This window comes from Vicinamibacterales bacterium, from assembly GCA_035699745.1.
Classification (GTDB): Bacteria; Acidobacteriota; Vicinamibacteria; order Vicinamibacterales; family 2-12-FULL-66-21; genus JAICSD01.
In genome coordinates, this window is sequence record DASSPH010000037.1 from 1 (window position 1) to 46,304 (window position 46,304).

General features: G+C 69.0%; 50 protein-coding genes, 1 tRNA gene and 1 pseudogene. 34 read left to right on the forward strand and 18 right to left on the reverse strand.

From position 1 onward, the window contains the following. Nucleotides 1–599 (reverse strand): type I restriction endonuclease (locus VFK57_07280; GenBank protein ID HET7695493.1); only part of this gene is annotated, 599 nt, incomplete at its 3' end. A 157-nt stretch (nt 600–756) separates the two neighbouring features. Here VFK57_07280 and VFK57_07285 point away from each other — a divergent pair. From VFK57_07285 to VFK57_07315, 7 genes are all read left to right on the forward strand, one after another. Further along, complete coding sequence (locus VFK57_07285; GenBank protein HET7695494.1) at nt 757–1,680, forward strand: ABC transporter ATP-binding protein; 924 nt, start codon at nt 757–759, stop codon at nt 1,678–1,680. Beyond that, nucleotides 1,677–2,945, forward strand: coding sequence for an ABC transporter permease (locus VFK57_07290; protein HET7695495.1), 1,269 nt, complete (start codon nt 1,677–1,679; stop codon nt 2,943–2,945). The genes VFK57_07285 and VFK57_07290 overlap by 4 nt, the downstream gene beginning before the upstream one ends. Nucleotides 2,946–2,963: 18 nt before the next feature. Next, the gene (locus tag VFK57_07295) at nt 2,964–3,785 is read left to right on the forward strand and encodes a nitrilase-related carbon-nitrogen hydrolase (GenBank protein ID HET7695496.1); all 822 of its coding nucleotides are present in this window, start codon (nt 2,964–2,966) and stop codon (nt 3,783–3,785) included. Then, nucleotides 3,782–4,195 carry a lipocalin-like domain-containing protein gene (locus VFK57_07300; protein HET7695497.1) on the forward strand — a complete coding sequence of 138 codons (414 nt, stop codon included), beginning with the start codon at nt 3,782–3,784 and terminating at the stop codon, nt 4,193–4,195. Before VFK57_07295 ends, VFK57_07300 begins: the two co-directional genes overlap by 4 nt. Beyond that, nucleotides 4,180–4,632: a hypothetical protein gene (locus VFK57_07305; GenBank protein HET7695498.1), complete on the forward strand. Its 453-nt coding sequence runs from the start codon at nt 4,180–4,182 to the stop codon at nt 4,630–4,632. The genes VFK57_07300 and VFK57_07305 overlap by 16 nt, the downstream gene beginning before the upstream one ends. A 145-nt stretch (nt 4,633–4,777) precedes the next feature. Next, nucleotides 4,778–4,853, forward strand: a tRNA-Phe gene (locus VFK57_07310). 95 nt (nt 4,854–4,948) lie between these two features. Next, nucleotides 4,949–5,341 carry a septum formation initiator family protein gene (locus VFK57_07315; GenBank protein ID HET7695499.1) on the forward strand — a complete coding sequence of 131 codons (393 nt, stop codon included), beginning with the start codon at nt 4,949–4,951 and terminating at the stop codon, nt 5,339–5,341. A 21-nt stretch (nt 5,342–5,362) separates the two neighbouring features. Here VFK57_07315 and VFK57_07320 read toward each other — a convergent pair whose 3' ends face one another. Continuing rightward, nucleotides 5,363–6,469: a beta-propeller fold lactonase family protein gene (locus tag VFK57_07320; protein HET7695500.1), complete on the reverse strand. Its 1,107-nt coding sequence runs from the start codon at nt 6,467–6,469 to the stop codon at nt 5,363–5,365. Nucleotides 6,470–6,525: 56 nt separating this feature from the next. Here VFK57_07320 and VFK57_07325 point away from each other — a divergent pair, with 56 nt between their 5' ends. Next, complete coding sequence (locus VFK57_07325; protein HET7695501.1) at nt 6,526–8,094, forward strand: carboxylesterase family protein; 1,569 nt, start codon at nt 6,526–6,528, stop codon at nt 8,092–8,094. A gap of 135 nt (nt 8,095–8,229) precedes the next feature. Here VFK57_07325 and recA read toward each other — a convergent pair. After that, nucleotides 8,230–9,273 (reverse strand): annotated as a pseudogene (gene recA / locus VFK57_07330) (recombinase RecA). 217 nt (nt 9,274–9,490) lie between these two features. Between recA and VFK57_07335 the strand changes: the two are divergent. Continuing rightward, a complete protein-coding gene (locus VFK57_07335) occupies nt 9,491–10,006 on the forward strand; it encodes a metal-dependent hydrolase (protein ID HET7695502.1) in 516 nt (171 codons plus the stop codon). A 44-nt stretch (nt 10,007–10,050) separates the two neighbouring features. Here the strand turns inward: VFK57_07335 and VFK57_07340 are convergent, their stop codons facing one another. The 4 genes from VFK57_07340 to VFK57_07355 are packed head-to-tail and all read right to left on the reverse strand — an operon-like array spanning nt 10,051 to nt 12,807. After that, nucleotides 10,051–10,893: a 3-hydroxybutyryl-CoA dehydrogenase gene (locus tag VFK57_07340; protein HET7695503.1), complete on the reverse strand. Its 843-nt coding sequence runs from the start codon at nt 10,891–10,893 to the stop codon at nt 10,051–10,053. Next, nucleotides 10,890–12,077 (reverse strand): acetyl-CoA C-acetyltransferase, encoded by a 1,188-nt coding sequence (locus VFK57_07345; protein HET7695504.1) that lies wholly within the window; start codon nt 12,075–12,077, stop codon nt 10,890–10,892. The genes VFK57_07340 and VFK57_07345 overlap by 4 nt, the downstream gene beginning before the upstream one ends. Then, nucleotides 12,074–12,355: a DciA family protein gene (locus VFK57_07350; protein ID HET7695505.1), complete on the reverse strand. Its 282-nt coding sequence runs from the start codon at nt 12,353–12,355 to the stop codon at nt 12,074–12,076. The genes VFK57_07345 and VFK57_07350 overlap by 4 nt, the downstream gene beginning before the upstream one ends. A 35-nt stretch (nt 12,356–12,390) precedes the next feature. Continuing rightward, on the reverse strand, nt 12,391–12,807 hold the full coding sequence (locus VFK57_07355) for a hypothetical protein (protein HET7695506.1): 417 nt from the start codon (nt 12,805–12,807) through the stop codon (nt 12,391–12,393). A gap of 71 nt (nt 12,808–12,878) precedes the next feature. Between VFK57_07355 and VFK57_07360 the strand changes: the two genes are divergently transcribed. Together VFK57_07360 and VFK57_07365 are read left to right on the forward strand one after the other, a co-directional pair. Then, entirely contained in the window at nt 12,879–13,373 is a 495-nt protein-coding gene (locus tag VFK57_07360) for a ferritin (GenBank protein HET7695507.1), read from the forward strand. Nucleotides 13,374–13,401: 28 nt separating this feature from the next. Beyond that, nucleotides 13,402–14,289: a universal stress protein gene (locus VFK57_07365; GenBank protein HET7695508.1), complete on the forward strand. Its 888-nt coding sequence runs from the start codon at nt 13,402–13,404 to the stop codon at nt 14,287–14,289. A 50-nt stretch (nt 14,290–14,339) separates the two neighbouring features. Here the strand turns inward: VFK57_07365 and VFK57_07370 are convergent, their stop codons facing one another. After that, the gene (locus VFK57_07370; protein ID HET7695509.1) at nt 14,340–15,659 is read right to left on the reverse strand and encodes a Gfo/Idh/MocA family oxidoreductase; all 1,320 of its coding nucleotides are present in this window, start codon (nt 15,657–15,659) and stop codon (nt 14,340–14,342) included. Nucleotides 15,660–15,724: 65 nt separating this feature from the next. Here VFK57_07370 and VFK57_07375 point away from each other — a divergent pair, with 65 nt between their 5' ends. From VFK57_07375 to VFK57_07425, 11 genes are read left to right on the forward strand one after another with little or no spacing between them, the layout of a single operon-like run. Next, nucleotides 15,725–16,099 (forward strand): pectate lyase, encoded by a 375-nt coding sequence (locus VFK57_07375; protein ID HET7695510.1) that lies wholly within the window; start codon nt 15,725–15,727, stop codon nt 16,097–16,099. Then, on the forward strand, nt 16,078–16,662 hold the full coding sequence (locus tag VFK57_07380) for a Maf family protein (GenBank protein HET7695511.1): 585 nt from the start codon (nt 16,078–16,080) through the stop codon (nt 16,660–16,662). Before VFK57_07375 ends, VFK57_07380 begins: the two co-directional genes overlap by 22 nt. Nucleotides 16,663–16,694: 32 nt before the next feature. Further along, nucleotides 16,695–17,099, forward strand: a complete 405-nt coding sequence (locus VFK57_07385; GenBank protein ID HET7695512.1) for a cytochrome c maturation protein CcmE — start codon at nt 16,695–16,697, stop codon at nt 17,097–17,099. Continuing rightward, entirely contained in the window at nt 17,099–19,579 is a 2,481-nt protein-coding gene (locus tag VFK57_07390; protein ID HET7695513.1) for a cytochrome c-type biogenesis CcmF C-terminal domain-containing protein, read from the forward strand. Before VFK57_07385 ends, VFK57_07390 begins: the two co-directional genes overlap by 1 nt. Then, on the forward strand, nt 19,557–20,213 hold the full coding sequence (locus VFK57_07395) for a zinc ribbon domain-containing protein (protein HET7695514.1): 657 nt from the start codon (nt 19,557–19,559) through the stop codon (nt 20,211–20,213). Before VFK57_07390 ends, VFK57_07395 begins: the two co-directional genes overlap by 23 nt. Continuing rightward, complete coding sequence (locus VFK57_07400; protein ID HET7695515.1) at nt 20,210–21,397, forward strand: hypothetical protein; 1,188 nt, start codon at nt 20,210–20,212, stop codon at nt 21,395–21,397. Before VFK57_07395 ends, VFK57_07400 begins: the two co-directional genes overlap by 4 nt. A gap of 18 nt (nt 21,398–21,415) precedes the next feature. After that, nucleotides 21,416–22,099 carry an ABC transporter ATP-binding protein gene (locus VFK57_07405; GenBank protein ID HET7695516.1) on the forward strand — a complete coding sequence of 228 codons (684 nt, stop codon included), beginning with the start codon at nt 21,416–21,418 and terminating at the stop codon, nt 22,097–22,099. Further along, nucleotides 22,099–22,782 carry a heme exporter protein CcmB gene (locus VFK57_07410; protein ID HET7695517.1) on the forward strand — a complete coding sequence of 228 codons (684 nt, stop codon included), beginning with the start codon at nt 22,099–22,101 and terminating at the stop codon, nt 22,780–22,782. The genes VFK57_07405 and VFK57_07410 overlap by 1 nt, the downstream gene beginning before the upstream one ends. A 31-nt stretch (nt 22,783–22,813) precedes the next feature. Continuing rightward, on the forward strand, nt 22,814–23,470 hold the full coding sequence (ccsA, locus tag VFK57_07415; protein ID HET7695518.1) for a cytochrome c biogenesis protein CcsA: 657 nt from the start codon (nt 22,814–22,816) through the stop codon (nt 23,468–23,470). Between the two features lie 4 nt (nt 23,471–23,474). Further along, entirely contained in the window at nt 23,475–23,762 is a 288-nt protein-coding gene (locus VFK57_07420; protein HET7695519.1) for a CcmD family protein, read from the forward strand. Nucleotides 23,763–23,764: 2 nt separating this feature from the next. Then, a complete protein-coding gene (locus VFK57_07425; GenBank protein HET7695520.1) occupies nt 23,765–23,926 on the forward strand; it encodes a hypothetical protein in 162 nt (53 codons plus the stop codon). Between the two features lie 16 nt (nt 23,927–23,942). Here VFK57_07425 and VFK57_07430 read toward each other — a convergent pair whose 3' ends face one another. Genes VFK57_07430 through aroA form a run of 3 tightly spaced genes read right to left on the reverse strand, consistent with a single transcriptional unit; the run spans nt 23,943 to nt 26,479 of the window. Continuing rightward, nucleotides 23,943–24,683 carry a metallophosphoesterase family protein gene (locus tag VFK57_07430; protein ID HET7695521.1) on the reverse strand — a complete coding sequence of 247 codons (741 nt, stop codon included), beginning with the start codon at nt 24,681–24,683 and terminating at the stop codon, nt 23,943–23,945. Next, complete coding sequence (locus VFK57_07435) at nt 24,684–25,187, reverse strand: shikimate kinase (protein HET7695522.1); 504 nt, start codon at nt 25,185–25,187, stop codon at nt 24,684–24,686. Further along, nucleotides 25,184–26,479, reverse strand: coding sequence for a 3-phosphoshikimate 1-carboxyvinyltransferase (aroA, locus tag VFK57_07440; GenBank protein HET7695523.1), 1,296 nt, complete (start codon nt 26,477–26,479; stop codon nt 25,184–25,186). The genes VFK57_07435 and aroA overlap by 4 nt, the downstream gene beginning before the upstream one ends. Nucleotides 26,480–26,510: 31 nt before the next feature. On the opposite strand from aroA, the gene VFK57_07445 reads away from it, so the two are divergent. From VFK57_07445 to VFK57_07455, 3 genes are all read left to right on the forward strand, one after another. Next, nucleotides 26,511–26,954 (forward strand): ATP-binding protein, encoded by a 444-nt coding sequence (locus tag VFK57_07445; protein HET7695524.1) that lies wholly within the window; start codon nt 26,511–26,513, stop codon nt 26,952–26,954. Then, complete coding sequence (locus tag VFK57_07450; GenBank protein ID HET7695525.1) at nt 26,947–27,756, forward strand: inositol monophosphatase family protein; 810 nt, start codon at nt 26,947–26,949, stop codon at nt 27,754–27,756. The genes VFK57_07445 and VFK57_07450 overlap by 8 nt, the downstream gene beginning before the upstream one ends. A gap of 109 nt (nt 27,757–27,865) precedes the next feature. Beyond that, nucleotides 27,866–28,591 (forward strand): hypothetical protein, encoded by a 726-nt coding sequence (locus VFK57_07455; GenBank protein HET7695526.1) that lies wholly within the window; start codon nt 27,866–27,868, stop codon nt 28,589–28,591. A gap of 269 nt (nt 28,592–28,860) precedes the next feature. Here VFK57_07455 and VFK57_07460 read toward each other — a convergent pair whose 3' ends face one another. After that, nucleotides 28,861–30,393: a hypothetical protein gene (locus tag VFK57_07460; protein HET7695527.1), complete on the reverse strand. Its 1,533-nt coding sequence runs from the start codon at nt 30,391–30,393 to the stop codon at nt 28,861–28,863. 28 nt (nt 30,394–30,421) lie between these two features. On the opposite strand from VFK57_07460, the gene VFK57_07465 reads away from it, so the two are divergent. The 4 genes from VFK57_07465 (at nt 30,422) to VFK57_07480 (ending at nt 33,900) form a co-directional block, all read left to right on the forward strand. Further along, nucleotides 30,422–31,021 (forward strand): VTT domain-containing protein, encoded by a 600-nt coding sequence (locus VFK57_07465; protein ID HET7695528.1) that lies wholly within the window; start codon nt 30,422–30,424, stop codon nt 31,019–31,021. A 103-nt stretch (nt 31,022–31,124) separates the two neighbouring features. Beyond that, complete coding sequence (locus VFK57_07470; protein ID HET7695529.1) at nt 31,125–32,111, forward strand: glycosyltransferase family 2 protein; 987 nt, start codon at nt 31,125–31,127, stop codon at nt 32,109–32,111. Further along, nucleotides 32,108–32,980, forward strand: a complete 873-nt coding sequence (locus VFK57_07475; GenBank protein ID HET7695530.1) for a hypothetical protein — start codon at nt 32,108–32,110, stop codon at nt 32,978–32,980. Before VFK57_07470 ends, VFK57_07475 begins: the two co-directional genes overlap by 4 nt. 5 nt (nt 32,981–32,985) lie before the next feature. Beyond that, nucleotides 32,986–33,900 (forward strand): hypothetical protein, encoded by a 915-nt coding sequence (locus tag VFK57_07480; protein ID HET7695531.1) that lies wholly within the window; start codon nt 32,986–32,988, stop codon nt 33,898–33,900. A 32-nt stretch (nt 33,901–33,932) separates the two neighbouring features. On the opposite strand, the gene VFK57_07485 is transcribed toward VFK57_07480, so the two are convergent. Next, on the reverse strand, nt 33,933–34,934 hold the full coding sequence (locus tag VFK57_07485) for a GDSL-type esterase/lipase family protein (GenBank protein ID HET7695532.1): 1,002 nt from the start codon (nt 34,932–34,934) through the stop codon (nt 33,933–33,935). Between the two features lie 13 nt (nt 34,935–34,947). Next, nucleotides 34,948–35,955 (reverse strand): GDSL-type esterase/lipase family protein, encoded by a 1,008-nt coding sequence (locus VFK57_07490; protein ID HET7695533.1) that lies wholly within the window; start codon nt 35,953–35,955, stop codon nt 34,948–34,950. Nucleotides 35,956–35,977: 22 nt separating this feature from the next. Here VFK57_07490 and VFK57_07495 point away from each other — a divergent pair, with 22 nt between their 5' ends. After that, nucleotides 35,978–36,505: a hypothetical protein gene (locus VFK57_07495; GenBank protein HET7695534.1), complete on the forward strand. Its 528-nt coding sequence runs from the start codon at nt 35,978–35,980 to the stop codon at nt 36,503–36,505. Then, nucleotides 36,502–37,656, forward strand: a complete 1,155-nt coding sequence (locus VFK57_07500) for a hypothetical protein (GenBank protein HET7695535.1) — start codon at nt 36,502–36,504, stop codon at nt 37,654–37,656. Before VFK57_07495 ends, VFK57_07500 begins: the two co-directional genes overlap by 4 nt. Before the next feature lie 49 nt (nt 37,657–37,705). Here VFK57_07500 and VFK57_07505 read toward each other — a convergent pair whose 3' ends face one another. After that, a complete protein-coding gene (locus VFK57_07505) occupies nt 37,706–39,124 on the reverse strand; it encodes an FAD-dependent oxidoreductase (protein HET7695536.1) in 1,419 nt (472 codons plus the stop codon). A 37-nt stretch (nt 39,125–39,161) separates the two neighbouring features. On the opposite strand from VFK57_07505, the gene VFK57_07510 reads away from it, so the two are divergent. The 3 genes from VFK57_07510 to VFK57_07520 are packed head-to-tail and all read left to right on the forward strand — an operon-like array spanning nt 39,162 to nt 42,489. Next, on the forward strand, nt 39,162–41,057 hold the full coding sequence (locus VFK57_07510) for a 2-phospho-L-lactate transferase CofD family protein (protein HET7695537.1): 1,896 nt from the start codon (nt 39,162–39,164) through the stop codon (nt 41,055–41,057). Continuing rightward, entirely contained in the window at nt 41,048–41,800 is a 753-nt protein-coding gene (locus tag VFK57_07515) for an NTP transferase domain-containing protein (GenBank protein ID HET7695538.1), read from the forward strand. The genes VFK57_07510 and VFK57_07515 overlap by 10 nt, the downstream gene beginning before the upstream one ends. After that, nucleotides 41,797–42,489, forward strand: coding sequence for a glycosyltransferase family 2 protein (locus VFK57_07520; protein HET7695539.1), 693 nt, complete (start codon nt 41,797–41,799; stop codon nt 42,487–42,489). The genes VFK57_07515 and VFK57_07520 overlap by 4 nt, the downstream gene beginning before the upstream one ends. 9 nt (nt 42,490–42,498) lie before the next feature. Here VFK57_07520 and VFK57_07525 read toward each other — a convergent pair whose 3' ends face one another. From VFK57_07525 to VFK57_07535, 3 genes are all read right to left on the reverse strand, one after another. Then, the gene (locus VFK57_07525) at nt 42,499–44,454 is read right to left on the reverse strand and encodes a hypothetical protein (protein ID HET7695540.1); all 1,956 of its coding nucleotides are present in this window, start codon (nt 44,452–44,454) and stop codon (nt 42,499–42,501) included. Nucleotides 44,455–44,460: 6 nt separating this feature from the next. Beyond that, entirely contained in the window at nt 44,461–45,408 is a 948-nt protein-coding gene (locus tag VFK57_07530; protein HET7695541.1) for a lysylphosphatidylglycerol synthase transmembrane domain-containing protein, read from the reverse strand. Nucleotides 45,409–45,411: 3 nt separating this feature from the next. Next, on the reverse strand, nt 45,412–46,304 hold an 893-nt coding region (locus VFK57_07535; protein ID HET7695542.1), incomplete at its 5' end, for a hypothetical protein.

Here is a 46,304-nt window from a genome sequence, read left to right on the forward strand (position 1 = left end):
TAGGTCTTGCCCGTACCGGTCGCCATGACCAGCAGCAGCCGGTTCTGACCCTTGGCGATTGCCTCGGTGGCGGCATTGACTGCGCTCGCCTGGTAATACCGCGGCGTCCGACCACTCCCGTCGTCGTAGTAGTCCTGGAGGACGACGGGATCGGCCTCGGCCGGGAGGCCTTTCCACGCTCGGTACTTCGCCCAGAGCGTCGCAGGGGAAGGGAACTCGCCGAGGCCCAGATTTCGCTCGATGTCGCCTTCAGTGGCGGTGCGATCGTGGAAGACGAAGCCGTCGCCGTTGGACGAGAAGACGAACGGCAGGTCCAGCGTGTGCGCGTAGCCCAGGGCCTGCTGCAAACCGTCGCCAATGCCGCAGGTGTTGTCCTTGGCTTCGATGACAGCGAGGGGGATGTTCGGTTTGTAGTAGAGGATGTAGTCGGCCCGCTTGGCAGCGCCGCGTGAGACGAGCTTGCCGCGGACGATCACGCGCCCTTTCGTAAAACTGACTTCCTCGCGCAGCTGCGTCTGCTCATCCCATCCAGCCGCGCGAAGCGCCGGAGTGATGAACTTCGTACAGATGTCGCGCTCGCTGAGCTCCTTCTTGTTCATCCGATGGGGGTTACGGCTTCGCCGCGCGGGGTAGTTTACCTTGTCTCGAGCTTCTCGGAAGTTGTCGGTGTTCGTCTGACACCGCTCACCGCCCCCACACCGCCATTCGCCGGAACCCCCGATCCCGCGCCGCCGCGGACCGTATCCTCCTCTCGACATGTCCATGCATGACGTCCTGACGATCCAGGGGGCGCGCAAGAAGTTCGGCCCCGTCGCCGCGCTGGACGGCGCCAGCCTGGCCCTGCGCGAGGGAGAAATGCTGGCGCTGCTCGGACCCAACGGCGCCGGCAAGACGACGCTCATCCGCGCCATTTCCGGGCGCGTGCAGCTCGACGCCGGGGAGATCCGCTTGTTCGGCACGCCGTTGACGGGGCGCACGACTCCGCCGGAGCTGGGCATCGTCCCGCAGGAGCTCGCCATCTATCCGTCGCTCACGGCCCGCGAGAACCTCGAAGCGTTCGCGCGCCTGCAGGGTCTGAGGGGCGGCGACGTCGACGCGCAGGTGAAGTGGGCATTGACGGTGACGGCGCTGGACGACCGGGCGCGCGAGCCGGTGAAAGCGTTCTCCGGGGGCATGAAGCGGCGGCTCAACATCGCCTGCGGCGTCATCCACCGGCCGCGCGTCGTGCTGCTCGACGAGCCGACCGTCGGCGTCGATCCGCAGAGCCGCGAGCGGATTTACGACATGCTGGGCGAGCTCACCCGCGCCGGCGTCTCGCTCCTGCTCACGACCCACCATCTCGAGGAGGCCGAAGCGCGCTGCTCGCGGACGGTGATCATCGATCACGGCAAGGTGATCGCCGCCGGCACGCTGCCCGAGCTGGTCGATCGCACGGTCGGACGCCATCGCATCGTGACGCTCCGGGTGAACGCGCCGCTGCCGGCCACGCTGCCCGGCGTCGACGCCGCCGCGGACGATCCGCGCGTGCTGCGGGCGCGGGTGACGAACGTCGCGCGCGAACTGCCGGCCCTGCTCGCCGCGGTGGCGCAACAGAGCAGGGACGTCGAGGACGTCGACGTGCGCGGCCCGAGCCTGCAGGCGGTGTTCATTCATCTGACCGGAAGGGAGCTGCGGGAATGATTCCGACGCTGCTGCGGGTGAGCTGGACGAATCTCAAGCGCGACCGCGTCGCGCAGGCGCTGACGTTCCTCCTGCCGATCCTCTTCTTCTCGATCTTCGCGACCGTGTTCGGCAATCAGGGGCGCGACGGCACGTCGCGGGTCCGCATCGCCGTCGTCGACGAGGACGGCAGCGAGCTGAGCCGGCGGATCGTCGCCGGGCTGCAGCAGGAGACGGCGCTTCGGGTGCGCGTCAGTGCCGACCAGGCGGGCCAGGGCGCCACTCTGACGCGCGCCGCCGCCGAACAGTTGGTGAAGAACGGCGACGTTCCCGTGGCGGTGGTGCTGCCCAAGGGCATCGGCGCGTCGGCGACCGCGTTCACGCGCGATCCGGCAGCGCCGCGGATTCAGCTCCTCGCGGACGTGTCCGATCCGGTCGCGCCCCAGATGGTCAACGGACTGCTGCAGAAGGTGACGATGACCGCGGCGCCCGATCTGATGATGCAGGGGGGCATCCAGCAGTTCGAGCAGCACGCGGGCGTGCTGACGCCGGGACAGCGCAGCGCCGTCGACGCCTGGCTGCCGCAGCTGAAACCGGCAGCGGGCAGCGCCGCGTCCGCCGGCGCGGCGGGCAGCTTCGGCGTCGGTGTCGAGACGGTGGACGTGATGCGGCAGGGACGATCGGAAAGCCTGGTGTCGTTCTATGCCGCCGGCGTCGGCGTGATGTTCCTGCTGTTCTCCGTTTCCGCCGGGGGCGGCACGCTCCTCGACGAAGTGGATTCCGGCACGCTGGACCGCGTCCTCTCCACCCGGGTCGGCATGAGCGGGCTGCTGGTGGGCAAGTGGCTGTTCCTCGCGCTGGTGGGCGTGCTGCAGCTCACGGTGATGTTCGTGTGGGGGCGTGTCGCGTTCGGTCTGGATCTGTTCAGCCACGTGCCCGGGTTCCTGATCATGACGCTGGTCACTGCCGGCGCGGCCGCGGCATTCGGCCTGATGCTGGCGACGCTGGCGCGCACGCGCGCGCAGCTCTCGGCGATCTCGACGATCATCATCCTGACGATGTCGGCGCTCGGCGGGAGCATGTTCCCCCGCTTTCTCATGAGCGAGACGATGCAGAAGCTCGGGCTGCTCACGTTCAACGGCTGGGCGCTCGACGGATACCTGAAGGTCTTCTGGCGCGACGCGCCGGTGCTGGCGCTGTGGCCGCAGGTGGCGGTGCTGATCGCGCTGACCGCCGTGTTCCTGGCGCTCGCGCGGACGTTCGCGCGCCGCTGGGAAACGGCGTAGCCGCGGTAAGATCGCGGCGTGAAGATCGCGCTCATCCAGCAATCCGCGTCGCACGACAAGGCCGACAACGTCCGGCGAGGCCTCGAGGCAGTCGATGCCGCCGCGACGCAGGGGGCGGCGCTCGTCGTCTTCGCCGAGCTCGCGTTCGAGCGGTTCCACCCGCAGCGTCCGGCCGACGGGGATCCGCTGCGGCTGGCCGAGCCGGTGCCCGGGCCGGTGACCGAGGCGTTTGCCGAGCGGGCGCGCCGGCACGGCGTGGTCATCGTGCTCAACCTCTACGAGCGCGACGGCGCGCGCGCGTACGACTGCTCGCCGGTGATCGACGCCGACGGCCGCCTGCTCGGACGGACCCGCATGGTGCACATCACCGAGTACGCCTGTTTCCACGAACAGGGGTATTACACGCCGGGCGACACGGGCGCGCCGGTGTACGACACGCGCGCCGGCCGCATCGGTGTCGCGATCTGCTATGACCGCCACTATCCCGAATACATGCGCGCGCTGGCCGTCGCCGGGGCGGACCTGGTCGTGGTCCCGCAGGCTGGCGCGGTCGGCGAGTGGCCCGAGGGGCTCTACGAAGCCGAGCTCCAGGTTGCGGCGTTTCAGAACGGCTACTACACGGCGTTGTGCAACCGCGTCGGCGACGAGGACTGCCTGACGTTCTCGGGCGAGTCGTTCGTCTGCGCCCCCGACGGCCGCGTCATCGCGCGCGCGCCGGCGCTGCGCGATGCGGTGCTCTACGCCGGCGTGGATCTCGGCGCAGCCTCGCGCTCGCATGCCAGGCGGTTGTTCATGCGCGATCGCCGGCCCGAGTTGTACGCGGACTGGATCGCGCGATGAGGGAACGGCTGATCGGCAGCTGGCGCCTGGTGTCGTACGAGACGAAGGACGCCGCCGGACGAACCGGGCGCCCTTACGGCAACGCTGTCGGGCGGATCTCGTACGACGCGAACGGCAACATGACCGGTCAAGTGATGCGTCCGGACCGGCCGGCGGTCGAGCCCGGCACGGAGCACGCACACCAGGCGCGAACCGCGTTCCTCGGCTACATCGCGTACTTCGGCACGTATGACGTCGCGCCGGACGGCCGCTCGGTAGTGCATCACGTGCAGGGAGCGTTGAATCCCGCCTGGGTCGGCGGCGATCAGGTGCGGCAGATGCGGTTCGACGGGGACCGGTTGATCCTGAGCACGGTGACGCGGAAAGACGGCGCCGCGCTGATCCACGAGCTCACGTGGGAGCGGTGTTGAAGGCGCGCCGGTGGGCGGTGGTCCTGCTGGTGCTGCTGGCGGCGGCGTGCGGCGATCTGCGGGTGAAGCTCGCGGTCTTCAACACGGCGGCGGAGGCGCGCAGCGGCGGCGCGTTCGCGGCCGGCTGGGTGCCCGAGGGCGTTCCCGCCGAGGCGTCCGACCTGCGCGTCGGCTACATGCCGGACGGGCGGCAGTGGGGCGTGTTTGCATTCCGTCCGTCGGACGCAGCCGCCGTCCGCGCGCTGACCCGCGACGAGATCACGTCCGGCCCGCTCACCTGCGATCCGCCAGGCCGCCTCGAGTTCTGGCCGCGGGTGATTCGGACGCCGGTGGACGTGGCGCGCGTGAACAGCACCGGGTTCCGTCTGTTCCACGGCGCCGACGGCCGCACGTACGCGATCAACTGGGGGCAGGGCAGGGCGTACTACTGGAAGTAGCATCGGCAGTGCGCAGTGCGCGGTGCGCGGTGCTCAGTGCTCGGTGCTCGGTGCTCGGTGGGGGGTGCGGCGGCGTGACGGGCGCGGCTTGTGAACGCTGCAGGGGGTTGGTATTATTGGGGTTCTGCCAACCCGCGTGGGGCGTGCCGAGGTAGCTCAGTTGGTAGAGCACAGCACTGAAAATGCTGGTGTCACTGGTTCGATTCCAGTCCTCGGCACCAATCTCCACTCGCAGCACTAATCGCACGGCGCACTGATCGCACTGATCGCACTGCGCACTGATCGCACCGCGCACCGCGCACCGCGCACTGCGCACTTGTACTTTCTCTCCGTCTCTGGTACCTTCCCGCTCGACGTGCACGCCACCCACATCTACTCGCGCGAATTGCCGTCCTGGCCGGTCGTGCCCCGACGGCGGGCGCATCGCTTCTGGTCGCAGCTCCTGCTGTTCGCGGCGTCGGTGCTGCTGGTCAACGGCCTGATCGGCGAGCGGGGCTGGCTGGCGACGGCCAGGGCGCGGCGCGCGTATGCGGCGGCGGCGCAGGAGCTCGCGCAGCTGCGCCACGACAACCAGGCGCTCCGCGAGCGCGCGCGGCAGTTGCGCAGCGACCCCCGCGCGATCGAGGCCGTTGCCCGCGGCGAGCTCGGCCTCGCCGCCGCGCACGAGATCGTCGTCACGGTTCGTACGGTGACCCCGGGCGCCCGTTAGGCGTCGCCCGCGGCCGCCGGACTACTTGCTCGTCACGGCGATGCCCCAGGGGCTGCCGCCCACGGCGATCTTCGCGTCGACCCTCCCCGACGCCGCGTCGATGATCGCGACATCGCCCGACGGCCCGTTCGCGGTGTAGAGCTGCCGGCCGTCGGCGCTGATGCCGATCCCCCACGGGCGCGTGCCCACATCCTCGATCGACCCGGCCAGCGACTGCGCCGCCACGTCCACGATCGCCACCGACTTCGCGCGGCCGAGCGTCACGAACAGCCGGGCGCCGTCAGGGGAGAGGACCTGGCCCATGGGCCGCGCCGGGATCGGGTTCGCCGGCGCCTTCGGAATCTGCAGCGTCTTCGTGACCGTGTGCGTCGCGGCGTCGAAGATGGTGATCGAGGCGGCGTTTTCCGCGGTCACGAAGCCGGTCCGCCCCTCGCGATCGAAGGCGATCGACCGCGGCCGCGGCCCGGTGGGAACGTGCGCCACCACCTTCAGCGTCGCCACGTCGACGCCGACGACCTCGTTGGTGCCTTCGCACGTCACATAGACGATCCGGCCGTCCGGCCTGATCGTGACCCCCTCCGGCTCCTCGCCGATCTTCACGCGCGCCTTGATCGCGCCGCTCTCGAGATCGAGCGCGGACAGTTCCGCCGTCTCTTCGTTCGAGATGAACATCATCCGCCCGTCGTTCGACAGCGCGAATGTTTCCGGATCCTGGCCGCTCTGATACTTCCGCACCAGCGTGCCGCTGGCCAGATCGATCACGCCGATGCCGTCCGCGGCCCGATCGGCCGGCGGCAGCTTGGATTCGTCCACGCCCGGGCCGGCGATCGGCGATCCCGACAAGGCGACGTAGATCAGGCGCCCGTCGCGCGAGACGGCGATCCCGCGCGGCCGCTTGCCGACGTCGATGCTGCGAACGACCTGCCGGCTGGCCGGATCGATGACGACGACGCGGCTGCCGGTTTCGTCGGTGACGTACACGCGCGGTCCGGCGGCTGGTGCCGCGGCCGGCGCGGGAGCTGGCGTGGCTGCTGACTGCTGAGGCGCGGGAGAGCGGTTGCACGCCGCCAGCAGGGCGGCGACGCCCAGCAGCGGCCACAGCGATCCCCGCAGGGATGACATGCGCATGCCCGACACGATATCCGCGAGCCGTGCGGCCTGACAACTGCGGTATCCTGCGTCCCATGTTGAGAGCGCTCGCGACCGCCGCGCTGGTGTGGCTCGCCGCCGCCGCCCCGCAGCCCGCCGCCGATCGGGTGACCACCGCCGCCGGGCCGATCGAAGGCGCCGGGGCCGTCGACGGGGTACGCAGTTTCAAGGGCATCCCATTCGCGGCGCCGCCGGTCGGACGCCTCCGGTGGCAGGCGCCGCAGCCGGTGCCGCAGTGGAAAGAGGTGCGGCCGGCGAAGGCGTTCGGCAACCAGTGCATGCAGCGGCGCCTGTTCGGCGACATGGTCTTCCGCGCCGCCGGGATGAGCGAAGACTGCCTGTATCTGAACGTCTGGACCCCGGCGACGCGCGCCTCCGAACGGCTGCCCGTGCTCGTCTATTTCTATGGCGGCGGCTTCGTCGCCGGCGACGGATCGGAGCCGCGCTATGACGGCGCGGCACTGGCGCGGCGCGGGCTGGTGACGCTGACCGTGAACTATCGCCTCAACGTGTTCGGCTTCCTCGCCCATCCGGAGCTGAGCCAGGAGTCGCCGCGGCGGACGTCCGGGAACTACGGCCTGCTCGACCAGGTCGCGGCGCTGCAATGGGTGCGCGACAACATCGCCGCGTTCGGCGGCGATCCGCGGAAGGTCACGATCGCCGGGGAGTCAGCCGGCTCGATCTCGGTCAGCGCGCTGATGGCGTCGCCGCTGTCCAGGGGCCTGATCGCCGGAGCCATCGGCGAGAGCGGCGCCGCCATGCCGCCGACCTGGACGCCGCTGCCGCTGGCGGAGGCCGAGACCGCCGGCCTCGCGTTCACCAAGCTGCTCGGGGACGCCCCGTTCTCCGAGGTCCGCGCCCTCCCCGCCGACCGCGTGCTCGAGGCGACCGCCGGTCCCGCCGCGGCCCGCTTTCCGATCGTCATCGACGGCTACTTCCTGCCGAAGACCCTGAACGAGATCTTCGCGGCCGGGCAGCAGGCGCAGGTGCCGCTGCTGGCCGGCTGGAACTCGCAGGAGAGCGGCCCCGGCGCGGTGCTCGGCCGCGGCAACCCACCGACGCCGGAGAATTTCACGCGGGCGGTCCGCCAGATCTTCAACGACACGACCGACGAGGCGTTGCGCCACTATCCGGCGACGACGCCGGAGCAGGTGCAACAGTCGGCGACCGATCTGGCCGGCGATCGCTTCATCGGCTTCAGCACCTGGAAGTGGGTGACGCTGCACGGCCGCGGCGGCAAGCCGCCGGTGTATCGCTACTTCTACACGCGGCCGCGTCCGGCGATGCGACCCGAAAAGGGGAACGCCGGCCCGGCCGGGGGCGCGGCGCATTCCGCCGAAATCGAATATGCGCTGGGGAATCTCGGCACGAACGAGGTGTACGCGTGGACGCCGGACGACTACAAAGTGTCGGAGACGTTCCAGGGCTACGTCGTGAACTTCGTCAAGACCGGCAATCCGAACGGCAGCGGGCTGCCGCCGTGGCCGGCGACGAACGCGGGAAGCGAGCAGCAGGTCCTGCGGATCGATGTGGTCACGAAGGCCGACCCGGACAAGTACCGCGAGCGCTACCTGTTTCTCGATCGGTTCTACTCGGTGAAATAGCGGCGACGGTCACCGCACCGATGTGATCGGCTGGCCGCCGGCGCTGTCGGCACAGGCGAATAAGAGATCAGGAGCAATCGTTCTTCTGGTGAAGAACATTGGCTTGCTCCTGGTCTCCCGTTCTGAGCCCGGACGTCAGACGGCGGCGACTTCTTCCGCCGCCACCAGGCCCAGCTCGCGGCGCACTTTGTCTTCGATCGCCTTGCAGATGGCCGGGTTGTCCTTCAGGAACTGCTTGACGTTCTCGCGCCCCTGGCCGAGGCGCTCGCCGCCGAACGCGAACCAGGTGCCGCTCTTCTCGACGATCCGCCGATCGACCGCGAGATCGAGCAGGTCCCCTTCCTTGGAAATGCCCTCGCCGTACATCACGTCGAACTCGGCCTCGCGGAACGGCGGCGCGACCTTGTTCTTGACGATCTTCACGCGCGTGCGGCCGCCGACGACGGTGTCGCCGTCTTTGATCGCGCCGATCCGGCGGATGTCGATGCGCACCGACGAGTAGAACTTCAGGGCGCGGCCGCCGGTGGTGGTCTCGGGGTTGCCGAACATCACGCCGATCTTCTCGCGCAACTGGTTGATGAAGATCAGGCAGGTCTTCGACTTCGACACGATGCCGGTCAGCTTGCGGAGCGCCTGCGACATGAGCCGCGCCTGCAGGCCCATCTGCGCTTCGCCCATCTCCCCTTCGATTTCCGCGCGCGGCACCAGCGCGGCCACCGAGTCGACCACGATCACGTCGACGCCGCCGGAGCGCACGAGGACCTCGACGATCTCCAGCGCCTACTCGCCGTTGTCGGGCTGTGACACCAGCAGGTTCTCGAGCTCGACCCCGAGCTTGCGGGCGTACTGCGCGTCGAGCGCGTGCTCCGCGTCGACGAACGCGGCCATCCCGCCCAGCTTCTGCGCCTGCGCGATGATCTGCAGCGCCAGCGTCGTCTTGCCGGACGATTCCGGCCCGAACACTTCGATCACCCGGCCGCGCGGCACGCCGCCGATGCCGAGCGCGTAGTCGAGGCTGACCGCGCCGGTGGAAATCGAGGGCATCTGCGGGATCGCTTCCTTCGCGCCGAGCCGCATGATCGAGCCCTTGCCGAACTGCTTCTCGATCTGCCCGACGGCCAGCTCGATGGCCTTTGCGCGTTCGCGATCGTTTCGGTCGTCATTCACCGGTGCTGCCATGAAACTCCTCGTCAAGGTGGTGGCTGGTGCCCGTAGTCTAGGGGCGGCGGCGCGAACCTGTCAAGCGAAAACGTCGCCACGGACATCAGGTAGATGCCTGCATATGAGGCAGTTATCGCCATGTGTCACTTTCGCCCCCGTTGCAGAATCGTGCAACGGCTTCCAGCGTACGCGGCGCCGGTGACAGGACAGGTCATTTGGCCGGTAGCATGAGGAGATGCCGTCGCCGATCGGCCACGCACTGGGCGGGATCGCCGCCGCCTGGGCGGTGGTCCCTCGCAGAAATCTCCACACCGGCATCGTCCTCGCCGCCGCCGCGCTCGCGCCGGATTTGGACCTCCTCGTCGGCGACCACCGCGGCATCAGTCACAGCGCCGGCGCGGCCGTCGCCGCCGGGCTGCTGGCGGGCGCGTGGTCCGTGGCCATTGCGCCTGCCGGCCGGCGGCACGCGCCCCGTTGGGCCGCGGCGGTCACCCTGGCGTGGGCGTCACACGTGTTTCTCGACTGGTTGAGCAACGACACGCGTCCGCCGATCGGGGTGATGGCGCTCTGGCCGATCGCGCGTGACTACTACAAGGCGGCGATCGAGATCTTTCCGCCCGTGTCCCGCCAGTGCTGCGGCCGGCGGTTCTGGCTGCACAACATGCGCGCCGCCGTCGTCGAGCTGCTGATCATGGCGCCGCTGCTGTGGCTTGCGCTGCGGCGGTTCAAGAGAAACGCCCCGTCACACTGAGACGGCTGCGGGCTGCCCGACATCGCCGCCCTGGCGCATCGCAGTCAGTAGGTGTAGAACCCCCGGCCCGACTTCCGCCCGAGATATCCCGCGGCGACCATGCGCCGCAGCAGCGGGCAGGGGCGGTACTTCGGATCGCCGAGCCCCTCGTGCAGCACGGTGAGGATCGCGAGGCACACGTCGAGGCCGATGAAATCGGCGAGCGTGAGCGGGCCCATCGGATGATTCATGCCGAGCTTCATCACCGTATCGATCGCGTCCGGCGTGCCGACCCCCTCCATCACCGCGTAGACCGCCTCGTTGATCATCGGCATCAGGATGCGGTTGGCGATGAAGCCGGGGTAGTCGGCCGCTTCCACCGCGGTCTTCCCGAGCTTGGCGCAGAGCGCGGACGCCGCCGCCATCGACTCGGCGGACGTCGCCTGCCCGCGAATCAGCTCCACCAGCGTCATCAGCGGCACCGGGTTCATGAAGTGCATCCCCAGCACCTTGTCCGGGCGCTTCGTCGCCGCGCCGAGCGTCGTGATCGAGATCGACGAGGTATTGGAAGCGAGGATGACGTGCGGCTGTGTAATGGCGTCCAGCCGCGCGAACAGCTCGCGCTTGGCGTCGGCGTTCTCCGAGATCGCCTCGACGACGTAGTCGACGTCGGCGAGGTCGTCGATCGAGGTGAAGGCCTTGAGCCGCCCGAGCGCGGCGTCCCGTTCGGCCGCGGTCAGCTTGCTCTTCTCGACGAACTTCGCGAGGCTCTTCTCGATCGTCGCGCGCGCGCGATCCAGGGCGGCCGGCGCGGCGTCCCACACACTGACCTCGTATCCGGCCTGCGCGAACACCTGGGCGATGCCGTTGCCCATCGTCCCCGTGCCGATCACGCCGATTCTCGTCATGGCAGTTCCACCGCCAGCGCGACGCCGTTGCCGCCGCCGAGACACAGGGACGCGATGCCGCGCTTCCTGCCGTGGCGCTTCAGCGCGTAGAGCAGGGTCGTCAGTACGCGCGCGCCGCTGGCGCCGATCGGATGACCGAGCGCGACGGCCCCGCCGTGGACGTTCACCTTCGCCGGAGCGATGCCCAGCTCGCGCAGCACCGCGACCATCTGGACGGAGAACGCCTCGTTGATCTCGAACAGGTCGACGTCCTCGAGCTTCCAGTTCACCTTGGCGGCGACCTTGCGCACCGCTTCGACCGGCGTCATCAACACGAGCTTCGGCGCGAGTCCCGAGGTCGCCTGTCCGGCGATGCGCGCGATCGGCTGAACGCCGAGCGCGGCGGCTCTCCCGGCCGACATGACCACCAGCGCGGCGGCCCCGTCGTTCACGCCCGGCGCGTTTCCCGCGGTGACGCTGCCGTCCTTCTTGAACGCCGGCCGCAGGCCGGCGAGCGTCTCGACGCTGGTGTCGGCGCGGACGGCCTCGTCGTGGGCGAACGCCAGGGGCGCGCCTTTCTTCTGCGGGACTTCCACCGGCACGATTTCGTCCGCGAACCAGCCCTGGCTGGCGGCGTGCGCCGCCTTGCGATGGCTTTCAGCGGCGTACCTGTCCTGCTCGCCACGACCGACCTTGAAGTGTTCGGCCACGTGCTCGCCGGACATGCCCATGTGGCACTGCTCGAACGCGCACCACAGGCCGTCGTGGATCATCGCGTCCACGAGCGTGCCGTTCCCCATGCGCAGCCCTTCGCGCACACGCGACAGCAGGTACGGCGTGTTGCTCATCGACTCCATGCCGCCGGCGACGGCGACGTCGATGTCGCCGGTGGCGATGCCCTGGGCCGCGAGCATCACCGCCTTGAGCCCGGAGCCGCACACCTTGTTGATCGTCATCGCCGCCACGTGCTCGCCGAGACCGCCGTGCAGCGCGGCCTGACGCGCGGGATTCTGCCCTTCGCCGGCGGTGACGACGTTGCCCATGATGCACTCGTCCACCACGCCCGGATCGATGCCGGCGCGGCGCACCGCTTCACGCACGGCGATGGCGCCGAGCTGCGGCGCGGTGAAGTCCTTCAGGGATCCGAGAAACCTGCCCGTGGGCGTGCGGGCGGCGGAGACGATGACGGCGTCGCGTGTGGTCATGAACAGGTTCGAACGCGCAAGGCGGTGACGGTGCCGGCTCCGAGCAGGAGCTGCACCCGGGTGAGAATCGTCGCCGCGGCGCGCTCGATCTCGGCGGCCCACCGCGCGTCCTTCGGCATGACGTGCAGGATCCCGTCACGCAGCTCGACGGTGGTGGCGCGCGCAATCGCCGGACCGACGGCGATACTCCAGGCGAACGTGGCCTTCGCCGGCGTGAGCGGCTGCCGGCGGATCACCTCGGCGACGACATCCGTCGCGAACCCCTGGAGCGGTAGCATCCTTCCATAGTACTCGCGTTCGGCGCGTCTGCTGGCTACGCGGCTTTCCGGCGGCCGTTCGGCGCGCGCAGCAGACACCGGTATTCCGGGAACGCGCGCAGGAGCCGCAGGATGTGAGCCGCGATGGTGCGGGCCGGGCAGCGGTCGGGCAGCGTGAGGTCGAAGCCGGACATCAGGGCTTCGCGGTTGTCACGTTCCGATACGGTGTCCGGAACGAGTGCCATCAGGGCCCGCCGTCCGAAGTGGGGCTTGGCCCGCAGCCGTGCGCCGATCATGGGCAGCGAGGACCCACGGGTCGCACGCACGATGACCACGTGGTGGCCCTCGAGATCCTCCGGCGACGGCAAGTGCTCCGTTTCCTCGACGCGGAAGCCGAGCGATCGCAGCGCCGCCAGGCGGGCGGCGTCACTGCCACAAGGGCCGATGAAGAGAATGCCGCACTGCTTCACCACCCGAGTCACCTCCCGCCACACGGCAGAGGCAACCGTCGTGCCAGCCGGGCGTGGCATATACTTTCCTCGACATGATGATCCATCCCGAGTTGGTCAAAGCCTTCAACGCGCAGATCGGCCAGGAGTTCGGCGCCAGCATGCAATACGTCAGCATCGCGGCGCACTTCCAGCGGCAGCAGCTCACGCTGCTCGCCAAGCTGTTCTTCGAACAGGCCGACGAAGAGCGGCAGCACGCGATGAAGTTCGTCCGCTATCTGCTCGACACGAAAGGGGACCTGGCGATCCCGGCGATCCCGGCGACGCAGCCGTCGTTCGCGTCCGCCGAAGCGGCGGTGCAGGCGGCGTTGACGTGGGAGCAGGAAGTGACGCGGCAGATCACCGCGCTGATGGACATCGCGGTGAAGCACAACGACTATCTCGCCCAGAGCTTCCTGCAATGGTTCATCGACGAGCAGCTCGAGGAAGTGGTGAAGATGGACCGGCTGCTGAACGTCGTCCAGCGCGCCGGCGACAAGAACCTGCTGATGGTGGAGGCCTATCTCGTGCACATCGAGAAGGCGGGCTAGCGAGCGCCGTCGACGGGAGGCCGCGGCCATGACGATCCTCTGTCCGATCGACTTCTCCGAGCCGTCGCGCGGCGCGCTGCGCTACGCGGCCGTGGCCGCGTCGTATGCCGGTGAATCGCTGACGCTGCTCACGGTGAACGATCCGCTGCTGGAGCAGGCGGCGGCGATGGCGAACGGGCCGGGGAGCCTCGACGCCGACGCGCTGCGCGAGCTGCGCAAGTTCTTCAACGACACGTTCAGCGGACGGCCGCCCTCGGTCCCCGTCGACTTCTCGGTCGCGACGGGGAAGCCGGACGCCGAGATCCTGCGCGCCGCGGTCGAGCGGAAGGCGCGGCTGATCGTGATGAGCTCACGCGGCGCGACCGGGATCCGCAAGCTCTTTCTCGGCTCGGTGACCGAGCGCGTGCTGCGCGCCACCACCGTGCCGGTGCTGGTCACGCCGCCGGCTGACGCCGGACCGGCCGCCGTGGACGACATCCGCAAGACCGTCCGCCGCATCCTCGTGCCGGTCGACATCACGTTCCCGGGCATGGCGCAGACGGTCGAAGGGGCGCGGCAGATCGGCGTCATCCTCGGCGCCCCGATTCTGCTCGTGCACGTGATCGAGCCGGTGCGCGCGATGGTTCCCGGCCACGCGTTTGCCGCCAACGTCGACAGCGAGCGCCGCGATCACGCGGAGCAGATCCTGCAGGATCTCGTCGACACGCTCCCCGACGATCCGCGCATCGAGCCGCTGGTGATGTTCGGCGAACCGGCGGAAGAAGTCGCGAAGATCGCCGCCGATCGCCAGGCCGGCCTGATCGTCATGGGACTACACGCCTCGGCGATGCCGGGCGCGCGCATGGGTTCGGTGACCTACCGCGTGCTCAGCATCGCGCACGAGCTGGTGCTGGCATTGCCGCCGCAGAATCCCTAGCCGCGATCCGCCAGCCGCTTCCCGCTCTCGCTGTCCGCCCTCCGCTTTGCCTAGGTCTTGATCTTCCAGCCGCGGTAGGCGCGCGTAAGCCACTGGTTCGCTTCGGGCTTCTTGGGAAAGGTCAGCCGCCTGGCGTCGAACTCGAGGGTCTCGCCGGGGAAGTGCGCGGCGACGTTGCCGATCAGCACCGATTCGGTGAGCGGGCCGGCGTAGTCGAAGTTCGCGGAGCATTTCTCCTTGCCGCCGCCCAGCACGACGTCGATGAATTCGGCGTAGTGATCGCGTTCGGGAATGTCGATCGGCGGCAGCGCCGCCATCTTGCCCTCCGGCAGCGCGAACGGCGGTGTGTTGCCGTGCGGCAGCACCAGCATTCCCTCGGTGCCGACGACCACGCTGCCCTGGTCGGGCCAGCGCGTGCCGACCGGCTCGCGGATGGCGTCGGGCGGCAGCTCGCCGCCGTCGTACCACCACATGTCGACCGTGCTGCCCGCGGTGTATTCCGTGCCGGGGTACGTCAGCTTCACACGCGCGCGCGTCGCCCAGCTCTCCTCCGACGGGGCGGGTCCATACGCCGTCACGGACGTGGGGGATGTCAGCTTCAGTGCGCGATACGGCGGGCTGTAGATATGGCAGCCCATGTCGCCGAGCGTGCCGGTGCCGAAGCCGACGCGCCGCCGCCATTCGCCGGGGTGATACGCGCCTCGCTTGAACGGCACCGACGGGCCGACGCCAAGCCACTCGTCCCAGTCGAGCGACGGCGGCACCGGATCGACCGGCTCGGGCAGCGGCTTGTCGTCACCCCAGCTCTTGTTCGAGAAGGTGTGCACTTCGCGGATCTTGCCGACGATGCCGCTGCGGACGAGGGCTTCGCCGTAGCGCTGCTGTCGGCTCGACGACACCTGGATGCCCATCTGCGTCGTCAACTTGCGGCGGCGCGCTTCCTCGGTCAGCAGGCGCGTTTCGCGGAGGGTGTTGCACAGCGGCTTCTGCACGTAGACCGGCTTGCCCATCTTCATCGCCTCGAGCGCGATGACGGCGTGCATGTGATCGGGAATCGAGACGTTGATCGAATCGATGTTGCGGCGTTCCTTCTGCAGCAGCTCGCGCCAGTCCTGGTAGACGCGCACTTTCGGGAAGCGCCGCTGCAGCGGCTCGACGCGGCAGAGATCCACGTCGCACACCGCCACCAGGTCGAACGACGGGTGCCGCGCGAAGGCGTTCAGATCGGACAGCGCCTGTCCCGCCGCACCGATGCTGGCGTGCCGGAGCGTCGCGGCGGCGCGCAGGTCGAACGAGAAGAACGGGGCGGCGGCTGCGGTGGCGGCGACGGACTGGAGGAAACGCCGCCGGGACAGATTCGTCTGGGACATGCGGGGAGCGTAACGCCTCCGCGGCTGCGGTGCAACGTCGGGCCGACCCGAGGTATCGTTCTTCCGTGAAGTGGCCGGCGATCGTGCTCGCCTCCGGGCTCGCCGCGCAAAGCGGGCCGGCGGATCCGGCGCTGCAGTGGAGCCGCGGCGTGCTCGAACAGCCGCCGGCGTGGTATGCGTCTGCGGCGGCGCGCGCCATCGCCGACGTCGTGCTGGTCTACCGGGTCGAGACGTTCACGCGCCCTGACGGGACGCGCGATCGACGGACCGTCGCCGATCCGGCCGCGCCGCCGATCCGGGCGCGATTCTACGAGCTCGGCACGAACCGTCCGATCTTTCTCGGCCGCGATTCGGTGGTGCGCGACGCATTCGCCGAGATCGGGCAGGAGCGGCGGAACGGCTACGCGTACTACGCCACGTGGGCCGCATCGTTGTGGTAGCCGATCGTCCATTCGTCCTCGCGTCGGCGTCGCCGCGCCGTGCCGAGTTGCTGACGCTGGCCGGCTTCCGCTTCACCGTCGATCCCGCGGACGTGGACGAGACGGAGCATCCCGGCGAGCAGCCGGACGCCTACGTGCTGCGCGTGGCGCGGGACAAGGCGCGGACGGTCGCCGCGCGCCAGCCCGGACGCATCGTCCTGGCCGCCGACACGACGGTGGTCGCCGGCGGCGCCATCCTGGCGAAGCCGGCGGACGAGGTGGACGCCGTCCGCATGCTCGAGCTGTTGTCGGACGCCGTCCACGACGTCTGGACCGGGGTGGTGCTGCTCGGCCAGGGGCGGGAAGCCGCGGACAGCGTGCTGACACGGGTGCATTTCCGGCCGATTTCCGCGGAGGAGATCCGCTGGTACGTCGCGAGCGGCGAGCCGATGGGCAAGGCGGGCGCCTACGGCATTCAGGGGCGGGCGGCGCGGTTCGTCGATCGGATCGAGGGGTCCTGGGCGAACGTCGTGGGGCTCCCGGTCCACACCGTGGATCGGCTGCTCAAGGCGGTCGCCGCGTAGTATTCTGATGGGGCGGTGCTCCCCCGCAACTTATGAAGAACAAAGCCATCAAGATTGCTCTGACCTGCCTCGTGCTGACAGCGGCGCTCGGCGGGCTGATGTATACCACCCTCGCGGAAGGGACCGAGTACTACAAGCACGTCGACGAAGTGCTGCAGGATCCGGCGGCGTGGCAAGGCAAACGGCTCCAGCTCCACGGCTTCGTCGCCGACCTGCGGCAGCGGCCGAACACGCTCGACTACAAGTTCAACGTGCAGTTCAACGGCAAGGTCATTCCCGCGACCTACACCGGGATCGTGCCGGACACGTTCAAGAACGAGTCGGAAGTCGTGTTGAAGGGGCGCCTCGCCGACGGCGGGTTCACCGTCGAACCCAACGGCGTCATGGCGAAGTGTCCGTCCAAGTACAACCCGCAGACCGCCGCGGCAGGTAAGTAATGGCCGCGCTCGGCTCGTTTCTGCTGCTCGCCACGTTCGTGGTGGCGAGCTATGCGGTTGCCGCCAGCATCGCCGGCGGACGCCGCCGCTCGCGCGCGCTCATCGACAGCGGCATCGGCGCGTTCTACACGACCGCCGCGCTCATGACGGTCGCCTCGGCCGTCCTCATCCACGCGTTCGTCACCGGCAATTACGCCATCCGCTACGTGCAGCGCTACTCGGACGCGGCGCAGCCGCTCGCCTACAAGATCACCTCCTACTGGGGCGGTCTCGACGGCTCGATCATGTTCTGGGTGTTCCTGCTGGCGGTGTTCGGATCGATCGCCGTCGCCACGAACCGGGAGCGCCACCGCGAGCTGATTCCCTACGTGGTCGCGGTCATCGCCGCGGTGGAGATGTTCTTCATCTTCATCATGGTGGTGCACAACAACCCGTTCAGCACGTTCGTCAGCGCCACGCCGGCCGACGGCAAGGGGCTCAACCCGCTCCTGCAGAACTTCTACATGGCGATCCATCCGCCGTCGCTGTACATCGGCTTCGTCGCGATGACGATCCCGTACGCGTTCGGCATGGCGGCGCTCGTCACCGGCCACCTCGACGACGCGTGGCTGCGCGCGGTGCGCCGCTGGACGATGATCGGCTGGCTGTTCCTGACCTTCGGCCTCACGCTCGGCATGCTCTGGGCGTACGAAGAGCTCGGATGGGGCGGCTTCTGGGGCTGGGATCCGGTCGAGAACGCCGGCCTGCTCCCGTGGTTTACCGCGACGGCGTTTCTGCATTCCGTCATGGTGCAGGAGCGGCGCGGCATGCTGCGCGTCTGGAACGTCACCCTGGTGATCACGACGTTCTTCCTCACCATCTTCGGCACCTTCATGACCCGGTCGGGCGTCGTGCAGTCGGTGCACGCCTTCGGCGAGGATCCGTGGCTCGCCAACGTGTTCACCATCTTCATGGTCGCCATCGTCACCGTCAGCTTCGGCTGGGTGATCTACCGCCTGCCGCTGCTGAAGTCGCGGCACGAGCTGGACTCGTGGGCCTCGCGCGAGGCGGCGTTCCTCGCCAACAACTGGATCCTGCTGTTCTCGGCGTTCTTCGTGCTGTTCGCGACGATGTTCCCGACGCTGAGCGAGGCGATCCGCGGCCAGCGGCTGACCGTCGGACCGCCGTTCTTCAACACCTGGATGCGCCCGATCGGGCTCGCGCTGCTCGTGCTCACCGGGATCGCGCCGCTGCTGGCGTGGCGCAAGTCGACGCTCTCCAATCTCGCGCACTCGTTTGCCTGGCCGGCCGCCGCGATGATGGTCACCGGCGCCGCCGTCTACGCGCTGGGCATCAAGGTGTGGTCGTCGGGGATCTGCTTCGCGCTGTGCGCGTTCGTCGGCGGGACGATCGTGCAGGAGTTCGTGCGCGGCGCCCAGGTGCGGCAGGGGGCGTCCGGCGCCGACATCTTCACCGCGATGATCGGCCTGGTCGCCCGGCAGCGCCGCCGCTACGGCGGCTACATCGTCCACCTCGGCGTCGTGCTGATGTTCCTCGGCTTCGCCGGCCAGGGCTACAAGCTCGAAGAGAACATGAAGATGAACCCCGGGCAGACGGGGACCATCGGCGAGTTCACCATCCGCCACGACTCGATCTCGGTGGCCGCGGACGACCAGAAGCAGATGATCACCGGGCACGTGACCGTGCTGCGCGACGGGAAGGAAATCGCCCAGCTCACGCCGGCGCGCTGGTTCTTCGCGAAGCACGAGGACCAGCCCACGACCGAGGTCGCGATCCGCCGGGCGGCAGGGCAGGACGTCTACGTGGTCCTCGCCGCGTACGAGGTCCAGACGCAGAACGCCACCTATGCCGTCACGGTGAATCCGCTGGTGAACTGGATCTGGCTCGGGTTCGGCGTGCTGGCGCTGGGGACGGGGCTCGCGCTCCTGCCGGAGCGTGCGCTCGTGCTCGCCGGCGCGAAGGTGCCGGAAGGGGCGGCGACGACGTCGTTGATGCTGCTTCTGTTGCTGCTTCCGATGACGGCGCACGCGCAGACGGTGGTGCCCCGCAGCGAGCTGCGGCGCCAGCTCGAAGCGCAGTTGATGTGCAAGTGCGGCGGCTGCAAGGCGCCGATGAACAACTGCCCGATGGGCCCCGGCTGCCACGGCCTGCAGGAGCAGAACCGCAAGCTGGACGAGTACCTGGCGAAGGGCATGAGCCGCGAGGAGATCCTCGCGGCGTTCGTGGCGGAGCACGGCGGCCAGGACATCCTCGCCGCGCCGATCGACGAAGGGTTCAACCGCCTGGCGTGGGCCCTGCCGTACGCGGTCGGCGTCACCGGCGCGGCCGCCGTCGGTCTGGCCGCGCTGCGCTGGTCGCGCCGCCGTCAGGGAACAGCCGCGGACGAGAGCGCCGCTCTCGCGGCTTCCGCGACCGGTTCGCGGGAGAACACGGACGCGCTTGGCGCGCGCCTGGACGATGAGCTCAGAGACCTCGACTGACCGCCCGCGCAAGGGCTCCGGCGGATCCGCCGAGGCGCTGCGCGCAAAGGCGGAAGGCGACGGCTTTCACGTGTCCCACTTCTTCGTGCTGCTGTCGCTGCTCGCCGCGACCGTGGCGGTGCTGATGGCGCGTCCCAGCGCGCCCGCACAACTGATCCTCGTCAGCCTGACGATTGGGGCCGCGGGGCTGGCCGGGATCGCCGTGCACCGTATGCTGGCGCCGCTCGTGTCGCCGGCGTCGGACGTCGAGCGGCAGCCGCTCAGCGAGCGCATGCGCCTCGATCTGGAGCGCGAGAAGGCGCTCACCCTGCGCTCGATCAAGGAGCTGGAGTTCGACCGCGCGATGGGCAAAGTGTCGCCGCAGGACTTCGACGACATGGCCGCGCGGCTCCGCGCCCGGGCGCTGGGCATCATGCGTCAGCTCGACGAGGGATCGCACGCCTATCGTGCATTGATCGAGAAGGAGCTGGCGCGGCGCGTGGGCGCGAAGCCGCCGACGCCGGTCGATCGTCCGCCGGTTGCGCTTCCGCCTGACGGCGGAGCCCACGCCGCGGCGGTATGCGCCTGCGGCACCCGGAACGACGCAGACGCACGATTCTGCAAGAGCTGCGGTTCGAGGCTGAGCGCAGCATGAGGCGGTCGCGCCACGCGGTCGCGGCTGCCGCGCTGCTCTCGCTGCTCGTGACGGTGCCCTCCGCCGCGCTCGCGAGGCAGCCGGACCCGCGCCAGATGTCCGGCATTCCGCTGCAGGTGCCGGACCTTCCCACCGGCACCGTCACCGCGCGCGTCGTCCGCGGCGCGCTGACGAATCCGGTCAGCGGCCAGTCCGTCCAGCTCACCGGCGCCGGCGTTTCACAAACCGCGGCGACCGACGAGGCGGGGCGCGCGACGTTCAGCGGCCTCGCCGCCGGCGTTCGCGTCAAAGCCGTGGTCGTCGTCGATGGCGAGCGGATCGAATCGCAGGAATTCGAGGTTCCTGGCACGGGCGGCACGCGGCTGATGCTCGTTGCCGGCGCCGCGGCGGCGCCCGCTGCGGCGTCGTCGCCGGCAGCGTCAGGCGGCGTCGTGTTCGGCGAACAGAGCCGGTTCGTGATCGAAAGCGGCGACGACGCGCTGAACGTCTTCTACATCGTGCAGATCGTCAACTCGTCAGGCCGCCCGGTGGACGGAGGCGGCCCGATCGTGTTCGACCTCCCGTCAGGCGCCGTCGGCGCGGGCGTGCTGCAGGACTCGGCCCCCAACGTCGTGGCCGCGGGGTCGCGTGTCACCGTCAACGGACCGTTCGCGCCCGGCAACACCGTGGTGCAGTTCGCCTACTCGATCCCGCTCGGCAGCGAGCGCATCGTGCTCGCGCAGCGGATGCCGGCGGCGCTGACGCGTGTCACCGTCATCGCGCAGAAGCTCGGCGCCATGCAGATGCAGTCGGCGCAGATCGCGCAGCGGCGGGAGATGAACGCGGACGGGCAGACCTATATCGTCGGCGAAGGGGGAGCCCTGAAGGCGGGCGACACGCTGACGCTGACGCTCGACGGCCTGCCGCATCGGCCGACGTGGCCTCAGAACCTCGCCCTGGCGCTGGCGTTCGCGATCATCGCGGCCGGCGTGTGGGGCGCGAGCCGCGGCGGGTCGCCGCAGGTGTCCGCACGACGGCAGCAGATGCAGGCGCGCCGCGACAAGCTGTTCGCCGAGCTGGCAGCGCTCGAGGAGCAGCGGCGGAGCGGCGCCGTCGACGCCCGCGTCTATGCCACCCGGCGCGAGCAGCTGGTCACCGCCCTCGAGGATCTCTACGCCGGGCTCGAACGGGAGTCGGCTGCGTGAGCCGACCGCCGTCGCGGCTTGCCGCTCCGTAACCGCGTGGATTTCTCGGAGCTCCGCTTTGTCGACGTCAGCCGGAACTTCGGGCGCCGCCGCGCGCTGAACCGCGTCAGCTTTGCCGCCGGCGCCGGAACCATCACCGCGCTGCTCGGGCCGAACGGCGCCGGGAAGTCGACCTTTCTCTCGATCGCCGCCACGCTGCTCGAGCCCTCGAGCGGCCGGGTCGCCTACGGCGACGCGGACGCGGCGTCGGCGGGGCGCGCGCTCCGCGCGCGGATCGGCCTGCTCGGCCACGACCTCTTCCTCTATCAGGAGCTGACGGCGGCGGAGAACCTGCGGTTCTTCGCGCGGGTGTACGATCTCGATCGCGTGGAGGATCGCGTGGCCGCGGGGCTCGAGCGCGCCGGTCTGGCCGAGCGGCGGGACGATGCGGTGGGGGGCTTCTCGCGCGGCATGCGCCAGCGGCTCGCGCTGGAACGGGCGCTCCTGCACGAACCGCGGCTGCTGCTGCTCGACGAGCCGTTCACCGGACTGGACGATGTCGCGCGCGAGGCGCTGCGCGCGCGGCTGATCGACGTGCGCGCCGCCGGCGCGATCGTGCTGCTGACGACGCACGACAGGGCGGCGGTGGAAGGGTTGACTGACGCCGCGGTGACCCTGATCGACGGACGGCTCGCCCCTCGACAGGGCTCGGGGCAGGCCTGATGCGGGCGTTCGTGCGGGCGGTATGGGTGGTGACGCGCAAGGACATCCTGATCGAGACGCGGACCCGCGAGATCCTGTTCACGACGGTGTTCTTCGCGCTGGCCTGCGTGCTGGTGTTCGCGTTCGGCTTCGTGAAGGAGGGGCGCCCGGTGCAGGACGCGGCGGCGGGCATCCTGTGGATCGCGATCGCCTTCTCCGGGACGCTGGCGCTGGGCCGCGCGTTCGAGCGCGAGCGGCACGGGGAAACGCTGCGCGCGCTGTTGATCGCGCCGATCGACCGGCCGGCCCTGTACGTGGGCAAGCTGCTGGGCATCCTGCTTCTGCTCGCCGCGGTCGAGGTGCTGATCGTGCCGCTGGTCGGGCTGATGTTCCAGGCCCGCCTGTTCGCGCATCCGCTGCTGATGCTCGGCCTGCTCGCCGCGGGGACGATCGGGTTCGCGGCGGTCGGAACCCTGTTCGCGGCGATGCTGGTCCGCGCCCGGAGCCGCGACGTGCTGCTGCCGATCCTGCTGTACCCGATCACCGTGCCGGTCATCGTCGCGGGGGTGCGCGGCACGGCGGCGCTGCTGCAGCCCGAGGCGGACGAGCCGATGGCGCGGGCGTGGCTGGCGATGCTGGTGTTCTTCGACGCGGTGTTCATCACGCTGGCGTTGTGGACGTTCGAAGCGGTCATGAGCGAGTAGAGTGCGGAGTGCTGGTGTCTCGAGGAGCCCGATGAAGAAGCTGTTCCTGCCGGTGATGCTGCTCGCGGCGCTGATGTTCGCCTACGCGCCGTTCCTGATTCTCGACGCGCCGTTCGAGGCGAGCATGGGGGTGGTGTCGAAGATCTTCTACTTCCACGCGGCGTGCGGGATGATCCTGTTCGTCGCCGCCTTCTACAGCGGCGTCGGCAGCGCGCGGTTTCTCTTCACGCGCAACCCGGCGCACGACCGGAGCGCCGTCGCCGGCGCCGAGCTGACGGTGCTGTTCGGGCTGATCGTGCTGGTCACCGGCCCGCTGTGGGCGCGCAAGGCGTGGGGCGTGTGGTGGGTGTGGGATCCGCGCCTGACCTCCACGCTCGTGATGTGGATGATCTTCACCGCCTACCTTCTGCTGCGCCGCTATGGCGGTCCGGGATCCGAGCGGCTGGCGGCGGCGGTCTCGCTCTTCGGCATGGTGAACGTGCCGTTCGTGTACTGGTCCGTGAACTTCTGGCGCACCCTGCACCCGAAGACCTCCGTGGTCCCGTCGCTGCCGCCCGAGATGCGCGGTCCGTTCTGGTACTGCGTCGCCGCCTTCCTGCTGCTGTTCCTGGTGCTGGCCGCGGCGCGGGTGCAGCTCGAGCGGCGCCGGCAGCAGCTCGACGAGCTCTATCTCCGCCTCGAGGATTAATCGCATGAGATACCTGGGAGCGATTGTGTTGGCGTTCACCGTTCTCCTGACGGCCGCGGCGGCCGCACAGCCGCAGCCGCCGCCCAAGCCCGCCGCACAGGACGAGTTCGTGCCGGTGAACGCGCCGATGAACGCGCAGGACACGATACCGGCGCCGCTGCTCGTCGGCAGCGCCTACGCCTTCATCTGGATCGTGGTGTTCGCCTACGTCTGGTCGATCCGCAGCCGCCTGGCGTCGGTCGAGCGGGACATGGCCGCGCTCGATCGCCGCCTCGGACCCGGGAGCAGGTAGCGATGGACTTCAGCAAGATGACGTCGGCGCACTTCGTGCTGATCCCGGCGGTCCTGCTGATCGGCATCGTGATCGGCTGGATCCTTGGCAGCCGCGCCGCCGCCGACGCCTACGGCGCCGAGCTGAAGCGCCGCGACGAGCGCGCGCGGCGGAGAGCCGACTAGACGCGGCCGTGCGGCTTCAACGTCCCATCGCCAGCCGGTTGGCGAGGCTTGCCGGCAGGCCGGCGGCCAGGATCTTCTGCTGCGCCCGCTCGACAGCGTAGGGCACGCGGAACGCGCGCAGCTCGCGCGCCTCGTCGTCCAGGATGCCGTAGCCGGCGCGCGGGTCGCCGTCGCGCGGCTGGCCGATCGACCCGACGTTGACCAGGTACCTGACGCCGCGCTGCAGCGGGATCACGTGATCGCGATCGGGGTCCAGCGGCATCCCCTCGAACCGCTCGTCGATCAGCTTGAACAGCGCCGGCAGGTGTGTGTGGCCGAACAGGCACAGCGGCCGCTGCGCCGCGCCGATCGCGAGCATCGCGTCGTGGCCGTCGAACACGTAGTGATCCTCGTCGAACGGCGTGCCGTGGCAGATCTCGGTGAGCGCGTCCACCTGCACCGGGCCCATCGGCAGCGCGCGGACGTAGGCGAGATTGCCGGGCGTCAGCCGCGTCGCCGTCCACAGCGCCGCGATGCGCGCCACGTGGTTGAACTGACTCCCGTCGTCGATGCCGGAGGCGGCCTTGTCGTGATTCCCCCGGATCACCGCTTCGGGCGCCAGCGCGCGCACCTTGTCGACCACCGCGTTGGGATCGGCGCCGTAGCCGACCAGATCGCCGAGCACGAGCACGCGATCCCACGCGCCCGAGGCGTGCTCCAGCACCGCGTCGAACGCGTCCATGTTGGCGTGGAGGTCCGAGAGGATCAGGTACCGCACTTACGTGATCCGCAGCGCTTCGAGGATCCGCTCGGCGACCGCTTCCGCCGGACCGGCCGCGTCGACGCGCAGGTGCGCGCGCGCGTAGGCGGCCTGCCGCACGAGGAACAGGCGCTCCATCTGCCCGCGATCGGCCGACAGCGGGCGGCGGCCGTCGGACGGCAGCCGGGCGACGATGGTCTCGAGCGGCACGTCGAGCCACACGGACGTGCCGTCCAGCAGGATGGCCTGCTGGCTCTCCGGATCCATGAACGTGCCCCCGCCGGTCGCGACCACGGTGTGGCGCAGCGGCAGCAGCAGGTGCAGGATCTCCCGTTCGACGGCGCGGAAGTACGGCTCGCCGTGCCGCGCGAAGATGTCGGCGACCGTGCTCCGCTCGCGCGCTTCGATCAGCTCGTCGACGTCCTCGGCGCGCCAGCCGAGCCGCCGCGCCACGGCCCGGGCCACGGTGGTCTTCCCGGCAGCCATGAAGCCGACGAGATAAATCTTGTCGATCGGGGTCACTGGCCGCCGGCGATCCGATCGAGCTCGTCAAAGAAGGCCGGGTAGGACACGGCAACCGCGTCCGCGCCGGTGATGTGCACGTCGCCGCGGGCTCGGCTGCCGGCGATCGCGAACGCCATGGCCAGCCGGTGATCGTGCGCCGCGTCGGCTTCGCCGCCCGCCGGCGGACCGCCGTGGATGGTGAACCCGTCGGGATATTCCTCGACCGCGATGCCGAGCGCGCCGAAGCCGCGCGCCAGCATGGTGATCCGGTCGCTCTCCTTCACCCGCAGTTCATGCGCCCCGCGGACGGTCATCGAGATCCCCGGCTGCATCGCCGCCAGCGCCGCGAGTCCCGGGATTTCGTCGATCAGCCCGGGCACTTCCTCGGGCGCGATCTCGAACGATCGCGGCGTGCCGTAGCGCACCCGGATCGACCCGGCGGGCTCGCCGCCCGGCTGAGGATCTCGAATCACCTCGATGGCGGCCCCCGCTCTCCGGAAGATCTCCAGCACGCCCGTGCGTGACGGGTTCAGCCCGACGCCCTCGATGGTGAGGTCGGACTCCGGGGTCCCCGCCGCCAGCGCGAGCCAGAACACGGCGGACGAGACGTCCCCCGGCACGTGCGCATCGATCGCGTGCAGGCGCTGGCCGCCGTCCACCGACACGCTGTGGCCGTCGCGGATGACCGCGACTCCGAACGCCTCGAAGGCGCGCTCCGTATGATCACGGGTGGGCGCCGGCTCGACGACTGTCGTCCGGCCGGCGGCATGAAGACCGGCGAGCAGCACGGCGCTCTTCACCTGCGCGCTCGGCACGTCGGGCGAGTGGGTGATGGCGCGCAGGCGCGCGCCGTCGATGGTCAGCGGCGGACGGCCGTCGTTCGCGGCAATGCGCGCCCCCATGCGCTCGAGTGGTTCGATGACCCGCCGCATCGGCCGGCGGGACAGCGACGCGTCGCCGCCGATTACAGATCGGAAATCATGGGCCGCCAGCAGCCCGGAGAGCAAGCGCATCGAGGTGCCGGAGTTGGCCGCATCGAGCGGCGCCGCCGGCCGCTGCAGTCCGCCCAGGCCCCGGCCGTGGATGGTAAGCGCGCTTCCGCGATCGACGCGCACCCCCAGCCCTTCGAGGCACGCCAGCGTCGCCGCGCAGTCGGCGCCGGGTGCATAACCGTGCAATCGCGAGACGCCATCGGCGATGCCGGCCAGCATCGCGTAGCGGTGGGAGATGGATTTATCGCCGGGTACTCGCAGCCGCCCCGCGACGCGGGAGACGCGAGGGATCACAGCGGATCCGGACAACGGGGTCATCAGGCGACTATTGTATTATCCTAACCCTTCCATGACAGTGCATGGCGGCCTCGTCCGGCTGCAGATCCCGAGCCTCTTCGACATGCTGGACCTGGTGCAGGTCCTCAGCGATCGCATGGGGCACATGGCCGCCTTCGACGACGACTCGATCCACTGGATCGGCGTCGCGGTCCGCGAATCGGTGATCAACGCCATCAAGCACGGCAATCGCGAGCATCCCGCCAAGCACGTCATCATCGAATTCGCCTTTACCCCCGTCGACGACCCCACCGAGCTCGTGGTCAGCGTCACCGACCAGGGCGAGGGCTTCGAGCCCGGAGCGGTCGCCGATCCGCTGGCGCCGGAGAACATCCTCAAGTCGAGCGGCCGCGGCATCTTTTTCATGCGCAGCTTCATGGACGACGTGCAGCTCAATCGGGCGCCGGCGGGCGGCATGGAAGTGCGCATGGTGAAGAAGCTGGCGGCCAGTGGCTGAATCGATTCCCCCGGTCTTCCTCGCCACCGCGATCCAGGCGGTCATCAAGGCCGGCGCGATGCAGCTGGCCGGCATCGATGATCTGCACGTCGAGAAGAAGGGGGCGATCGACCTGGTCACGCAGGTGGATCGCGAGGTCGAGCAGATGTTCCGCGCGCTGATCGCGGAACGCTTCCCCGATCACGTCGTCCTCGCCGAGGAGTTCGAGCTGCGGGGGGATCGGCACACGCAGGCCGAGTACTGCTGGGTGTTCGATCCGGTCGACGGCACCACCAACTACGCGCACGGTCTGCCGATTTTCTGCTGCGCCTGCTCGCTCGAGCGCCACGGCCAGCCGATTGTCGCGGCGATCTACGACCCGAACCGGCGCGAGCTGTTCACCGCCGAACGCGGGCGCGGCGCCTGGCTCAACGGCGCTCCGATGCGCGTCTCCGCCGCCGCCGGTACCCTGATCGACTCGCTGCTCTGCACCGGCTTCCATTACGACATCCACCAGGAAGGGGAATACGTCCTCGGGCTGTTCGGCGATTTCATCAAGAAGGCGCGGGCGGTCCGGCGTCTGGGGTCGGCGGCGATCGATCTCGCCTATGTCGCCGCGGGCCGCTTCGACGGCTTCTGGGAAGTCCGCCTGAACCCGTGGGACATCTCCGCCGGCGCGCTGCTCATCGAGGAGGCCGGCGGCCGGGTCAGCGGGCTGGCGGGAGAACCCTTCGACTCGCGCCGCGGAGAGATCCTGGCCTCGAACGGCCGGATCCACGACGTCATGCTCGACGTCATCCGTTCACGAAAGCGGACGGCCTGACCTGTTCCTTAGACAGTCGATCCGCCGCAAACCCGCGGAAAACACGCGATTTTCGCCGGCCGGGGTGGCATTCAACATGCTCAGGCCCGTGCCGGGAGGCAGCATCGTCATGAAGAAGGCCCTCATTGCTCTCGTCATCCTGCTCGCGCCGGCGGCGGCCAGCGCCCAGATCCGCCAGATCAGCACGTCCTCCGCGTCGGATGCGCCGTCGACCGTGAACTTCACCATCGGCTACTTCGCGTTGAAGGGGCTCGAGTCGCGCGTGACCGACGACGTGCTGCTCAACAATCTGCAGAACGCGCATCCGCTGCTGTTCGAGGTGAAGGACTTCAACAGCGCGACCTTCGGCGTCGAGTACCTGCTGGGGGTGGGGTCGAACTTCGAGGCCGGCGTGAGCGTCGGCTACGCGCAGCGGACGGTTCCCACGATCTACGAGGATCTCGTGCGTCCCGGCCAGGTGGAGATCGAGCAGGAGCTGAAGCTGCGGCAGATCCCGGTGACGTTCACCGGGCGCGTCCTGCTCCTGCCGCGCGGCAGTTCGGTCGAACCGTACGTCGGCGCGGGACTGGTCGCGATCCGCTATCGCTACAGCGAGGTCGGCGACTTCGTGGACACCAACAACGACATCTTCCCGGCACGCTACGTCGCCGAAGGGGTCGCCGTCGGCCCGACGGTGTTCGGCGGGCTTCGCGGCGTGGTGAACAACTACACCGTCGGCGGGGAAGTGCGCTGGCAGAAGGCCGAGGGCAAGGGTCTGTTCGAGGAGGGATTCCTCGGCGATCGGCTGGATCTCGGCGGCTGGAACGTCAACTTCACCTTCGGGGTGCGGTTCTAATCGAAGGAGTCGAAGGAGGCGAAGGAGGCGAAGGAGCCTCGCTTCGCTTGTCGAAGATTCGAAGGTCGAAGGTCGAAGGGTCGAAGGTCGAAGAGGATTTTCGGGAAACGCTCTTCGGGTGACCTTCGACCTTCGCCTCTTCGACCTTCGACCTTCGAATCTTCGATCACCAACTGGGTCACCTTCGAGCTCCTTCGACCCCTTCGCCTCCCTCGAAGCTTCGATTCAGACGGTCACCGCGCCGACCTTCGAAGCTTCGATTCAGACGGTCACCGCCCCCGCCGATACAGCGCCACGCCGCCGCCTTCCGCGACGCGGTGATAACCGCGAAGAAAGGCGGCGTCGTGTCTGGCCTGCCAGTCGAGTGCGTCCCCCCCTTCGGCGCGTTCTTCGATCGCGATCCATTCGGCGACCGGTGCGGGATGGGCGACGGCGAACTTCCAGATCTCGCCGTTGCCCTCGTGCAGGAAATCACGGATGCCGAAGCCGGCCGCTGACAGGTCGTGCATGTAGTGGGCGAGCGATCCCATGCTCATGAGAATCGGCTGGCCGTCCCAGTGCGCGGTCAGGTACCTCGTCACCGCGCGCCGGCCGGCGAGGTTCGGCGCCTCGCGCTGCGCTTCCACGACGACCGGTGCCTGTGGATCGAACGGCGGGACCTGCCACAGCGACAGCGCGACGGCGACGAGGCCGGCCGCCGGCTGGATCCGCCGCGGCAGCAGCGCGACGCCCGCGCCGACGAGCGCGGCGCAGGCCGCGACCAGCGGAACCGCGTAGCGGATCCGCTCGGGATGCCCCTGAGCGTAGGCGTAGAGCGGAAGCGCAGCAGACGCGCCCAGCGCCACCAGGACGATCAACGAAGCCTCCCGGCCGCTCCGGCCTCTTGGCCGGAGACCGAAGGAGACCGCCACGATCGCGGCGGCGGATACCACCGCCAGCCACGGCACCGCCGGCCCCGCGAGTCGCACGAGGCCTTCCCAGATCTGCGTCCACGCCAGCCAGGGATCGCCGAGCGCCGGGTTCTCCGGGACGTAGAAACCGCCGGAGACGAAGAACGCGCCGACGGTGACTTTGCTGTTGACGAGAAACGCCGCCAGCGCCCAGATCGGCCACAGCGCCAGCCCCCGCACCGCGCGAAACGCGGCGCCGAGCGAGAATCCCCGCCGCAGCAGCACGACGAACGCCAGCCCGATCGCCGCCGCGACGATGGGAAACGCTTCGTACCGCGTCATCACCGCCGCAACGCACGCCCAGCCTGCCGCGCGCGTAGATCCAGGCGCGCCAGTCCCGCCGAAGCCCGTCTCTGATGCCGCGGGCGACGGCGGGCCGCCAAGCGACACGCACCACTCGGCGATCAGTGAGACCGCCAGAAAGGTGGTGCCGAACAACAAGGGCTCCGTCATCGGCGTGCTCTGCAGGTACAGCACGTTCGGATTGATCATCAGCAGCGCCGCCGCGACCGCGCCGCCGATCCACGATCCGGTCGCGCCGCCGATCAGGCGCGCGATCGCCCACGCCGCGAGCGCCGTCGACGCGACGGAGATCGCGATCCCCGAGTAGCCGGTGCGGTACAGCCAATCGGATTGAACCGGGATCGCGTTGAGCAGGTGCGGAAGCGGCAGCCACACCGCGCCGACCTGCTGCCATCCCGGCGTGAGACTGTCGAAGACGCGGCGGGCGACGACGAGATGCGCCCGCGCGTCGTAGTGCGCGAGGGCGAGGCCGAGCTGTGTGTAGTGGACGGCGGCAGCGGTCCCGAACACAGCCGCGATCGCCGCGATCGCCAGAGGAGCGCGGTGCAAACGTCACATAGTCTACACTTCAGAACGGATGAAGAGTTTTCTCGCCTGGATTCAGGCCTTCGCGCTGTCATGGGGCGGACCGGGACTGCTGCTGATCGGATTCCTCGACTCGTCGTTCCTGTCGCTTCCGGAAGTCAACGACCTCCTCGTCGTCTACATGGTGACGCAGCACAAGCACCTGCTGCTGTACTACGCCTTCATGGCGACGGTCGGCTCGGTGCTCGGCTGCCTCGCGCTCTATCTGGTCGCGCGCAAGGGAGGCGAAGCGTTCCTCCGCAGACGCTTCAAGGCCACCCACATCGATCGCGGGCTCCGGCTCTATCAGAAGTACGGCCTCCTCGTCGTCATCGTCCCGGCGCTGCTGCCGCCCCCCGCGCCGTTCAAGATCTTCGTGCTGCTCGCCGGCGTCGCCGCCGTCCCGGTGTGGCAGTTCGTGACGGCGGTGTTCATCGCGCGATTCACCCGCTACTTCGGCGAAGGGCTGCTCGCGGTGTGGTACGGGGACAAGGCATCGGCGTTCATCAAGGAGAACACCGCCGCCGCCGGCCTCATCCTCGCCGGCCTCGCGCTCGCCATCGGCCTCGCCTGGACCCTCTGGAAGCGGAGACGGCGAATCCCTCATCCCTGATCGCTCATCCCGAATCCCGAATCCCGAATCCCGAGTCCCGAATCCCGAATCCCGCCTCTCGCGAGGATTCGAAGATGCCGTATAATCAGTTACTTAGCAGCAAATGACGCCCGAGATTTCCGTCGTGGTCCCGATGCGGAACGAGTCGCCCAACGTCGAGCGGCTCTACCGTGAGGTGACGGCGAGCCTGACCGGGTTCGGCCGGCCCTACGAAATCGTCGCGGTGGACGACGGCAGCCGCGACGAGACGTTCGAGCGGCTGGCGCGGCTGCAGGCGGCCGATCCGCGGCTGCGCGTGATCCGGTTCCGGCGCAACTTCGGGCAGACGGCGGCGTTCGCCGCCGGATTCCACCACGCGCGCGGCCGCTACATCGTCACCATGGACGGGGACAACCAGAACGATCCCGCCGACATCCCCGGCATGATCCAGACGGCCGAGCAGCGCGATCTCGACATCGTCTGCGGCTGGCGCAAGGACCGCAAGGACGCGTTCATCAACCGCCGCCTGCCGTCGATGATCGCCAACGCGATCATCTCGCGCGCGACCGGCGTCAGGCTGCACGACTACGGCTGCTCGCTGAAGGTCTTCCGCTCCGAAGTCGTGAAGTCGATGAAGCTGTACGGCGAGATGCACCGCTTCCTGCCGGCGATCGCCGCCGAGTTCGGCGTCGAGATCGGCGAGCAGGTGGTCAATCACCGGGCCCGCGAGCACGGCAAGTCGAATTACGGCATCACCCGCACCTTCCGCGTCATCCTCGACCTGATGACGGTGAAGTTCCTGAGCAGCTACAAGACGCGGCCGCTGCAGATGTTCGGCGGCGTCGGGCTGTCGATGGGGCTGGTGGGATTCGTGATGTTCGCCTACGTCACCTATCAGCGCTTCTTCGGGTTCCAGTCGGCGAACCGGCCGCTGTTCTGGGTCGGATTGTTCATGGCGCTCGGCGGCGTGATTCTGATCATGAACGGGCTGCTGGCCGAGCTGATCGCGCGGACGTATCACGAGTCCCAGGACAAGCCGACGTACGTGATCCGCGAGATTCGCGAGTCGAGCACCGTGCCGTTCGCGGGCAGCGCCGGAGGGCTCCGGTGACCCGATCGACGCGCCGCGTGTCGCAGCGGGCGGTGCTCGCGCTCCTGTTGGCCGCGGGATGCGGAGGACCCGGAACGGGACCGACGCCGCCGCCTCCGCCGCCGCCCCCGCCGGCGAATGCCGCGCCGCAGATCCGATCGCTGACGACGTCGGCGCCGCGCGCGGAAGTGGACGTGCCGATCACGCTCACCGCCGTGGTCGAGGACGCCGAAACACCGGTCGCGAACCTGACCTACACCTGGAGCGCCGATACGGGCACGTTCTCAGGCTCCGGGGCGAGCGTGACGTGGGTCGCGGGGCAGGACGCCGCGACGCCGGCCGACGTCGTGCTGACGCTGACGGTGACCGAGCGTTACACGAGCGGGACGTCCCAGGCGGAGAACAAGGCCTCGGGCACGACGACCGTCCGCCTGAACAACTCGCCGAAGGAACTGCGGGAGCTGTCGCTGCGATTCCTCGGCGACTTCGCCAATTCGCGCATCTCGCCCGAGCAGTGCGTCTCGGAGTTCTCCGACACCTGCAGCGGCAAGAAGGCGGAGCTCGAGGACATCCAGGACAACCGGCACGATTTCGAGATCATCGGGTCGACGCTGCGCCACACCAGCCTCTCGATCGCGCCTTCCCGGACGACTGCCACGGTTCACACGTTCTGCGCATTCACCTCGCGCGTGATCACCGACTCGCCCCGCGAGGAAAGCTGCCTGAATGGAAAGTGTCCGAAGGGCAGCGTCGGCTCCGTGCAGGGAGATTGCTGGACCACCAACGTCTACGAGAAGGGGCGCTGGTGGATCTGCGAGAGCCATTTCAGCTCTGTCGGGACGCTCACCGACTTCGGCCGCGCGTTCTTCGGGATCCGCGCTCCGCGGTAGCCGCCGTGCGATTCGCGGCGCTCGTCCTGTTGGTGATGGTGTCGGGGATCTCCGGCCTGAAGGCCGGAGCGGCCTACAGTTCGCAGTCCACGGTTGGCCATCTCAGGGTCTCAGGCACCCGCTTCATCAGCCCTGACGGCTCGACGTTCCGCTGGCGCGGCATCTCGGCGTTCCGGCTGCTGGAGTTCGTCGCGCATGGCCGCGAGAACGAAGCGGACGCGTACCTGAAATGGGCGGCGTCGAAGCGGCTGACCGTCGTCCGCGTGTTCGCGATGGCGGACGGCATCTTCCAGCTCACGCCGGCGGACGGCGCCCGCGCGCTGCCGCGGCTGCTCGAGATGGCGCGGAAGCACGGCATGTACGTCGAGGTCGTCGCCTTTACCGGCACGAGCGTCATCACCGTCGATCGCGCGGCGTTCGTGAAGGCCATCGCCGCCATCTGCGCGCAGCACTCGAACGCGCTGCTCGAGCTCGCGAACGAGCCGGGGCATCCGACCCAGGCGAAGGAGATGCACAATCCTGCCCATCTGCAGTCGTTGCTGCCTCACGTTCCCAAAGGCGTGCCGGTCGCGCTCGGATCGGTCGAGTATCACGATGGATTTGCCGCCGGCACGTACGTGACGTGGCACAGTCCGCGCGGCAGCGACTGGGTGAAACAGGTCGAAGAGGGGGCCGCGCTGATGAAGAAGTTCGGCAAGCCGCTGATCAACGACGAGCCGATCGGCGCCGCGGACGCGCCGCAGCCGGGACGGCGGGACAGCGATCCGGCGCGATTCCGCGCCGCCGCCGCGGCCATGCGCCGCGCCGGCGTGGGCGCGACCTTCCACTACGACGGCGGCATCCAGACGCGGCTGCCCACAAAAGGGGAGATGGCGTGTCTCGACGCCTGGCTCGCCGGCCTCGGCACCGGTAACCGGTAACCGGTAGCCGGTAACCGGTAACCGGTAACCGGTTACCGGTCCAGCGGCGTCTGTTTCACGGTGTTCTGAATGGCCGCGAAGAACGCCTCCGCGACGACCTGACTTCCGCCCGGCCGCAGATGCAGTCCGTCGGCTTCGATGTAATCCGCTTCGTGGCCGAGGAACAGCGGGTACACGTCCACCAGCGTCGCGGCGTTGCCCGCGACGATCTGCCGGATGCGCACGTTGGTCTCGACGATCGCGTCGTTCGAGATGCGCCGATCCTTCGATCCGGGACCGACCGGGCCGGGCGGTGTCAGCGTGCTGACGAACACGTAGCTGACGCGCCACTCTCTCGACTTGCGGATCACTTCGCGGACGCCGTCGCCGATCGCGTTGATGGCGGCGCCGCAGTCGGTCGTATTCACCGGACCGCGGCCGCATTCGTTCAGCAGGTTGTTGTAGCCGCTGAGAAGAAGTACCGCGTCCGGGCGATCGGCCGCGAGCTCGCCCGGGAGTTCCTCGGCCGTGCGCTCGATGGGCCAGCCGCTGATGCCGCGATTGATGACGCGCAGGTTCTGACCGGGATAGGCCGCGTCGAGCGCCTCCTGCAGCTTCGTCGGATAGGCGTTGGGAATGTCGAGGATCCTGATGCGCCCGTTCTCCCCCTCGGTCAGGCTGTCTCCCGCCGCGAGGAACTTCGCGGCGCCCAACGCGAACCCGGTCAGCGTCACGGTGAACGAGCACGTCGCGGCGCGCGCCTGCGCATCCGTGGCGGAGCACGCCACCGCCGTTGCCCCCAGGCGGAAGTCGGATCCCGAACCGGGGCTGCAGTTGACCGTGACCGGCGCCGCGCCGCCGGAGACGGTCGGCGCGGGGTAGGTGACCGCCTGCACCGCGCCGCGCACCTCGCGGACGGTGAGATCCGCGGGACAGGCGATGGCCGGCGCGGACGGCTGCGGTGTCGGGTCGACCGGTCCGTTCCCCTTGCCGCCGCAGGCAAGACTGAACGTCAGTGCGGTCGCAGCCAGATAGCGAAGTCTCGGGAGCCCCACGCGACCACGGATCCTACCTCAGCTGTGGTGTTTGTGGGATGGTCGCCTTGATTGCCTGGAAGAAGGCCTCGGCCACGACCTGGTAGCCGGCGGCATTCAGGTGCAGTCCATCGGGCGAAACGAGCTCGGCTTCGCGTCCCTGAAACAGCGGGTACGTCTCGACGAGCGTCGCGCGTTCCGTGGCGACGTGCTGCCGGATGCGGCGATTGACCTCGAGAATCGCCTCGCGATCGATCCGCTTCGATCCGGTGGGTCCCGGCGGCACGAGCGTGCTCGCGAAGATGTACTTCACCCCGGCCGGCGATTCCTTGATCCGGCGGATGGCGTCGCGCGTGCCGTAGACGGCCGTGAAGTCGATCGCCGCGCTGCACGCGGCCGTGCCGAAAAGTCCGGGCGCGCACGGCGTCGTCAGATTGTTGTAGCCGACCATCAGCAGGACGGCATCGGGGCGCTCTGCGTTGACGATGCCGGGGATCCGGTCTTCCAGTTCCTCGGCCTTCAATCCACTGACGCCGCGATTGACGACGACGATGTCCTGCCCTGGATAGGCGGTGGCGAGCAATCCGGAGAGCTTTGCCGGGTACGAGTTCGGCACGTCCACGATCGACGGCAGGCCGTTCTCCCCCGCGGTGAGGGAATCGCCGACGGTCACGAACTTCTTCACCGTCAGCGTGAACCCTTTCACGTTGACGCGGAACGAGCACGTCGCTTCGCGCGCCTGGGCATCGCGGGCCGCGCACGCGACGGTCGTCTCGCCGAGCGCGAACTGCGATCCGGACGCCGGCGCGCAGGTCACGTTCACCGGCGCCGCGCCTGCGGTGGTCGTCGGCGCCGGATAGGTGACCTCGATCGCCGGGACGGGCACTTCGGCGACGGTGATGTCCGCCGGACAGGCGATCTGCGGCGGATCGATCACCGGCGTCGGACCCGGCCCCTTCGCGCCGCCGCAGCCCCCCGCGGCGGCCGCGACAGCGATCGCCGCGGCGATGATTTTTGTGTTGAAATAGCGCGCCAGACGCATTATTCTCGTAGAAATTCCCGCTGTGCTCAGAAAAACCGCGGAGGTTCCGCTCGCGCCGCGCCGCGGGCGGCCTCGAAAGTTTACCGCACCGGCGAGGCCGGTCACCTTTACGCTGCCCGAGCGCGTCCTCGACGCGCTCGGCACGCTCGATCCGGACCTCGGCCGCGCCATCGTCCGGCTCGCCCAGCCGCTGCTGGCCGAAGGGCGTCATCCCCCGGCAGAGCTCGCGACCTTCGGCCGCCATTCCGTCATCGTCGTCAATCCCAGTCCGACGCTCGAGAAGCGCACCGGCGTGGAACTGATCCACCTGCCGGACGGCCGCGCGCTCATCTCGTTCGACCGATCGAAGACGATTCCGGGTCTCGAGCTGCTGATTGCCGATGCGCTCGAAGATCCGGCGCTGCCGAAGGAAGACCGCGACGTCTTCGAGGCGGTCGCGGGCATCCTCAAATCGGCGCGGCGCTCCGACAACGTCGAGCTGCTGCAGCGCCACGTCATCGTGCTCGAAACGCGCCGCCGCGCGGCGCCCCTACGGAGGTCCAGCAAGTGAAGCATCGCATCCTGATCCAGACCGCATCGGCCGCGGCCGCGGCGGTTCTGGCCGTCGCCTGCGGCGGCAGCAAGAACTCGACGCCGACCACACCGACGCCGGTCGCCGCCACGCTGACGGCGCCCAAGCTCGAGGCGCCGCTGGCCAACGAGCAGCTCGATACCCTGCGGCCGACGCTCACCGTGCAGAACGTCACCTCGGATCAGCCGACCGGGACGCGCACCTACGAATTTCAGATCTCCGACACCGCCCAGTTCACCGCGGCGACGACGCAGTCGGTGAACGGCTTCGATGCGACGGTCGGCAAGACCGGCGTCCCCGAGGGCGGCGGCGGCAAGACCAGCTTCGCGGTCGATGCCGACCTGCAGCCGACCACGATTTTCTACTGGCGCGCGCGCGCCGTGCAGGGAACGGCGACGGGGCCGTGGTCCGACACGTTCCAGTTCAAGTCGAAGCTGGTGGGCTTCAATCGCGCCGGCGAGCTGTACGATCCGCTGATCCATGGCGAGACCATCGGCACCATCGTCGGATCCGCGAGCTTCATTCCCGGCAAGGGGCTGCGCCTGAACGACGGCGTCAGCCATGTCCGCTATCTGCTGGCGTCGACGGTCTCCAGCGGCGAGTTCTCGATGGACGTCGAGGGGCTGCGCGCGAACGGTCCCGGCGACAAGGCGAAGGTCTTCGGCATGCAGGAAGGGCAGACCGACTTCATCACCAATCGCTACCGCGTCGACATTCAGTATCGCGGGGTCCTCGGCTTTCCGCCCAACGCGATCACCTTCCGCGCGCTTTACGGCGACGGCGACGACCTGGACAAGCGCTACGAACCGGACACCGCGACCCGCATGCGCTCGGTGTACAACCTCAATCCGGCCAACGTCTACTACTGGCGCGCGAACTGGGGCGCCGAGTTCCGCCTGATCGTGAAAGACGGCGGCGTCGGCACGACGGGCATCAACGGCAACACGATCTACAACATCGGCATGCCGTCGCTCAAAGGCACGTACACGCCGAGCACGCACTATGCCTACCTCGGCGCGCCGGTGGGCCGCAGCGGGACCGAGTCGGCCAGCATCGGCGGGGCGGTCTACCGCAACGTCTACATCGGATCGAAGCCGCGCCCCGAAACGCTCGGCAGCGCGATCAGGTAGCCAGGGGCGAGGTTCGAGGGGCGCACTGACGCACTGACGCACTGCCTGGCTATCGCTGTGCGACGTCGTCGGCCGGTTCGGCGATCTCTTCCTGCCGAATCGGCACGTTCCCGTCGTCTTCGGTGGCCCAGAACTCGCGATCGGCGCTGTCGATCTCGGCCAGGACCTCGCCGCGGACGATCTTGTCCGCCATCGTCAGTCCCTGGCCGATCGAGTGGTCCATGTTGTTGTACCAGAAGCGTCCGCAGCGGCCGGCGAGGAGGAGGTTCGAGTAGTGCCCGAGCTCTCGCAGATTGCGCGTGAGTTCCTGCATGTAGTTCAACTTGTAGATCGGGTAGGTGAACGGGACCCGCTCGATGTGGACGCGCTCGATGTCGCCGGCCGAGCCGACCATCCCGGTGCGGACCAGATCGTCGGTCACCGGCTGCCGCAGGCTCTCGGGGTTCTGCCACCGGGCGTCCCCCTGCCGGCAGGTGACTTCGACGCACAGCCCGCTCTTGCCCGGCGGCACGGTGGAGGGCAGAAACGCTTCCGGCGCGGTGACGCGCGAGAAGATCTCGTCCCCGCCGAAATACGTCCACTGGTAATCGAGACGCGGCGGCTTGCCGATCTCGAAGTTCAGGAAGATGGTCGAGAGATATTCGAGATCGACGCTCGTCACGCCGAGCAGCGCGTTGAGCGTCGTGAGCGGCGCCGTCCAGACGATGTTGTCGGTCGCGATCCGCTCGCTGCCGGCGGTGACGGCGATCACCCGACGCCCCGAGGTCTCGACGGCGGTGACGTCCTGGCCGAGGATGATGCGGCCGCCCGCGCTCGTGATGCTTTCGGCGAGCTTGTCCGAGAAGCGTCCGACGCCGTGCGGCGGGTAGAGGAACATGGTCTCCACCGGCTTGGGCATCATCGTCGTCTTGAGCAGGTTCCAGAGCGAGTCCGCGGCGGCGCGTTTGTCGATCACGGCGCGGTTCACGCCGGCGCGCGCCCAGTCGCGGTGCAGTTCCGAGGGGGAATAGAAGAGGAACTTCCTGGTGTACGGCTCGAAGAAGATCTCGTAGAGGGTGCGCCCGTACTTGTTGACGACGTCGGCCTCGAACGATTCGCCGGGGAGATGCTCCTTGAGGACCAGGTCCTTGGCCCCCGTGATCATGAGCTTGATCGGCATCGCGGCGAGGATGCTGGGGCGGAGCGGCCACTCGTGGTACTTGCCGAACATCCGCGCGCCGCTCTTGCGCGGAATCTCGATCGCGTCCTCGAGCAGGATTTCGCGGATGAACGCGGCGACGCGCGGGTTCTCGGTATGAAAGCGGTGCGGACCGACGTCGAAGTGGAAGTCGCCGTAGTGAAACGTGCGTCCGAGTCCGCCGACCACCGCATTCCGTTCGACGATCGTGACCTGATAGCCGCGGCGCGAGAGCTGGTAGCCGATGGTGAGTCCGGCGACCCCCGCGCCGACGATGGTAACGGATGGCATGAACCCCTAAGTTTACATGACGTGCCATAATTCCCCTGTGCATCAGGGACCCTCGACGCGCGCCGGCGCGCTCGGCGTCGTGGTGTTCACGGGCGGCCGCGGATCGGGTGCGCTGGTGCGTCAGCTGGTGGCGCGCAAGGGCGTCTCGCTGACCCTCGCGATCAACGGGTACGACGACGGCGCGTCGACCGGACAGGTGCGCCGCTTCCTGCGCGACAGCCTCGGTCCCTCGGATTTCCGCAAGAACGCATCGCGCGTGGCGCGCGAGCTGCTCAGCGCTCCGGAAGCGTTGATCGACGCGCTCGATCGCCGGCTCGGCGCGGGCACTACAGCCGAGGCGGCGCTGGCCGAGCTGGAGGCGCTGGCGCGCGAGTGGCCGCCGCTCGCGCCGTACATCGATGCCTTCATCGACGAGTACCGGCGCCGGGGCGATTTCACCTTCGACGACTGCAGCGTCGGCAACATCGTATTCGCGGGGGCGTACCTCGCCGCCGGACGTGATTTCAATGCCGCCGTCGACCGCTACTGTGCGCTGCTGAGCCTGCCTGACGGACTGATCGAGAACGTGACCGACGGCCGGAATGCGCATCTCGTCGCCCTCGATGCCGAAGGACGGCTGCTCCGCACCGAGGAGGCGATCGTGGACGGCCGCCGTCAGAACACGATCGACCGCATCTTCCTCGTCGATCGCGTGCCGAGCGAGGCCGAAGCCCGGGCGATCGAGCGGATGCCGCGCGACGAGGCAATCCGGGCGCTGGAGGCGCGCCGCCCCGGGCTGGCGCTGAACCCGAGACTGGCGCGGAAGATCGCCGGCGCGGATGTGATCATCTACGCGCCCGGCACGCAGCACTCGAGCCTCTTTCCCTCGTACCTGACGCCCGGCCTCGGCGACGCGATCGGCTCGAACCTGCGCGCCATCAAGCTGCTGCTGACCAACATCCAGACCGACGCCGAGATCGCCGGCAGCACCGCCGTCGATCTCGTGGATCGCGCGCTGCGCTATCTGAGACACAACGTCAGCTCTCCGCTGCCCGCGCCGTGTCTGATCACCCACTACCTGATGAACGAGCCAGGCAGGGCCGAGACGGCGCCCTACGTTCAACTCGGTCCGGTGGAACTGATGGAGGATCCGCGGCTCGTGCGGATCGGCGCCTACGAGGACGGCGTGTCCGGACTGCACGATGCCGCGCGCGTGCTGGAGCCGTTCATCGACACGCTGCTCGCCCCGCGGCGGACGACGCGCATCGCCGTGCTCCTGCACGACTCCGGTTCCGTGAACAAGACCACCGAATCGATGCTCGAGATGGTGCGGGGCGGGATCCAGGAGCAGCCGATCGATGTGGTCGTCTTCTGCCTGGGCGCGTTCGACTTCGATCCGCACTTCACGGCCGGTCTGCCGTTCGACGTCCGCGTCGTGCCGGATGCACCCCAGTTCCTCGACGCGGTGCGCGAGGGGGAATTCGATTACGTCGGGCTGTTCGAATCCTCCGGCATGTATCGCGGGGAAGACCTGGTCGCGCTGCTCGCGCAGTTGACCGATCGCCGGCTGGATGCGGTCTGGGGAAGCCGCCGCCTCTCGGTGCGCGACATCCAGGAGTCGTATCGCTACCGGTATCGCTCGAGCCCCGTGCTCGGCGCCGTCAGCTTCGTCGGCAGCCACGTGCTCAGTCTGGCCTGCCTGGTTCTGTACGGGCGTTACATGTCCGATACGCTCTCGGCCGTGTGGGCCGTCCGGGCCTCGGACGCGCTCGAGGTGGGGACGCTCACCGATCGCATGGTCAACGAGCGGCTGCTGGCGCGGCTGCTGCGCCGCAGAGCCAGCGTGCTCGAAATGCCGGTCCACTTCATGCCGATCTCGCCGGATCGGGTGCGGCGGACCAGCGCGCTCGAAGGGCTGCACGCGCTCGTGACGCTGATCTCGTTGTGGCTCTGAGCCGGCTGCTCGTCATCCCTGCCGCCGGCCGCGGAACGCGCCTGAGCGCAGACACTCCCAAGCCTCTCGTCTCCGTCGGCGGCCGCTCGATGCTCGATCGCCTGGCAGATCTCTACACGCCGTTCGTCGACGGCATCGTCGTGATCGCCAGTCCGGTTTCACGCGCAGCCGTGTCGCGCTGGGCCTCCGGGCGGGCGGCAATCGTCGTCGAGCAGGCAGCCCCGACCGGGATGCTGGATGCGATTCTGCTCGCCGCGCCGGCAGTCGAGGCGCGCCGCCCCGACGCCGTCTGGATCACCTGGGCGGATCAGGTTGGCGTGCTGCCCGGCACGCTGCGGCGTGTGGTGGAAGCGGAAGAGCAGCGTCCCGGACCCGCGATGATCGTGCCGACCGTCACGCGCAGCGACCCGTACATCCACTTCACGCGCGACGCTCGCGGACGCATCGCCGGACTCCTCCAGCGGCGCGAGGGGGATGCGATGCCCGGGGAAGGGGAAGGGGATGTCGGCGTCTTCGCGATGGCGCGGGAGATCTTCCGGAAGGAGCTGCAGGAGTTCGCAGGACGCGCCGCCGCCGGCAGCGGAACCGGGGAGCGCAACTTCCTTCCGTTCATCCCCTGGCTGGCACGACGGCAGAACGTCGTCACTATTCCGTGCAGCGATCCGATGGAGGCGATCGGCGTCAACACTCCGGAAGATCTGCAGGTCGTCGAGGCCTGGCTCGCGTCACGGAGCGGCGCGTGACGCGTCTGTCCGTCGTCATTCCGGCCTACAACGAAGCGCGGTTCATCGGGACGCTGCTCGAACGCATCAGGCGCGTCGACCTGGCGCCGCTCGGGGTGGCGCCGGAAATCATCGTCGTCGACGACGGGTCGCGCGATGACACGGCAGCGATCGCGGAAGCGGTGGAGGGGGTTCGCGTGATCCGGATGGAGCGCAACGGCGGCAAGGGACGCGCCGTGCGCGCCGGGATCGAGGCAGCCGCCGGCGAGCTGCTGATCATCCAGGATGCCGACCTGGAGTACGACCCGCGCGACTACCTGCCGATGCTTCGCGCGCTGCTCGAGGGGCGCGCCGACGCCGTGTACGGCAGCCGCTATCTCGGACGCGGCCGCCACCCCAACCAGTCGCTCGCCGCCTACATCGGCGGCCGGAGCCTCAGCGCCATCGGCTGGGCGCTGACGGGCCGCTATCTGACAGACACCGTCACGGCCTACAAGCTCTTTCGCCGCGCCGATCTGGCGGCCCTTCCGCTCGCGACGACCGGCTTCGAGCTGGATCACGAGATCACGGCGCGGCTCCTCGCAAGAGGGAAGACGATTGTCGAAGTGCCGATCGGCTACGCGCCGCGCAGCCGCGAGGAGGGCAAGAAGATCGGCGCGCGCGACTGGTTGATCGGGACGCGGACGTTCTGGCGCTATCGGAAGGGCTAGCCGGACGGATCATCGCTCGTGCACCCGATAGATCCGGACGTCGCCCCGCGTGAAGACCGGCGCGAAGAGCGCGGGATTCCCATCGAACTTCGCGACGCCTGAGGGATACGCGCTGCGCTCGGTGCCGTCCACCCAGACGTAATCGATCCGCAGCGCGCGCGCGATGTTCCACGCCTGGCGGGCATCGCCGGTCTGATACATCGCCCGCACCCGCGCCGCGCGCTCCGCATATTCCGAGTAGTCCGACGTGCCGCCGAGCAGCGAGATCGGCCGTCCCGCCGCCATCCGCCGCTCGGCAAAGCTGGGGATCAGGCTCCACGTGCTGCGGTCGCGCACCAGGGGCTCCATCTGCACGATGGCCGTCTGCGGCGTGCCGCGACGCAGCCAGTCGAGCCCGGCGCGCTGGTCCGGGGAGATGAGCACGGTCCACGGGCCGATCGGGCCGTCGGAAACGTTCGACGTGTCCTGCGCGTTGTACGCGTCGATTGCGGTCGTCGGCGTGCCGATGACGGCAGCGGCAATCGCAGCGGCCACGGCCGTGCGCCTGGCCGCGCCCGTCGTCACGAATCCGCGCGCGATGAGCGCCGGCACGGCGATCAGGAACAACTGCCCCGAGCGGAACGAAATCCAGGCGGAATCGACGTTCAGCCGCGCGAAGAACATCATCGCGAGGGCGAGCGCCGCCAGCAGGGCCGGCGCGAACGGCCGGCCGACGCGGCCGACCGCCAGACCGACGACGGCGGCCAGCAGCGCCGGGCCCAGCGAGAGCGCGAGCGTGACGACCGGTGCATTACGCGCATCGCCGAGCCAGCCGAACTGCAGCGCGGAGCCGCCGCCTTCGGCCATGCGGTTGAGCATCACCCAGCCCAGCGCCCCGGCCACCGGAATCACCGCGACGGCGTGCCTCAGGATGCGCGGAACGAACGCCCCGGAACGGACCGCGTCGGCGGCAACGGCGGCGCCCCAGACCAGCGCGAAAACTCCGCCGACGAGCGGATTCATCATCGTCGCGCCGCCGAGCGCCAGACCCGCCAGCGCGATGGCGCGAACCGGTGTGGCGGAGCCGGCGACATTCACGACGGCGAGTGCGACCAGTCCCAGTGCGTAGGCCATCGAGTGCTGCGGTACCCACCAGAAGCAGCGCTGGAGACCGTCGGTGCGGACGCCGTGAAACCACCAGTTGGCGATCGCGTCGATATTCAGGTTGCGCACTTCGGACAGCGGCACGCCGGTCTGCCAGAACCGCCACAGGGCGAAGGTGCCCTCGGCGCTCGCCGCGACGATGGCGAGGGTCACGCCCGTCGCGACCGGCCACGCGTAGGGCAGCGCGGTCCACGCGCAGATGAAGATGGCGGACACGAACAGCAGCGCGGTCGCGATCGCGTTGCCCTTCAGGCACGTCTGCTCGTCTCTCAGCGACGGCAGCGATGCCGGCGCCGTCCCGGCCACCGCCGACGGAAGCAGGAAATAGGTCCAGTAGTAGTGGATCGGCCGGTGCGCGAGATACGGGTTGCGGGGCGGCGAGTCGAACTTGGCGATTTCAGCCGCCAGCGCGGTGTGCCACACGAAATCCGCGGTGAAGTAGGCGCGATAGCGGCTGTTCCCTGCGGCGTCCACTTCACCGGCGCGGAGAAACGGCGGCACCGCGATCGCCAGCGTCAGGATCCAGACTGCCGCGAGCGCCGCCGAATCGCGCGCCGACCACTGGGGCAGTTCGATCAGCGGGCGCACCACGCCCGGGGTAAGCAGCCAGACGACCACGATGGCGGCGGCCCAGGCGCCCGCGAAGACGAGGGCTGACGGCATCCGCGCGAACACCGCCGTCCAGATCGCCAGCGACGTCACCACGTAACCGAACAGCGCGCCGGCGATCCACCCCGCGGCATGCCTGCGTCCGAACAGCGCAAAACCCAGCGGCAGTCCGGGAAGGAGCGCCAGCAGGTAGACGACGAAGTAGATGAGCATCCTCGTCTATCCGCGCGTCCCGGCGCGCGCCCCCGCAGGCGCGAACGCGTACAGCACCGCGCCGGGCAGCGTGCCGATGAACCCGAGGCCGAGGAACAGCATCGACAGCGCGAACACTTCCGGCCGCGGCGCCCCTTGCGGCACCAAGAACCGGTCGAACGCGAGCTGCGTGGTGCCCAGGCCGTTGGGCGTCACCGGCACCTGCATGATGAAGACGATGAGCGGAATGAACGCGAAGTAGGTGGTCAGCGCCAGATCGAGGCCGAGCCCGCGGCCGAGACACCACGCCTGCAGCACACGGAATGCCTGCACCGCGATCGAGAGCGCCAGCACGCGGGCGACGGCGCGGTGGTGCGTCGCGTAGGCGCGCACGGCGTCCGTCAGCGCCGCGGTCACGCGATGCAGCAGTGCGATCGGAACCAGGCCGGCGGCCGCGCGGACGATTGCCGCGGCGCGCTCGCTGAACACGACCGCTGCAGCCACGGCGCAAACCGCGGCCATGGCGGCCAGCAGCAGCACCAGGTCGCGCGTCCCTTCCACCGTCGCAAACGGCAGCGCCGCCGCGGCGACGACCACCACGGAGAGCACGCCGAGCGCGCGATCCATCAGGACCGACGCGGTCGATTCCGCCAGGTGCACGTCGTAGCGGGAGAGTGCGTAGGCGCGGTAGAGATCGGCGCCGACGCTGGGAATGAAGTTGCTGACGAACGAGCTGAGGAAGAAGACGCGCAGCACCGTCCGCAGCGGCGGGCGCGTCCCTGGGGCGAGCGCGACGAGCAGGTCGATCCACCGCAGCGCCATCAGCGTGCGATCGACGAACACGAGCCCGACCGCGGCGCCGAGCCACCGCCAGTCCATCGCCGCGGCGGCGGCGAGGATCGCGGACGGACTGGACCAGTAGAGAACGAGCGCCGTCAGGACGACGGCGATGAGAATCTTGAGCGCTCTCGGCACCGCCTAGCGGCCGACTGGCTCGGGAAGCGTGTCCAGGTGCCGGGTCGTGTCCTTCTTCACCTGGTAGGCGCGCTTCAGGAACTTGGCGTAGGGGACGAACTGTTTCATCGCGCCGACGTTGACCTGGCAGGGGCTCAGGCAGGTCGGGCAGGTCTGTTCCTTGATCTGCTGCCGGTGCGCCAGGTTCTCGGCCTTGTAATAGAGCGACTCGGCGGACTCGTCGAGCACGTTGCCGATCTTCTGCGAGTTCTCGCAGTAATGGAGATCGCCGTTCGGGTTGAGCAGCAGCCCCTGGCTCTGGAACGGGCACGGCATCGTCCGGTGGTAGCCGTTCGCGATCATGTCGGCGTAGTGCAGGTACATGAACGCCTGGCCGCTCAGCACCGATTCTTCCTGGACGCGGTCGAGGAAGAACTTGCGCATGAACGCCTCTTCGCGCTCGCGGAAGCCGACCTTCTCCTCGAGCGACTTGTTGTGCAGCATCGCGTCGGTGAAGCGCAGCATGTTGAAGACGACGTCGAGCCCCTTCGCGCGCGCCCACGCGAGGATGTTCTCGCCGTCCGACATGTTGGTGGCGAAGAGCGTCGCGGCGATGCCGAACTGGAAGTTGTCGTGCTTCTGCGCCAGCGCCTGCATCGCGTCGATCGTCTTGCCCGCCTTGGCGAAGCCGTCCTTGACGTGGCGGACCTGGTCGTGGATGTTGCCGATGCCGTCGAGCGACACGCGGATGCTGATCAGGACGCGCTTCTCGGCGCAGAACTCGACGATACGCGTGAGCATGGGGATGGCGCGATGCGGCGTGAGCCCTGTGGTGTTGATGCCGATCTTCCGCAGCCGCGGCAAGTGCCGCTGGAACAGCTCCACCATCTCCGGCAGGTCGTTCCTCGTCGTCGGCT

Bases quoted from the DNA above. Each gene is read 5' to 3' on its own strand.
- VFK57_07410 (HET7695517.1), top strand. From the start codon at position 22,099: ATGCGGGCGTTCGTGCGGGCGGTATGGGTGGTGACGCGCAAGGACATC.
- VFK57_07490 (HET7695533.1), bottom strand. From the start codon at position 35,955: ATGCGTCTGGCGCGCTATTTCAACACAAAAATCATCGCCGCGGCGATC.
- VFK57_07385 (HET7695512.1), top strand. From the start codon at position 16,695: ATGAAGAACAAAGCCATCAAGATTGCTCTGACCTGCCTCGTGCTGACA.
- aroA (HET7695523.1), bottom strand. From the start codon at position 26,479: ATGACCCCGTTGTCCGGATCCGCTGTGATCCCTCGCGTCTCCCGCGTC.
- VFK57_07300 (HET7695497.1), top strand. From the start codon at position 3,782: ATGAGGGAACGGCTGATCGGCAGCTGGCGCCTGGTGTCGTACGAGACG.
- VFK57_07395 (HET7695514.1), top strand. From the start codon at position 19,557: ATGAGCTCAGAGACCTCGACTGACCGCCCGCGCAAGGGCTCCGGCGGA.
- VFK57_07285 (HET7695494.1), top strand. From the start codon at position 757: ATGTCCATGCATGACGTCCTGACGATCCAGGGGGCGCGCAAGAAGTTC.
- VFK57_07420 (HET7695519.1), top strand. From the start codon at position 23,475: ATGAGATACCTGGGAGCGATTGTGTTGGCGTTCACCGTTCTCCTGACG.
- VFK57_07335 (HET7695502.1), top strand. From the start codon at position 9,491: ATGCCGTCGCCGATCGGCCACGCACTGGGCGGGATCGCCGCCGCCTGG.
- VFK57_07425 (HET7695520.1), top strand. From the start codon at position 23,765: ATGGACTTCAGCAAGATGACGTCGGCGCACTTCGTGCTGATCCCGGCG.
- VFK57_07455 (HET7695526.1), top strand. From the start codon at position 27,866: ATGAAGAAGGCCCTCATTGCTCTCGTCATCCTGCTCGCGCCGGCGGCG.
- VFK57_07470 (HET7695529.1), top strand. From the start codon at position 31,125: ATGACGCCCGAGATTTCCGTCGTGGTCCCGATGCGGAACGAGTCGCCC.
- VFK57_07350 (HET7695505.1), bottom strand. From the start codon at position 12,355: ATGCTACCGCTCCAGGGGTTCGCGACGGATGTCGTCGCCGAGGTGATC.
- ccsA (HET7695518.1), top strand. From the start codon at position 22,814: ATGAAGAAGCTGTTCCTGCCGGTGATGCTGCTCGCGGCGCTGATGTTC.
- VFK57_07365 (HET7695508.1), top strand. From the start codon at position 13,402: ATGACGATCCTCTGTCCGATCGACTTCTCCGAGCCGTCGCGCGGCGCG.
- VFK57_07400 (HET7695515.1), top strand. From the start codon at position 20,210: ATGAGGCGGTCGCGCCACGCGGTCGCGGCTGCCGCGCTGCTCTCGCTG.
- VFK57_07320 (HET7695500.1), bottom strand. From the start codon at position 6,469: ATGCGCATGTCATCCCTGCGGGGATCGCTGTGGCCGCTGCTGGGCGTC.
- VFK57_07370 (HET7695509.1), bottom strand. From the start codon at position 15,659: ATGTCCCAGACGAATCTGTCCCGGCGGCGTTTCCTCCAGTCCGTCGCC.
- VFK57_07345 (HET7695504.1), bottom strand. From the start codon at position 12,077: ATGACCACACGCGACGCCGTCATCGTCTCCGCCGCCCGCACGCCCACG.
- VFK57_07465 (HET7695528.1), top strand. From the start codon at position 30,422: ATGAAGAGTTTTCTCGCCTGGATTCAGGCCTTCGCGCTGTCATGGGGC.
- VFK57_07525 (HET7695540.1), bottom strand. From the start codon at position 44,454: ATGCTCATCTACTTCGTCGTCTACCTGCTGGCGCTCCTTCCCGGACTG.
- VFK57_07445 (HET7695524.1), top strand. From the start codon at position 26,511: ATGACAGTGCATGGCGGCCTCGTCCGGCTGCAGATCCCGAGCCTCTTC.
- VFK57_07290 (HET7695495.1), top strand. From the start codon at position 1,677: ATGATTCCGACGCTGCTGCGGGTGAGCTGGACGAATCTCAAGCGCGAC.
- VFK57_07325 (HET7695501.1), top strand. From the start codon at position 6,526: ATGTTGAGAGCGCTCGCGACCGCCGCGCTGGTGTGGCTCGCCGCCGCC.
- VFK57_07505 (HET7695536.1), bottom strand. From the start codon at position 39,124: ATGCCATCCGTTACCATCGTCGGCGCGGGGGTCGCCGGACTCACCATC.
- VFK57_07360 (HET7695507.1), top strand. From the start codon at position 12,879: ATGATGATCCATCCCGAGTTGGTCAAAGCCTTCAACGCGCAGATCGGC.
- VFK57_07390 (HET7695513.1), top strand. From the start codon at position 17,099: ATGGCCGCGCTCGGCTCGTTTCTGCTGCTCGCCACGTTCGTGGTGGCG.
- VFK57_07340 (HET7695503.1), bottom strand. From the start codon at position 10,893: ATGACGAGAATCGGCGTGATCGGCACGGGGACGATGGGCAACGGCATC.